This is a genomic window from Curtobacterium sp. 1544, from assembly GCF_040544915.1.
GTDB lineage: Bacteria > Actinomycetota > Actinomycetes > Actinomycetales > Microbacteriaceae > Curtobacterium > Curtobacterium pusillum_C.
Window position 1 is genome coordinate 1 of sequence record NZ_JBEPKX010000011.1, and the last position, 56,050, is coordinate 56,050.

Below are 56,050 nucleotides of genomic sequence, written 5' to 3' on the forward strand. Positions count from 1 at the left end.
ACAACCCCCGTCCGGCTGGCGCCGGCCCCCCCGGGGGGGGGGGGGGGCCGGGGGGGGGGTGGGGGGGGGGGGGGCCCGCCCCCCCCCCGCCTCCAGTCCGTCTCGCGCTGCTAGCGTGCTCCCATGTCCTGGGGCCGGTGGTACTTCGCGGCCCAGGCCGCGGGCGGGGCCGCGTGGTGGATCGCGGTGTTCACGCTGCCGGCCGTCCAGGCCGCAACCCTCGGGTCCCTGCAACCGTTCCTCGTCGCGCTGGCGGACGTCCCGCTGTTCGTCGTCGCGTCTGCGCTCGCTGCCGCGGGCGTCCGCGCGGCGGCGGTCGTCGCGACCATCTGGACCGTCGCGGTGACGGCAGCGATCGTCGTCTGGGCGACCGTCACCACCGAGGCGGGGCTCGGTGTCCTGATCATGATCGGTGCGTCGGTCGGCTCGGTCCTCGCGCTGTCGCTCGTCCTGCTCGGCCGGATCCCCACGGAACTCGTGACCTCCGGACCGCTGCGCTTCCGGACCGCCGACCCCGACGGCGGACGACGTCGGCACGTCCTCCGCACCGCCGCGCAGATCGTCGTCTTCTGGGGCCTGTTCCTCGGGGTGTTCCCGCTGGTCATCGCGTTCGCCGAGCACCGGTGGCGCCTGCAGCCGCCGATGCCTGGCCCCTTCGTGACCGCCTCGGTCGCCGCCGGGGCGGCCGTCCTCGTGCTCGCGAGCGCGCTCGGCATCGCGTCCGCGGCGACCATGTCCACCCAGGGGGCCGGCACGCCACTGCCCTCGGCGATGCCGAACCGACTGGTCGTCGCCGGCCCCTACCGCTCGGTCCGGAACCCGATGGCACTCGCCGGCATCACGCAGGGCGTCGCCGTCGGCCTGCTGCTGAGCTCCTGGATGGTCGTCGTGTACGCGCTCGCCGGGTCGATCGTGTGGAACTGCATCGTCCGCCCGCTCGAGGAGGCCGACCTCGAGCACCGCTTCGGCGACGACTTCCGCCGCTACGCCGCACGGGTGCGCTGCTGGGTGCCGCGGTGGCCGATCCCGGCGAGCGCCCCCGCGGACGCCGTCAGTCCGCCGCGCCGCTGACGTTGACGAGCCACGTGACGCCGTAGCGGTCGGTCAGCATGCCGAACGTGTCGCCCCACGGCGCCTTCGTGAGCGGTTCGATGATCGTCGTCGCCCCCTCGGCGAGGCCGTTCCAGTAGCGGGTGAGCGCTTCCTCGTCGTCCCCGCTGAGCGACACCGAGATGTTGCTGACCTCGGGGCCCTCCATGCCGGTGGGGGCGTCGGAGGCCATCAGCAGCAGGCCGTTCTCTCCCTCGAGCTGGCCGTGCATGACCTTGTCGGCGTCGGCGGGGTCCTGCGCCATGCCGGCGTCACCGAACGTGCTGAGCGTGAGCTCGCCGCGGAACACCGAGTGGTAGAACTCGAGGCCCTCCCGCGCCCGGTCGCGGAGGTTGATGTACGGGTTGAGGCGGACGACCATGGTGGACTCCTCGGGGTGTGCACAGGCATCGTCGCCCGTGTCGCGCCCATCGTCCCATCGCTGTGGGCGGACCGGAAGACCCGCGGGCGGTCGGGCAGGATGGGCCGATGGACGCCGACCGGTACGACCAGCTCCTGGACGCCGCGATGCCGTGGACCGAGGTGGTGTCCGCGTTGCGGGCGCACGGGTGGACGTCGTGCGGCACGGGCGACTGGGCGACGGCCCTCCGGTCACCGTCGGGGGATCTCGCCGCCCGGATCAGCCCGTTCGACCCGGCAGGACCGTACTCCGCGATGCTCTACCGGGAGGCCGCACACACCCGCCAGGTGCCTGCCCTCGTCGAGCACCGGGTGCTGTCGGGCGGGGCGGACCTCACGGTGATGGAGTACCTCTCCCCGGTGACCGAGGCCGAGGGCGCCGCGTTCCAGCAGGCGATCGCCCGACGGGACCCTTCCGTCGCAGCCCTCGCCGACCACATCGCGGCGGTGCACACCCGGGGCGCCCGCGAACAGCCGTGGTGGGGTCCGCTCGACGACAACCCCGCGAACGTCATGCGGGGCCCCGACGGCCGGCTCGTCGTCGCCGACCTGTTCTACGCGGACGGGCCATCGCTCTACGCCACCGTCCGGAGCGATCCCGACCGAATCGTGCGCGACTACCCGGAGCACCTCCGCCGGCACATGACCGAGTTGCCGCTCGCGAGTTCCGGCGGGTGGGCCGAGGGCGACGCCGAACGGATGCGGGCGGCGCTCGCCGCGGCGGACGAGCGTCTCGCCGCCCGCTGACGACCGGGCACCCAGCCGCCCGCGCCTAGCATCGTGAGGATGCCCGTTCCTCGTCACGACGACTTCATCCGTGTCCGCGGCGCCCGCGAGCACAACCTGCGCGACGTGGACGTCGACATCCCCCGCGACCGGATCGTCGCCTTCACCGGCGTCTCCGGCTCGGGGAAGTCCTCGCTGGCGTTCGGAACCGTCTTCGCCGAGGCGCAGCGCCGCTTCCTGGAGTCCGTCGCCCCCTACGCTCGGCGGCTCATCGCACAGGGGTCGACGCCGCACGTCGACTCGATCACGGGGCTCCCGCCGGCCGTTGCACTGCAGCAGCGCCGTGGAGCACCGAGCGCGCGGTCGACCGTGGGCACGCTGACGACCCTGTCCAACTCGATGCGCATGCTGTTCTCCCGCGCGGGCACCTACCCGGCGGGAGCCGAGCGTCTGGAGTCGGACTCGTTCTCGCCGAACACCGCGGCCGGTGCCTGCCCGCGCTGCCACGGGCTCGGCACGGCGCACGAGGTCACCGAGGCCTCGGCGGTCCACGACGACTCGCTGAGCATCCGGGACGGGGCGATCACCGCGTGGCCGGGAGCCTGGCAGGGCAAGAACCTCCGCGACGTCACCGCGGTCCTCGGCTACGACATCGAACGGCCGTGGCGGGACCTCCCCCGCGCCGACCGCGACTGGCTGCTGTTCACCGAGGAGCAGCCCGTCGTCGAGGTCCACCCGAAGCGCGACCGGGTGGCGAAGCCGTACCGCGGCCGCTTCTGGAGCGCCCGACAGTTCGTCCTGCACACCCTCGCCGACTCACAGAGCGAGACCCAGCGGAACCGCGCACTGCAGTACGTCGAGTCCGGACCGTGCGGTCTGTGCGGCGGGACCGGCCTGACCCGCGACGCGCTCGCGGTCACGATCGGCGGCCAGAGCATCGCCGAGCTGAACGCCCTGCCGCTGACGGCGCTCGCCGACGTGCTGCGCCCGATCGCGTCGATCACGGACGCCGGTGCGGCGACGTCGAAGGCGACGTCGGGCGAGCGCACCGAGGTCGCCGTCGCGATCGCCGGCGACCTCGTCACGCGTGTCGACGTGCTCGTCGGGCTCGGACTCGGGTACCTTGCGCTCGACCGGGCGACGCCGACGCTGTCCCCGGGCGAGACGCAACGACTCCGGATCGCGACGCAGCTCCGATCCGGGTTGTTCGGCGTGGTCTACGTCCTCGACGAGCCGAGTGCGGGTCTGCACCCCGCCGACGCCGAGTCGCTCGTCCAGGTCCTCGACGACCTACGCGCGAGCGGCAACAGCGTCTTCGTGGTCGAGCACGACATGAGCATCGTGCGGCGTGCGGACTGGATCGTCGACGTCGGTCCCGGCGCCGGCGAGAGCGGCGGCACCGTCCTGTACAGCGGACCGGTCGACGGGCTGGGGGACGTGGAGGCGAGCGTCACCCGCCGGTTCCTGTTCCCGGGCGACCACACGCCGGACCGGGTGGAGCGCGCGCCGGTGGGCACCCTCGAGCTCCGCGACGTGACCCTGCACAACCTCCGGCACCTCGACGTCGACGTCCCACTCGGGGTGCTCACCGCCGTGACGGGCGTCAGCGGTTCCGGCAAGTCGTCGCTCGTCGGTGGCGTGCTCCCCGGGGCCGCCGCGGCCCACCCGCTCGTCACCCGCACCGTCCAGGTCGACCAGAAGCCGATCGGACGGACGCCGCGGTCGAACCTCGCGACCTACACGGGTCTGTTCGACGCGGTCCGGACTGCCTTCGCCGCGACCGACGCCGCACGCGACCGCGGCTGGACCGCCGGCCGGTTCTCGTTCAACGTCGCCGGCGGCCGGTGCGAGGTCTGCCAGGGCGAGGGCTTCGTGTCCGTCGAGCTCCTGTTCCTGCCCGGCAGCTGGGCCCCGTGCCCGGAGTGTCACGGCAGCCGCTACAACGACGAGACCCTCGAGGTCCGGTGGAACGGCGCCACGATCGCCGACGTGCTCGGGATGACCGTCGACGAGGCCGCTCCGTTCCTCACCGACCTCCCCGCCGCAGCCCGCGGCCTCGAGACCCTCCGCCAGGTCGGTCTCGGCTACCTGCGACTCGGGCAACCCGCACCGGAGCTGTCCGGCGGCGAGGCCCAGCGCATCAAGCTCGCCACCGAGCTCCAGCGCGCCCGGACGGGCCACACGCTCTACCTGCTCGACGAGCCGACCACGGGACTCCACCCGGCGGACGTCGAACTGCTCTCCGACCAGCTCGCCCGCCTCACCGACGCCGGCAACACCGTCGTCGTCGTCGAGCACGCGATGGACGTCGTCGCCGTCGCCGACCACGTCATCGACATGGGTCCCTCCGGTGGTGCCGAGGGCGGCCGGGTGGTCGCCTCCGGCACACCGGAGCAGGTGGCGGCGTCCGCCGCCAGCCGGACCGCACCGTACCTGCGCGCGCAACTCGGGCTCTGATGCTCCGCACCCACCGGACTGGAGGCACGTGGCGGGCCCGCCCCGCGCCTCCAGTCCGGACACCGACCGCACCACCCCGTTAGCCTGCTGGCCATGGCCATCACGTTGGAGAACGTCGGCATCGCCGTCCGCGACCTCGACGAGACCGTCGCGTTCTTCACGGACCTCGGACTCACCGTCGTCGGACAGGACACCGTCAGCGGCGATTGGGCGGACACGGCCGTCGGACTCGACGGCAACCACGCCCGGATAGCGATGCTGCAGACCCCGGACGGGCACGGGCGGCTCGAGCTGTTCGAGTACATCCACCCCGACGCGATCGAGACCGAGCCGACGCTGCCGAACGAGATCGGCATGCACCGGGTGGCGTTCCAGGTCGACGACATCGACGCCGCGCTCGCGATCGCCGCACGGCACGGGTGTGTCCCGTTGCGCGGGGTGGCGAACTACCAGGACGTGTACAAGCTGAGCTACCTGCGCGGACCGAGCGGGATCATCGTGATGCTGGCCCAGGACCTCCGGAAGCGGTAGCGCGCGCGGGGCTCCGTATGCTGGTGCGATGCATTCCGGACGTGCGGTCCTGGCCGCTTCCACGACCTTGGCGATCCTGGCCGGAGCAGCGGTCGCCGTCGTGGCCTGGCCGTCGACACCGCTGCGAACCGGCCACCTCGTGGGCGGTGCCTGCGCCAGCTACGCGGCGGGGGACACCTCCACGTCGATGAGTGTCACGATCCCGGTGCAGAACGACTCCGCAGGCGACATCGAGGTCGTCGGGAGCCGGCCCCTCGGGCAGGTCGGGACGGCGGACGTCGACCTCCGCGTCGCGCCTGGTCGCTCGTTCGGGTTCAACGGCTTCGGCACTCTCAGTCAGCTCGCCGAGGGCCACCGCACGGTCCCCCTCGACGGTGCGGTCCTGCCCGCACACCGGACCTCCACGGTGATCGCGACGATCACGCGGAGCGACGGCGCGCCCTTCGGTGCGATCGGAGGCCTCGAACTGGACCAGCGCGCCGTGCTCGGGACGATCCGCAGCACGGTGCTGCCCGCGACGCTCGGCGTCGCCGCGGCCGGCCGGATCGACGAGTGCGACCTCGACCAGGTCTCGCTCGACCGGGACTGACCGCGGTCAGTCGCCGACGAGGGCGGTGACCGCGTCCACGACGATCTGCCGACGGCGCGCGGGGGTCACCGCCGCGACGAGGGTGTCGAACTCGGGCGTCGTCGCACTCCAGAACGCGGCGACGTGCACGACGAGGCCGAGCAGGACCGCCGGGCGGTAGGAGCGGGGCAGGACTCCGGCGCGCTGGGCGTGCTCGACCGCGGCGACCGCCTCGGTGTCGGCGCCGACCAGGGCGTCGAGCGGAGCGGCCGCGCCGCGTTCGAGACGGTGCCACGTGAGCAGCCGCTGCGCCCACGGACGTCGGACGTACGAGTCGTGCAGGCGTGCGGCGTACCCGGGCAGGTCGTCCGTGTCGATCGGGACCTCGTCCGAGGTCTCCGTGACCGTCTGGGCGATCAGCGCGTCGAACAGGCCCTCCTTGCTGCCGAAGTAGTGGAACACCTGTGCCTTGTTGCTCTCCGCCGCTGCGGTGATGCGTTCCAGGCGGGTGCCGGCGAGACCGGCGGCGGCGAACTCGTCGCGGGCGGCGAGCAGGAGTCGTGCGCGCATCGCGTCGGCGGCAGGGGGCGTGAAGCGGGCCATGGGTCCACGGTATCGGCAGCCGGGCGGGACCGGGCCGTGGCTCAGCGGGCGAGCGCGGAGAGCTCCGCCCGCGACCGCGCACCGTACTTCCGCAGCAGGTTCGCGACGTGGTACTTCGCGGTGTTAACGGTGATCCCGAGCTGCGCGGCGACGTCGGCGTTCGGTGCTCCCGCCACGACGAGCCGGAGCACGTCGCGCTCCCGGGGCGTCAGCGCCTCGGCGTCCTCGATGCGGTCGCCGAGAGCCGGCGGGTCGAGGGGCATCACGATCGAGATCGTGGAACCCCATCCGTCCGTCGACTCGACCCGGAAGTCCCCGTCGAGGGCGGACACCCGTTCGGCGATCGGGCGCACCGTGTCGTCGTGGACGTCGAGCGACCCGTCGCCGTCGTCGCGGATCTCGACGAGCAGGTTGCGCCCGTCGCAGTCCCACTGCACCCGCACACGCTCGGCGGTCCCCCGGTCGACGTGCGCGAGCACCGCGGTGCGCACGATGGCGCGCGCGGCGTGGGCGACCTCACCGGGCAGGGCGCGGCCGGTCGCGGGCGGCTCGACGAACTGGATGTCGATCGATCCGAAGCGCACCAGCGGTCGCAGGTCGTTCCGCAGCCGGAGGAACGCGCGGGACACCGGCTCGACCAGGGCGTTCCGCTCCTCGTCGTTGCTCGTCCGGAGGTCGACCAGCGCGGCCGACGCGATCTCGGCGGCTTCGACCCGTGCTGCGCGGTCGTCGACGCGCGTCGACCGGAGCACCGCGAGCAGTGACTCCAGGGTCAGGGCGTGCTGATCGGCCCGTTCCGCGACCAGCCGTGCGTGCTGCACCACGAGCGCGCGGGTGGCGGGTTCGGCGAGCGGTGCGGGGTCGACCATGGCGCGATACTACCCCCGCCCCACTCCCCTACCCGGGCGAATGGGAACGCCCGCTCACCGGGTAGCTGCGACGACGTCACGGACCGGTCAGGCTCGGGGTCATGCATCAGAACGCGCTCCGCATGGTTGCCGACGAGGTCGCTGGTCTCCTGGACCGACTCGTCGAGACCGCCGGCGGACAGCTCGACGACCTCGCCGACCTCGTGACGACCGCCGATCGCGTCTTCGTCCACGGCGCCGGCCGGTCCGGCATCGCGCTCCGCATGACGGCGATGCGGCTCATGCACCTCGGGATCACGACCCACGTCGTGGGCGAGGTGACCACCCCCGCGATCGGCAGTGGCGACCTGCTCCTCACCGCGAGCGGCTCCGGCACGACGAGCGGCATCGTCCGCGCGGCCGAGACCGCCACCGCAGCCGGAGCGACCGTCGCCGCGATCTCCACCACGGACGACGCGCCGCTCTCCCGCACCGCCCGGATGACGGTCCTGCTGCCCGCCGCGACGAAGACCGACCGATCCGGCGTCGCCTCCGCGCAGTACGCCGGCTCCCTCTTCGAACAGGGTGTCGCCCTCCTCGGCGACGCACTGTTCCACACGCTCTGGCAGCGAAGCGGTCAGAGCGCCGACGACCTGTGGCCCCGGCACGCGAACATCGAGTGACCCCGGCCACGACCCCCACCCGCACGACAGGAAAGAAGCACATCATGCAGTTGCAGTTCGCCATGGACACCCTGACCACCGACGCCGCGCTCGAGCTCGCCGCCGCCGCAGCACCGCACGTCGACATCCTCGAGCTCGGCACCCCGCTCATCAAGAGCGAGGGCCTCTCCGCGATCACCGCGATCAAGCAGGCGCACCCGGACAAGATCGTCTTCGCCGACCTCAAGACGATGGACGCCGGCGAGCTCGAGGCCGACATCGCGTTCCAGGCCGGCGCCGACCTCGTCACCGTCCTCGGCACCGCCGGTGACAGCACCATCGTGGGCGCCGTGAAGGCTGCCGAGAAGCACGGCAAGGGCATCGTCGTCGACCTCATCGGCGTCGCCGACAAGCCGGCCCGCGCCAAGCAGGTCGTCGCCCTCGGCGCGACCTTCGTCGAGATGCACGCCGGTCTCGACGAGCAGGCCGAGCCGGGCTTCACCTTCGAGACCCTGCTGCGCGACGGCGAGTCCGCGGGCGTGCCGTTCTCGGTCGCCGGCGGTGTCAACGCCGGTTCCGTCGCGTCCGTCCAGGACGCCGGCGCGCGCGTCGCCGTCGCCGGCAGCGCGATCTACAGCGCCGACGACGTCGCGGCCGCAGCCGCGGAGATCCGCGCCGCCATCAAGTGACGCACTGAACGTGCGCACCTGAGGGACGGGAGGCACGGTGCCGGCTGGCACCGTGCCTCCCGTCCGTCATCCGGTCCGGCCATTCGTTGCACTTCCTGTTCCGCGAGACGTAGCATGGGCGCGTGGGCACCATCGCCGAGTACGCGACCGAGCACGGCATCTCGCCGCGTCGCGCACGGACGCTCGCGCAGCAGGGTCGCGTTCCCGCTCGACGCATCGGACGCGCGTGGGTGCTGGACGACGACGCCACGACGTCACCGGTCACCGGTACCCGCCCGATGAGTCCGCGGACCAGGGTGATGTTCCTCCGCGCCCTCTCCGACCAGTCCGTCCGCGGGCTGACCGGCTCGGACCGTCGGCGCATCGCCGGCTACCTGAACCGACTCCGTCAGGCGGAGCACCCTGCCGCACTGCTGCGCGCGTGGTTCCGTGGGGCCGTGACGCCGAGCGGGTTCTCCCTCGGCGAGCTGCTCGTGCGTGCGGCGATGGACGGTGACGACGACATCGTCTCCGAGCGCCTCGCCCGCCCCCGACGCCGCTTCCTGAACTCGCCCGACCGCCTGGCTCGGGTGGTCGCGGACGAGCGGGCCATCCACGGGTTCACCCGCGCAGAACTCGCCGCCCGTGCCGGCACGACGGAGCACGACGTCAAGGCCGTCGAGTCCGGCGAAGCGATCGACTCGCTCGTCACCGTCCTGCAGGTCATCAACGCCCTCGACGTGCACCCGCTCGCGGTCCCCACCGCAGCGGTCAGGGACTCAGCGTGACGAAGGTCCTGCACGCCTGGCTCGAAGGTCGGTACGTCGGGGAGTTCGTCGACGCCGGGAGCGGGCGCGTCACCCTGCGCTACGACAGCGATGCGCCGGACACTCCCGTGTCGTTGTCGATCCCGCGCCACGGCACGGTGCCCGAGCACGCCGCGAGTCGGTTCCTCGACAACCTGCTCCCAGACCGGCCCGAGGCCCGCGAGTGGATGCGGCGCATCACCGACGCGAGGTCGACGAGCACGTTCGACCTCCTCGCGGAGGTCGGCGGAGACGTTGCGGGCGGTCTCGTCCTCCTCCCCACCGAGGACCTTCCCGAGTCCGCCGCGACGGCGCTCCTCGTCGCGGACGACGATGCGATCGCCTTCCGGATCAGCAGCCTGCACCAGGACCCCGACCGTTGGTGGGAACGCGCCGATCCGGCGCGGTTCTCCCTCGCCGGCAGCCAGCCGAAGTTCGCGCTCGCCGACGTCGGCGGGACCTGGTTCTGGTCGAACGCGTCCGTTCCGTCGACCCACATCGTCAAGCCCGCAGCCTCCACGAACCGTGGTGCAGAACGGGCAGAAGTCGCGGCTGAACGGCTCGCCGCGGACATCGGCCTCGTCGCACCGCGGGCGGACGTCCTCGACGTGGCCGGAGAGCGTGCCTACATCGTCGAGCGGTTCGACCGGGCAACGCAGCCGAACGGGCTCGCGACACGGATCCACGTGGAGGACCTCACCCAGGCCCTCGGTCAGGCGGGCGCGAGCAAGTACGCCATCGGCGCGAAACCGATCATCGAGCTGTTGCTGCGGCACGACCCGACCGGCGAGGCCGCTCACACCTTCCTCAGGCAGGCGGCCTTCAACGCCGCCATCGGCAACGCCGATGCGCACGCGAAGAACTACTCCGTCCTCCTGCGGCCCACGGGGATCCGGCTCTCCCCGCTCTACGACGCCCTGCCCACCCGGCTCTGGCCCGCCTACGACGACACGCTCGCGATGCGCATCGGTGGTGCGGAGCACCCGAACGAGCTGACGCTCGACCACTGGTCGAAGCTCGCGCGCAGGTCTGGTCTCGACGTCGACCGCGCTCGTACCGAGGTGCGGGAGGTCTACGAGGCCGTCGCTGACCGTGTCGACACTGCGTGGACCGAACTCGACGACGACCAGGCCGAACGCATGCGCGCCCTCGTCGCGGAGCAGACCAGGAAGATCACGTCTGCGGTGGTGGGCCCTGCCGGGATCGAACCGACGACATCCACGGTGTAAACGTGGCGCTCTACCAGCTGAGCTAAAGGCCCTTCCCCTCGATCCTAGACGAGTCGCCGCAGCACCCCCGCGGTGAGCGCGGTGCGCTCGACCATGCGGTCCAGGTCGACCCACTCGTGTCGCGCGTGCGCGCCGTCGCCGACCGCGCCGAGACCGTCGAGCACCGCTGCTCCGAGCGCCGCTGCGAAGTTCCCGTCGCTCGCGCCCCCGACGCTCGTCTCCGCGACGGTGAGGCCGAGTGCGGCAGCGGCCGTCTCGGCGACCCGGAACAGCTCGACGTTGCGGTCGGTCCGCGCCATCACGGGTCGGTTCCAGTCACCCGTCACCGAGATCGACGCCGCCGGGTTCGCCGGCTCGAGACCGCCGAGGACCTCGTCGATCCGTGCGGACTCGGCATCCGACGACACGCGGACGTCGAGCGCCGCCGTCGCCGCACCGGCCCGGACGTTGGGCCGGGTTCCGCCGGTGACGACCCCGACGTTCAGCGACGTGCCCGCGTCGAGGTCGGCCGCGCCGTGGAGCGCGAGGACCACCCGGGCGAGCTCGTCGACCGCGCTGGCGCCCCCGGCCGGGTGCAGACCCGCGTGCACCTCGACCCCGCGGATGTGGACGTCGAACAGTCCGACGCCCTTCCGTGCGGTCTTGAGTGCGCCGTCCGGCCCGGCCGAGGCCTCGAAGACCAGGACGGGGCCGGGGGTCCGTCGGACGACGTCCTCGATGACCGGGCGGGAACCGATGCTGCCGACCTCTTCGTCCCCGTTCAGGACGAGGCGGATGTTCGGCCGTGGGACGCCGAGGCCGTCGAGGAGCGCGACCGCGTGGGCGAACTGCACGAGCCCGGCCTTCATGTCGTAGGCACCGGGGCCGGTCAGTCGGTTGCCGTCGATCCGCACCGGCCAGTCGGCGAGCGTTCCGGCGGCCCACACGGTGTCGTAGTGGCAGAGCACGACGACCCAGGACTCCGTCGCGTCGGGTGCCACGAGGTCACCGACGACGACCGGGCCGTGCTGTTCGGGCTCGTGGAGGGCGCGCTCGGCGAAGGGCCCGACGGTGGCGGCGAGGAACCGCTCGACGTGGTGGAGTCCGACGCGGAGCAGGGCGAGGTCGTCCGAGGGGGTCTCCGTCTCGACGTACGCGACGAGGTCGTCGACCATCTGCGCGCGCCGGGCGACCGCGGCCTCCAGGAGATCGACGTCGACCACGGTGGCCGTCACCGCGCCGCTCCGACCGCCGCGACGAGGCCACGGATCCGGTCCTCGTCCATCGCGGCGCCGTCCTCCACCGCGACGATCTCGTCGACGAGCGCGCGGATGCCGGGCGTCGGGATGCCGAGCGTCTCCCCGGCTTCGACGACGGGGCCGTAGTGCAGCGGCACCTCGGTCTTCCGGTGCCGGACGGCGATGTCGCGCCAGATCCCGGAGCGGGTCTTCGACTGGGTGGCGAGCCACGCGACGAGGCCGTCGAGCGCAGCGGTCGTCGTGGCGGGGTCGGCACCGGGGGCGAATGCTGTCGGCTCGAACGCGTCGAACGGTTCCGGCGTGATGCCCTGCGCCTCGGTCACGGCGAGGACCTCCCGAGCGAGCGCGGCCATCACGTCGCGGTTGCGATCGATGAGGACGCTCATGTCCTCGTCCGCCAAGGCCGTCGCGGTGAGCATCGCGCCGAAGGCCAGCTTCGACCAGAGGAAGCCGGCGACGTTGTCCGTGACGACCGGGGCCCCCCATCGGCGCAGGTCCTCCGCGAGCTGTCGGTTGCGGTCGCTCGTCCCGCCGGCGTACTCGCCGAGCGCCATCGCGCCGAGGCCACCGTCCTGCACGACACCGGGGGCGACGACGTCCGCGAACAGGTCGACGAACGCGATGACGGTGCGGTCGGCACCGACGTGGCGGGCGATCGTCGCCTCGTTGAGACCGTTCTGCAGCGAGGCGACCCAGCCGTCGCCGGCGAGCCGGGGTGCGATCCAGGCCGACGCCGGGTCGGTGGCGAGCGCCTTGACGGCGAGCAGGACCGGTCCGAGCGTGGTCGGTGCGTCGGGGTCGTCGAGGTGCCAGATCGGGAGCCGGGCCACCCGTTCGCCGTCGGCGGTCCGGAGGCGGAGTCCGTCGGCGCGCACCGCGGCGACGTGCTCGGGGTCGGCGTCGACGAGCTGCACGGGGACACCGGCGGCGTCGAGGTGCACGGCGAGGGTGCCGCCGATCGCGCCGGCACCGACGATCGTGTACGGAGTGCGGTCGGTCATGCGGGGACTTCCTCTCGGGTGGTGCTGCTGCTCAGCGGCAGGTTGTGCGCGCCGGTGGACGATCCGCCGTCGACACGCAGGATCGTCCCGGTCACCCACCCGGACTGCTCCGGGTCGGCCAGCCAGACGACGGCCTTCGCGATGTCGGTCGGGTCGCCTGGTCGCCCGAGCGGGTTCGGCGACACGGCGGCGGCGTACTCGTCGCTCACGCGGTTCACCTCGCTGTCCACGACGACGAACCCCGGCGCGACGGCGTTCACCCGGATGCCGGCGGCCCCGAGCTCCAGGGCGCTCGCACGGGTCACCATCTCGAGCGCGGCCTTCGACGTGCTGTACGGAGCGGCGCCGGGGCGGGCGCGGAGAGCGGCACCCGACGTGATGTTGACGACGCTCGGGGTCCGACCGGCCCGGGTGGCGAGGCGGCTGAGTGCCACGGTGGCGAGCAAGGGCGCTCGGACGTTGACGTCCTGCACGGAGTCCCACTTCGCGGCGTCGAGCTCGAGGAAGGGTGTCGCCGGGTAGACACCGGCGGCGTTCACGAGGACGTCGACGGGTGCCTGCTCCCACGCGGCGGTCACGGCACGCGTCGGGGCGTCCGGGTCGCGGAGGTCCGCCACGACCGTGCCCACGGCGTCCGTGGAGCCGATCGACCCTGCGGCTGCGGCGAGTGCGTCGGCACGGTGGTCGACGAGCGTCAGCCGGTCGCCGAGGGCAGCGAACGACCGGGCCACGGCGAGCCCGATCCCGCTGGCCGCCCCCGTGACGAGCACGTGCCGCGTCATCGGAGGACCTTCCCCTTCGTCTCCGGCATCGTCAGGTAGACGACGAGTCCGATCGCCGCGGCCACCGCGCAGTAGACCCAGACGAGGTTCCCGTACCCGGCGCCGCTCATCCAGGTCGTGATGTAGGGCGCGGTCCCGCCGAAGATCGCGACTGCGAGGGCGTAGGGCAGGCCGATCCCGGTCGCACGGACCTCCGGCGGGAACTGCTCGGCCATGATCACCGCGCAGTTCGCCGAGTAGCCGAGCAGGAACAGGATGCCGATGACCTGGATGATGAGCAACGACCAGAACGTGCCGCTCAGGAACGTGAACGCCGGCCACGCGAACAGCAGGAACCCGCCGGCGAAGATCGACATCGTGGGCTTGCGTCCGATCTTGTCCGACAGGATGCCGGCGAACGGCAGCAGCACGAGGAACACGACCATGGCGATCACGTTCGCGAGGAGCGCCTGGTTGAGCGGGAGCCCCGTCGTGACGTGGGCGTAGGTCGGCATGTACGAGACCCACATGTAGTAGAGCAGGGTGCCGGCGATGGTGATCCCGAACACGCGTGCGGTGGCACCCGGGTGGTCGCGGAACATCGCGACGACGGCGTTGCGCTTCGGCGCGGCCGTCTGCGCGTCACGGTCACGCTGGGCAGTGAAGGACTCGGTCTCCTCGACCGAGGTCCGCAGCCAGATGCCGACCAGCCCGATCAGCGCGCAGAAGACGAAGGCGGCGCGCCACCCCCAGGCGTCCAGGGCCTCGGGTGAGAGCACCGAGGTGATGATCGCACCGATCCCGGAGGCGATCAGCACGCCCGCACCGACCGACACCTGCTGCCAGGATCCGGCGAAGGCGCGGCGCTTGGGAGCGGCCGACTCGACGAGGAACGCCGACGAGGAGCCGAACTCCCCGCCCGCCGAGAAGCCCTGCACGAGTCGCGCGAGGAGCAGCACGATCGGTGCGGCGATCCCGATCGTCGCGAACCCGGGCGTGATGCCGATGACGAGCGAGGCGGCGGCCATCAGCCCGATCGTGAGCATCAGCCCCTTCTTGCGGCCGTGCCGGTCGGCGTACGCGCCGAGGACCGCGGCGCCGATCGGACGCATCACGAACCCGACCGCGAACACCGCGAGCGTCGCGAGGAGCGCCGCCGCGTCGTTGCCCGGCGGGAAGAAGTGGTGGCCGAACACCGACGAGAACGTCGTGTAGACGGCCCAGTCGATCCACTCGACCACGTTCCCGATGCCGCCGGCGATGATCGCCTTGCGGCCGCGGGCCGTGAGCCGCGTCTCGTGCACGGCATCCGGCGCGGTGCCGGCGGCACCGAGCCTCGGGTTGGTTGCTTCTGCTGTCATCGTTGCGTCGACTTCCTGGGTGGGAGGAACGGGGGTGCGGAACGGGTGGAGCAGCGGACTGGAGGCGCGGGGCGGGGCCGACCCGTGCCTCCAGGCCGTCAGACGGTCGCGTCCGTGGCGGACGCTCCGACCGGGTCGAGACCGCTCGCGGTCGCGACGTGCTCGGCGAGGCCGGCGTGGGTGGTGAACCAGACGTCGTCGAACGAGCGGATGTGGGCGAGGAGCGCCTCGAGGACGACGAGGCGCGACCGGTGCCCGATGAAGTGCGGGTGCATGGTGAGTTGGAACACGCCGCCCTCGGCACGCGCCACGTCGAACTCGTCGCGCCAGATGCGGCCGACTTCGTGCGGCGGCGTGTACGGCCGCAGCGACTGGAAGCGCTCCATCATCAGGTACGGCGCGTCGTCGCGGATCCAGTCCACCGGGATCTCGACGATGCCCGTCGGCTCGCCGCGGTGCAGGATCTCGTACGGGTCGTCGTCGGCCATCAGCGAGGAGTCGTAGCGGAAGCCGAGCTCGCGGGCGACGTCGAGCGTGGAGTCACTGAAGTCCCACGACGGCGTCCGGATGCCCGTCGGGCGCACACCGGTCTGCGACGTCAGCACGTCGACCGCCCGGCTCAGCAGGTCCAGCTCGTCGTCGTGGCCGAGCAGGGTGTTCCGCTCGTGGATCCAGCCGTGCACCGCGACCTCGTGTCCGTGTGCGACGTACGTCGGGGCCTCGTCGGGGCGGAGCAGCGCGCACACCGCGGGCACGTAGAACGAGGACGGGGCCTCGTAGCGGTCGAGCAGCCGGAGGATGCGTGGGACGGCTGCTCGCGCGCCGTACTCCCCCATCGCCATCCGGCCGGGCGACGTCTCGCCGTCGCGCAGGGACGGGGTCTCGTGGTCGGAGTCGAACGAGATCGCCACCGCCACGCGGGCGCCGCCGGGCCAGCGGTCGGGTCCCTCCGGCCGCAGCAGGTTCCGTCCGGCGCGGACCTCCTCGACGTGGCCACGCCAGGTGGGCTCGTCCCACTGCCAGGGCTGCTGGGGGTCGGGCTGGGGCATGGTGTCCTCCTGTGGTGGTCGGGTCACGCGATCGTGGGGGCCGAGGCGTCGGGTCACGGGATCGCGGGGGCCGAGGCGTCGCTGGCCGGGACGAACCGGCCGTCCTCGATCCGGCTCCACATCCGTTTGACGGTGCGGAGCTGCACCGTCACGTCGACCTCGCGCACGCCGGGCAGCGCGCCCAGGACGTCGGTCGTGAAGGTGTAGACGGACGCGAAGTCGGGCAGGAACGCTTGGCCGATGAGGTTGTACCGTCCGAGCGACGCGGCGGCGTAGTGCACGGCGGGGTGCCCGGCGAGCTGTGCGGCCGCAGCGGAGAGCCGGTCGGGTGCGACGGAGATCCACACCTCGAGTTCGGTCGTGCGGCCGAGGAGCGCCGGGGCCACGAGCGGGCCGATCCGGAGTCGACCGCTCTGCACCAGGTCCTCGAGGGTGCGGCGGGTGGCCGCCTCGGACCGACCGACCTCGCGTGCGAGATCGGTGAGGGGCTTGCGACCGTCGCGGACGAGGGCGGCGAACACGGACCGCTCCTCAACGGTGGCGTCGGCGTGCAGCGGTGCCACGCCTTCGCCCGTCGACGGATCGGGAGCGGGCGCGTTCGCGGTCGCCGATCGCGGGGCGGCCGTGGGTGTCGGCCGCGGGCCGTCGCCGGGGAACACCGTGAACGGGGCGGTGAAGGTCCGCACGATCGGGAGCGCCTCGGTCTCGACCGGACGCCCGTCGACCTCGATGGTGCTGAGGAACGCGGTCAGGTCACCGACCCGGGGCAGGACGACCTCGGCCGTGCAGTCCGCCGAGCCCGTGAGGGTCGCGGCGAACCGGACCTCGGGGCGTCGGGCGAGGGCATCCGCCAGGGCGTCGGCACGGTCGGCCCCGGACTTGATCCGGACCTTCGTGGAGACGCCGAAGCCGGCGGCGAGCACGTCCGACGCGGCGATGATCCGGACGGCTCCGTCCTCGACCAGACGTGTGACGCGGCGTTGTGCGGTCGAGGGCGAACAGCCCGCCAGCTCACCGATCGCCGCCCAGGAGGCACGGCCGTCGTGCGCGAGGGCACGGAGGACGGCGCGGTCGACCTCGTCGGCGGCGGTGGGACGAGCATCCGTCAAGGTCATGCGGATCAACGTATTCCGTCATCCAACGACCGTCAATGCGAGATTTGCGTCACGCGCGACTCGTAACACGATGTTTTCATTCACCACCACTGAGACGGACAGCGAAGGCCGCCCCGGTTCCCCGGGACGGCCTTCGTCGTGCACACGTGTCAGGACTGCGGCGGCGAGTAGAACTGCAGGTCGTTGCCCTCGGAGTCCTTGAACGGGAAGATCCGGCCCCACGGGTGCTCGCTGATCTCCCCCTCGACGTCCGCGCCGCGCTGCCGCAGCTCGGCGAGTTCGTCCTCGATGGTGCCGTCCGGCTGGAAGGTGATCACCGCGCCGCCGGCGGACGAGACGCTCGCGTCCTCACGGGCGTTCAGGCCGATCGTCAGACCGCCGACCTCGAGTTCACTCCAGTCGTCGCTCTCGTTCCGCACCGTCAGTCCGACGGTGTCGCGGTAGAACGCCACCGCTCGTTGCATGTCGGTCACCGGGACCCACACGGTTGCCACTCCGGATGCCATTGCCGTCTCGTCTCCGGCCGCGCGGTGCGGCCCTCGACGCCGTTGTACGCGTGCGCGTCCGCACGCCTTCACGGCGTTGCGCACTCCGGCTTGCGGGCGAGTGTGCCGGTGTCAGACTGGACGAGCAGCGGCACCATCCGGAACCCGTGCGCGTCCCGGCCCGCCCGTGTCACCGGTCCTGCAGGACCCGCTCCACGATCGCGTCGAGGTCCTCGTCCGGCCGCAGGGGTCGCTCCGTGACGAAGGACAGCGGGTCCCAGCCGCGGTACCACTCTCGCATCTGCTCGGGTGTGAACTCCGCAGACTGCGGGCGGCTGGCGTGCCGGACCACGGTCTCGTCGAACGTCAGGTCGAAGGCGTAGAACCGTGCCTCGTCGGCAGCACCCGCGATCCGCTCGATCATCGCCGCGTACCGGTCCGCGCGGAGGATGCCCTCGAGCACGACGTGGTGCCCCGCGGCGAGACAGTGCAGCGCGGCCGCTTCGAGGAGGGCCGCGTGCGCCATCCCGTCCGCGACGCCGGCGTCCTGGCGTTCCTTGTAGACGATCCGCCGGAAGTGGTCCTGCCCGAGGACGGCCGTCGGCCAGCCCAGCGCACGCTGCAGCGCGGCCGCGACGGTCGACTTGCCGGAGCCCGAGTTCCCACGGATCACGATCAGCACGGGGTTCACGCTACGTCGTCGTCACACGTCCACCCGGTACCCGAGCGCCAGGTCCTCGGCGATCACCCCGCGGATGCCCCAGTTCGCCTTCGGCGTCTCGGTGATCGTGATCTCCACGCTGTGCGGCGCGATGCCCACCTCGGCCGCGATCCGGTCGAAGAGCTCCCGGATGAGCGCCCGCTTCGCGTCGGCGGACCGACCCTCGAACATCGACACCTCGATGATCGTGTAGTCGTCGCCGCGGTCTCTCGGGTACACGAAGTCGGCGGGGTCGAGCCCGACGAACCGGTGGAAGCGCTTCTCCGCCGGGTAGTCGAGGGCCGCCACGACCGCGCCGTGGATCGCGTCGGACAGCTGCTGCCGTCGTGCATCGATGGAACTCCGCCGTCCGTACACGATCACCTGCGCCATGGCGAGACCCTAGCGGGCCGGGCGCGGCGCGGCTGGCCCTGCGGGAGTACCAGCAGTTCCGCGCCGACACCGGGTACCGTCACCCCCGTGAACGGAGTCGGACCCCTCGACGAAGCCGGCCGGCTGCGGCTGCTCGGCGCCGGCGTCACGGGCGCCGCGTTCGCCGTCGTGCTCGCCACCCTCGTCATCTCGTCGTGGGCGGGTTCGAGCACCGCCGTCGTGGTCTCGATCGCCATCCCCGCAGCGGTCGCCGGCATCGCGATCGCCGTGGTCCTGCAGCTCCGCGAGTGGCGGGCCGAGGGCGGGTACGCGCGCTCGGTCGTCGTCCGGAACTGGATCGTCGACGGGCAGGTGCCGGCCGGTGTCCCCGCGACGGAGTGGATCCCGCTCGTCCAGGCGCAGGCCGAACGCGAGGCCGCCGGCTGGGGGAAGATCGTCCTCAGCACGCTGTGGATCGCGATGACCTGGTCGATGCGTGACCAGCACGGTGCCCTGATCACCACGATGCTGATCGCGCTGTGGAGCGGACTCGGCCTCTGGAGCGCAGCCTGGGTCATCCCGCGGGCCCGCGCCGCGAAGGCCCTGCTGCGGAACGGCGTCGCGACCGCGAACTGACCGTCGCCCGAGCACCGGGTGACTACGCTCACCGTCATGCAGAGTCGCACCCTCGGCCGTACCGGCCGCCCCGTGTCCGTCGTCGGCCTCGGCACCTGGCAGTTCGGCGGCGACTGGGGTCCCGTCTCCGACGCCGACGCGAACGCCGTGATGGACGCGTCCGTCGAGTCCGGCGTGACCCTCTTCGACACCGCCGACGTGTACGGCGACGGCCGCAGCGAACAGCTGATCGGCGCCTGGCGGACGACGAACCCCGACGTCCCGCTGACGATCACGACGAAGATGGGTCGGCGAGCCGAGCAGGTCCCTGCGAACTACGTCGCCGCCAACTTCCGCGAGTGGGTCGACCGCTCCCGCCGGAACCTCGGGCAGGACACCCTCGACCTCGTCCAGCTGCACTGCCCACCGACCGCGGTCGTCGAGGACGACGCGGTCTACGACGCCCTCGACGCACTGGTCGCCGACGGCTCCGTCGCCGCCTACGGCGTCAGCGTCGAGACCACCGACCAGGCGCTTGCCGCGATCGCCCGCCCGGGCGTCGCGACGGTCCAGATCATCCTCAACGCGTTCCGTCTCAAGCCGCTGGACCGCGTGCTGCCGGCCGCCCTGGAGGCACGGGTCGGCATCCTCGCGCGCGTCCCGTTGGCCTCGGGGCTGCTGTCCGGCAAGTACACGGCGGAGACCTCGTTCGCCGAGGGCGACCACCGCAACTACAACCGGCACGGCGAGGCCTTCGACCAGGGCGAGACGTTCAGCGGCGTCGACTTCGAGGACGGCGTCCGCGCCGCCCAGGCGTTCGCGGCGGCCCTGCCCGAGGGTGTCTCGGTGCCGCAGGCTGCGCTCGCGTGGATCATCGCGCAGGACGGTGTGACCGCCGCGATCCCGGGAGCCCGCAACCCGTCGCAGGCGCGCTCGAACGCCGGCGCCGGTGACCTGCCCGAGGTCCCGGGTCTCGACGAGACGGTGCGCGAGCTCTACGACGAGTGGTTCCGCGCCAGCGTGCACGACAAGTGGTGAAGCCGGCGGTCGTCGGGCTGGCGCTGACGGTGCTCACCGTCCTGGCGCTGCTCGTCGGCGGGACGAGCCCGTCAGGCGGGACGACCGCGTCCGCACCCCCGTGGCCGGCACCGACCGACCTGTCCGAGCGCGCCGACGCAGCAGGGCTCCGGAACGTGTGGGGCGAGCGGCTCGCCGAGCACGTCCACACCCACCTGACGATCCTGGACGGGGACGAGCGCGTCACCGTGCCGGCGAACATCGGGCACTCGGACCGGGAACGGTTCGCGGCGCAGCTCCACACGCACGACACCTCGGGCATCCTGCACGTCGAGTCGCCGACCCGGGAGTCGTTCACGCTCGGACAGTTCTTCGACGAGTGGGGCGTCCCGCTGACCGCCTGGCACGTCGGCGGTCTCCGCGGTGAACTGACGGTGTGGGTCGACGGCCGCCGGTACCTCGGCGACCCGCGCTCGATCGACCTGGCGAACCGACGTGAGATCGTGCTCGACGTGACCACGATCGGCGAGGTCCCGCGTCGGCCCGCAGCCTTCGACTGGCCCCCGCAGTACCGCTGAGGTCCGCCGCACCGTCGCGTAGCCTGCTGCCGTGACCACCATCCGGACCGGGACCGACCTCGCCGCCGTGGAGGACGTCATCGCCGGGATCACCGCGCACGGCGAGCGCTACCTGTCCCGCGTGTTCACCGCCCGCGAGCGTGCTGACGCCGGCGACGACCCCGAACGCCTCGCCGCGCGGTTCGCCGGCAAGGAGGCGGTGCTGAAGCTCCTCCGGCCCGCGGCCAACGACGCCGTCCCCCTGACCGACGTCGCGATCGTGCACGACACCGTCGGCGCCCCCGTGGTCGAGCTCACCGGACGCGCTGCGGAGCTCGCGAACCGGATCGGCTGCGACACCATCGCTATCTCGCTCTCCCACGAGCGCGGGCTCGCCCTCGCGACGGCGGTCGCCCTCACCGCCTCCTGACGCCCTGGGGCCGCCCCGGGGCGGACGGGAGGCACGGTGCGGGGCCGCCCCGCGCCTCCAGGCCGGCACCCCGCCTGTACGCCCACACAGCCCCGCGGGCGGCCGTGCGGTTTCGCGCACCCGCACAGCGGTTTTCCGGGCCACGGTCCTCCTTATGGTTGCGGACATGGACCAGGACCCGACCACCTCCGCGACCCCCGTCGCACTCGCCGACCCGACGACCGAACAGGCCGTCCGACGCGCACTCGCTGACCACGGGCGCCTCACCGTCGACGCCATGGACGTGGCTTCGATCGCCGACCTCTACGCGCTCGGGCTGACCTCGCACGCGACCGTGAACGTCATGCTCGCAGTGGAGAACGACCTCGACGTGGAGTTCCCGGACTCGGTGCTGAACCGCTCGACGTTCGCGACCGTGGAGTCGATCGTGGCTGCCGCGGAGATGGCCTCGTGACCGTCCCGGTCCTCGATCGACCCACAGCAGCACCGCGCACGACACCGACGGCCCCGGACCGTTTCGCTGCTCGCACCGCACTCGTGGCGGACATCGCCGCGCGCTTCGCGGAGGAGGTCGACCGCGACGCTCGTCCCCCGCGCGAGGCGATCGCCGCCATGCAGGAGCACGGGCTCCTCGCCGCTGCGGTCCCGACCGAGCTCGGAGGCGAGGGCGCGACCCTCGCCGAGCTGTCCGTCATCGCGACCGAACTCGGGCGGTCCTGCGCCGCCACGGCGATGGTCTTCGCGATGCACCAGGGCCAGGTGATGGCGCTGTGGCGGCACGGCGGTGCGTCGTGCGGTGTCACCGCGATGATCGAGGCGGTGCGGGCCGGAGCGCTCGTCGCCTCGTCCACCACCGAGCGCGGCATCGGCGGCGACGCCCGACGGAGCACCTGCGCGATCGAGCCGGACGCAGCAGGACGGATCCGGCTCCGCAAGGACGCGCCCGTGATCTCGTACGCGACCGAGGCCGACGCCGTGTTCGTCACCGCTCGTCGGAGCGTCGACGCCGCGGCCTCCGACCAGCGACTCGTGATCTGCCTGCCGTCGGAGACCACGCTGACGCAGACCTCGACGTGGGACACCCTCGGGCTCCGTGGCACGTGCAGCAACGGCTGGACGCTCGACGCCGAGACCCACGAGGACCGCGTGCTGCGCGACGACTACGCCACGATCTCGGCCCGCACCGTCCTGCCGGTCTCGCACGTGCTGTGGGCGTCCGTGTGGCTCGGCATCGCGGCCGACGCTGCCGACCGTGCCCGTCGGGCGGTCCGGAAGCAGGCCCGCACCACGGTCGGTGAGACCACGGTCGGTGAGACCACGGTCGGTCAGACGCCGCCCGGCGCGCTCCGGCTCGCCGAGCTCCTCGTCGACCTGCAGGCGCTCGCGGACACGATCCGCCACGCTGCAGCGCGGTTCGACGCGGTCGCCGACGACGGCGCGGTCCTCGAGTCGAGCAGCTACGCCCTCGCGGCCAACGCACTCAAGATCGGTGCCTCCGAACGGGTCACCGACCTCGTCACCAAGGCGATGCGGATCGTCGGCATCGCCGGCTTCGCCGCCACCGGACCGCTCAGCGTGGCCCGGCACCTCCGAGACGCCCACGGGGCCGCCGTCATGGTGAGCAACGACCGTCTCCTCCAGAACGACGCCGGACTGGCACTCATGACCGGAGCAATCCTGTGACCATCACCGAACACCCCACGACCGCCCCCGCCGACACCGCCGTCGACGACTCCGCCGCTGCCCTCGACGTCGCTCGGGCAGCTCTGCGCGCACGACTGCTCGCCGACGGCGTCCTCATCGACCTCGGTTCCCCCGGCCTCTACGGGCGGACCGGCGTCTTCGAGCGCGTGTACACGGCCGTCGACGCCGCCGCCGTCCGGAGCCAGCACGACCTCGACGCCGAGGTCCTCCGCTTCCCGCCGGTCGAGCCCCTCGCCGCGTTCGAACGCACCGACTACATCGCGTCCTTCCCGGACCTCGCCGCGTCGATCTCCGGGTTCACCGGCGACGACCGCACCCACCGCGCACTCCTGGCAGCCCGGGAGCGCGGCGAACGCTGGGAGTCCTTCCTGCAGCCGGCCGACCTGATGCTCACCCCGGCCGTCTGCCACCCGGTCTACGGACTCGTCGGCGACACCGTCCCGCAGGAGGGCCGCTCCTTCGACATCGTCGGCGACTCCTTCCGTCGCGAGCCGTCGCTCGACCCGATGCGCCTGCAGGCCTTCCACATGCACGAGTTCGTGCACATCGGCACCCCGGCGTCCGCCAAGGCACACCGTGACGGCCGGATCCCGGTGATGCGCGCGCTGCTCGAGTCGTTCGGGCTCGCGATCGACGTCGTCCCCGCGAACGACCCCTTCTTCGGTCGCGTCGGGCAGATGCTCGCGCGCAACCAGGTCGAGCAGTCCCTCAAGTTCGAGTTCGTCACCCCGGTGTACGGCCCCGACCACGAGCCGACGGCGATCAGCTCGGCGAACCTGCACGAGGACCACTTCGGCACGTCGTTCGGCATCCGGACCGCGGACGGCGCGGTCGCACACAGCGCCTGCCTCGCCTTCGGCCTGGAGCGGATCACGATCGCCCTCTTCGCCGCGCACGGCACCGACCCCGACACGTGGCCGACGGAGGTCCGCACGGCCCTCGCGCTGTGAGCACGCACCACGGCTGGTCGGGATCGCCCGCCCTCCGCGTGGCGGTGCAGCTGCCGCGCGCGGCGCGCGCGGGCGTCGTGATCTGCCCACCGCTCGGGCAGGAGGGCATCATCGCGTACCGCACGCTGCGCCTGCTGGCGGACGGCCTGGAGGCGCGTGGCATGGCCTCGGTGCGCTACGACCCGTCCGGACGTGGAGACGCCGCGCCCGACACGCGTCCGGACGCGCAGGTCAGGTCGGCTGAGCACGCCGCAGCGCTGCTGCGGTCCGCCGGCGTCGAGCACGTGACGTTCGTCGGGCTCGCGTCGGCAGCGCTCGTCGCTGCCGCGGCAGCAGCGGACGGCGACGGTCTCGTCGTCTGGGACGCCCCGGCCTCCGGCCGTGCGTGGCTGCGCGGGCAGCGTGCCCTCGCGGCCATGACGATCGGTCCGGACCGGGTGGTCGACGGCGTCGAGAGCCTGATCGGCATCGACGTGGACCCCGCCGAGGCGGACGAGCTCGCACGCCTGACGTTCACAGCCCGACAGGTCCCCACGGTGGCGCTCGTGCGCCCCGGCAGTCGTCCGCCGCGCGGACTCGGCGCGGTCGACACGACCGAGGTGACCGGGAGCGCCGAGCTCCTCGACGGCTCGAGCCTCGTCGCGGTCATCCCGGGGTCCGCGGTCGAGGCGGTCGTCGCGTGGGTCGACGCCTGGGCCCCGACCACAGCACGCCCCGTCGCGCCACCGCCCCTGCACGAGGTCCTCGACGTCGACACCCGCGTGTCCGAACGGATCGTGCGCTTCGGCCCGGACGACCTCTTCGCGATCGAGACGGTCGGCTCCGGCCAGACCGAGCACGCGCCCGTCGTGGTGCTGCACAACGGCGGCGCCGAACACCGGGTCGGCGTCGCGGACTTCCAGGTCCAGCTCGCCCGGGGTCTCGCGCGCGACGGCGCCCGGGTCGTCCGGGTCGACCGTCGTGGCACCGGCGAGAGCTCCGCCGTGGCCGCGGACGAACGCGCGCTGTTCTACACGCAGGAGTGGCTCGACGACCAGGCCGCCGTCCTCGACGCGCTGGCGACCCCGGCCGAGCAACTCGTGCTCGTCGGGATGTGCGCCGGCGCCTGGCTCGCCGGCCGGGACACCGAGGACCCGCCGCGGCTCGTCGTGGAGATCAGCCCGAACGACTACCGCCGGAACACCGCCCAGCCCGGCACCTACGCGGAGTCCCTCCGCACGGTCGCCCGTCCGTCACCGCTCCGCCTGCGGGTCCGCGGCTGGTGGAACGCGCTCGTCCCGGAACCGGTGCGCGAGCGCGTGGCCCGACGCGGGAGCCACGGCGGGGTCGTCGGGCACCTGCGGCCGCTCGTCGAGCACGGCACCGACGTCGTCGTCATCGCCGCACCCGAGGACGCCGAGCTGTTCGACCGCCTCGGCGGCCGTCGTGCCGAACGCCGGTGGTCCGGCGAGGGACGATCCGGCCGACTGCAGGTGGTCCGGTTCGCGGACGGCGACCACGCCATGTTCTCCCCCGTGATGCGCGAGGCGACCCTCGCCGAGGTGCGCTCGCGCGTCGCCGCGGCGTTCCCCGTGCACGCCTGACCGAGGTCAGGCGATGCCGAGCACCCGTGCGACGGCGTCGGGGTGTTCGACGTGCGCGAAGTGCCCGCAGTCGTCGAGCAGCACGGTCCGTACCTGCGGCAGGAGCGCACCCAGGGCGTCGAGGTCCGACACCCGGGCGAACACGTCGTCCCGTCCGGCGACGGCCGTCACCGGGCAGGTGACCGCGCGCCAGCGGTCGAGGTCGTAGGTGGCCGCCGACCGTGCGGCACCGAGGAACGCCGTCGGGCGGAGCTCGTCGACGAAGGCGTCGAGCACGCTCCGGGCGAGGCGCCGCACGTGGGTGAACACCGGCGCCGCCAGGAGCGGGAGCAGCCCCACCCGCGTGAGCCCACGGAGCACCGGCCGAGCCGTCTCCCGCGTCACGGCGAGCCCGGCCCGGAGCAGGGTGAACGCGGGCAGCCGGAGGACGCCGCGCCAGGGGTGCCGGGCCGCAGCGGCGGTGGCCACCGTCGTGCCCGAGACGAGCGCGACCGAGCGGACGCGTCCGCGAGCGCGCACGGCGAGGTGCATCGCGACGAACGCACCCATCGAGTGCCCCACGACGTCGACGGCGTCGATCCCGAGGGCATCGAGCACCGCGGTCAGCACGGCGACCGCGTCATCGATGCCGAGCGGCGCAGCGGGCGCCGGCGACGATCCCCAGCCGGGCAGGTCGACCAGCACGAGGCCGCGCCCCGGGACACCCCCGGCGGCCTGCAGCAACGGCGTCCACGTCGACCACGACCCCGCGACGCCGTGCAGGAGCAGCATCAGGTCGGAGCCGGCCCGGTGGTGGACGACGACGGGACCGACGCCGGTCGGCACGACCGTCCGGGTGAGGGACCACCTGCCGGGGTCCGCGGACACCGGAAAGGGTGCGTAGGGGTCGACGGTCACCACCCGCTCGCGCGATCCCGTGTCGATGGCGTGCACCGTGCCTCCAGTCCGTCCGACGCGTCAGCGTCTGCCGGAGGGATTCGGAACGCTAGCCGACGGGGACTGGTGCGGTGCAGGCGGCGAGCCGGTCGAGGGCCGCCTTGTACTCCGTGACGTCCCGGGCGACGCCCGGCTCGGAGATGATCGACGCCTTGATACGGCCCTGCACGTCGATCACGAAGGTCGCGCGCGTGGCGAAGCCCTTCTTCTCGAGGAACACGCCGTACTCCTTGGACACGGCACCGTGCGGCCAGAAGTCGGCGAGCAGTTCGAAGTCGTAGCCGTTGGACTCGGCGAACGACCTCAGCGTCGCCTTCGAGTCGACCGAGATGCCGATGAGCTCGACCCGCTGGTCCTGGAACATCGCGATGTTGTCCTGCAGGGCGCAGAGCTCGTTCGTGCACGTGGACGAGAACGCGAGCGGGAAGAAGACGAGGGCGACCGGGCGGGAACCGCGGAAGTCGCTGAGGCGGACGTGCTCACCGAACTGGTTCGGGAGTTCGAAGTCCGGCGCGAGTGAGCCGATCTCCAGTGCCATCAGTGCGTTGCTTCTTCCTCGGGCGTGGGGTGTGCCCGGTGTCCTCGCGCACGCACGGGTCGCGTGTGCACGATCGGCAATCGTACGCCGACGCGTCGTGAATGCAAGCACCGGTCACGTTGCGCTCCGTCAGGTGACTCGTCGGTGGTGGGGCCTAGAGTGGACTGCGGTTCCCACCGCCGGTCGCGACCCGATCGATCGGTGGACCACCTATGTCCACCACCACGAGAACGAACGAGGTCAAGGGTGACGGTGAACGACCAGGACCCGTACAGCCACGGCAGCAGCGACCAGGACCCGGAGGAGACCGCCGAGTGGCGTGAGTCCCTCGACGGCCTGGTGCAGACCCACGGCCACCAGCGTGGCCGCGAGATCATGCTGAGCCTGCTCAAGCGGTCCAAGGAACTGCACCTCGGTGTGCCGATGGTCCCGACCACGGACTACGTGAACACCATCGCGCCGGAGAACGAGCCCGAGTTCCCGGGCGACGAGGAGCTCGAGCGCCGCTACCGCCGGTGGATCCGGTGGAACGCCGCGATCACCGTGCACCGCGCACAGCGTCCGGGCATCGCCGTGGGCGGCCACATCTCGACGTACGCGTCGAGCGCCGCCATGTACGAGGTCGGCTACAACCACTTCTTCCGCGCGCAGGACCACGCGTCCGGCGGCGACCAGGTCTTCTTCCAGGGCCACGCCTCCCCCGGCATGTACGCCCGCGCCTACATGGAGGGCCGGCTCAGCGAGGACCAGCTCGACGGCTTCCGGCAGGAGAGGTCCCACGCCGGCGGTGGCCTCTCGTCGTACCCGCACCCGCGCCTCATGCCGCACTTCTGGCAGTTCCCGACCGTGTCGATGGGCATCGGTCCGATCAACGCGATCTACCAGGCACAGCAGGCCAAGTACCTCTCCAACCGCGGCATCAAGGACGCCTCCGACCAGCAGGTCTGGGCGTTCCTCGGCGACGGCGAGATGGACGAGGTCGAGTCGCGCGGTCAGCTCCAGGTCGCCGCGAACGACGGTCTGGACAACCTGAACTTCGTGATCAACTGCAACCTGCAGCGGCTCGACGGCCCGGTCCGCGGCAACGGCAAGATCATCCAGGAGCTCGAGGCGTTCTTCCGCGGCGCGGGCTGGAACGTCATCAAGGTGGTCTGGGGCCGCGAGTGGGACGACCTGCTCGCCCGCGACACCGAGGGCGCGCTCCTCAACCTGATGAACCAGACGCCGGACGGCGACTACCAGACGTACAAGGCCGAGAACGGCGCGTACGTCCGCGAGAACTTCTTCGGGCGCGACCCGAAGGCGCTCGAGCTCGTCAAGGACTACACCGACGACCAGATCTGGAACCTCAAGCGCGGTGGCCACGACTACCGCAAGGTCTACGCCGCGTTCAAGGCCGCGACCGAGCACAAGGGCCAGCCGACGGTCATCCTCGCGAAGACGGTCAAGGGCTACGGCCTGGGCCCGAGCTTCGAGGGTCGTAACGCGACCCACCAGATGAAGAAGCTCACGCTCGACAACCTCAAGCAGTTCCGCGACGAGATGCGCATCCCGATCTCCGACGCGCAGCTCGAGGAGAACCCGTACACGCCGCCGTACTACCACCCGGGCAACGACGACGAGGCGATCCAGTACATGCACGAGCGTCGCCGTGAACTCGGTGGCTACGTGCCGGAACGCCGGACCAAGTACACGTCGATCACCCTCCCTGAGGACGCGAAGTACCAGGTCGTCAAGAAGGGCTCCGGCAAGCAGGAGATCGCCACCACCATGGCGTTCGCCCGACTGCTGAAGGACCTGCTGCGCTCCCCCGACTTCGGCGACCGCGTGGTGCCGATCATCCCGGACGAGGCACGCACGTTCGGGATGGACGCGTACTTCCCGACGGCGAAGATCTACAACCCGAACGGCCAGCACTACACGTCGGTCGACCGTGAGCTCCTCCTGGCCTACAAGGAGAGCCCGCAGGGCCAGATCATCCACGTCGGCATCAACGAGGCGGGCGCCCTCGCGGCGTTCACCGCGGTCGGTACCTCCTACTCGACGCAGGGCGAGCCGCTCATCCCGGTCTACGTCTTCTACTCGATGTTCGGGTTCCAGCGCACCGGCGACGCCATCTGGGCCGCCGGTGACCAGATGACCCGTGGCTTCATGATCGGCGCCACCGCCGGTCGCACGACGCTCACGGGCGAGGGCCTGCAGCACGCCGACGGCCACTCGCTGCTCCTCGCGACGACGAACCCGGCCGTGGTGTCCTACGACCCCGCGTACGGCTACGAGATCGGGCACATCGTCCAGGCCGGCCTCGACCGGATGTACGGCACGAACGAGGACGGCAGCGCGAAGCACGCCGACCCGAACGTCATGTACTACCTGACGGTCTACAACGAGCCGATCGTCCAGCCTGCGGAGCCCGAGGGCATCGACGTGGACGGCATCGTCAAGGGCATGTACCTGCTCAAGCCGAGCGAGCACGACGGCCCCAAGGCCCAGCTGCTCGCGTCGGGTGTCGCCGTGCCGTGGATCCTCGAGGCGCAGCAGCTCCTCGCCGAGGACTGGGGCGTGTCGGCCGACGTCTGGAGCGTCACGAGCTGGGGTGAGCTGTACCGCGACGGTCTCGACGCGGAACAGCACGCGTTCCTCAACCCGAACGAGGCCCCGCGCACGCCGTACGTCACCGAGCGCCTGCTCGCGACGGAGGGCCCGGTCGTCGCGGTCAGCGACTTCATGCACGCCGTGCAGGAGCAGATCCGGCCGTTCGTGCCGACCGACTACGCCACCCTCGGCGCCGACGGCTTCGGCTTCTCGGACACCCGTCCGGCCGCTCGCCGCTTCTTCCACATCGACGGTCCCTCGGTCGTCGTGCGGACGCTGCAGCAGCTCGCCCGCCAGGGCAAGGTCGACGGCGCACTCGTCCAGCAGGCGATCGACAAGTACCGCCTGCACGACGTGACCGCCGGCACCACGGGCAGCGCCGGCGGCGAGAGCTGATCACCCGGTGACGACACCCCGCACCGACCCTGCCGTGGGCCGGGAGAACGACCGTGAACGGGCGCTCTCCTGGCTCCGGCAGGTGTCGGGCGAACTCTCGACCGCCACCATCAAGCGGCTCGAGGACACCCTCCCGTGGTACAGCGAGATGCCCCCGGGTCGCCGCTCCGCCGTGGGGCTCGTGGCGCAGGCCGGCATCACGTCCTTCATCAGCTGGCTCGAGGGCACCGCGTCCACCCCGTGGATAGCGGCCGCCGACGTGTTCGGGTCCGCGCCCCGCGAACTCCTGCGATCGGTGAGCCTGCAGCAGACGCTCCAGCTCATCCGCGTGGTCGTCACGGTCGTCGAAGAGCGCGCCAAGGACGACGAGATGCTGCAGGAGGCGATCCTCAAGTACTCGCGGGACATCGCCTTCGCAGCGGCCGATGTGTACGCCCGCGCGGCCGAGGCCCGCGGGCTGTGGGACGCCCGACTCGAAGCCCTCGTGGTCGACTCGATCCTCTCCGGCGAGTACGACGACGAGCTGCCGTCCCGCATCGCCGCCCTCGGGTGGCACGGCCACGGCGAGGTCGCGGTCCTGGTCGGCAACGCCCCGAAGCAGCTCGAAGTGGACCAGATCCGCCGGACCGCCCGCCACATGGACGCGGACGTGCTCATCGGCGTGCAGGGTTCCCGGCTCGTCGTGGTCATCGGTCGGGCCACCCCGCGGGACGACGTCCCCGAGGGCGAGGAACCCGTCTCGTTCACCGCGATCGCGCAGGCCCTGGAGCCCTCGTTCGGCGAGGGCCACCTGGTGCTCGGCAACGAGGTCCCCGGCGTGGTCGATGCCTCGACCAGTGCGAAGGGAGCCCTCGCCGGCTTCGCGGTCGCACGGGCGTGGCGTGGCGCACCCCGTCCGGCACTCGCCGACGACCTGCTGCCCGAACGGGCCCTCGCCGGCGACCCCCTCGCCCGTTCGGCCCTCGTGCAGCGGATCTACGTGCCGCTCAAGGACCAGTCGACCGAGCTCCTGCAGACACTCTGGTGCTACCTCGACACCGGGCGATCGCTCGAGGCGACGGCCCGCGAGCTCTTCGTGCACCCGAACACGGTGCGCTACCGGCTGCGGCGCGTGGCAGACATCATCGGGTGGGACGCCACGCACGCGCGGGACGCCCTGATCGTGCAATCGGCACTCATCCTCGGTGCGATGTCCGAGTCGACCGCCGGGCGCCGTCGCATCCCGCACCGCCGGTGAGCACGAGGGTCTCCACAATGTCGAGCCGACATCGCTGTGGGATGTCCACACGGGGCCGACACCGGTCGCCAGGCAGGATTGTCCGGTGATCGTCGTCGTCGCGCCCGGACAGGGCTCCCAGACCCCCGGCTTCCTCGCCCCCTGGCTCGAGGACGCCGCCGTTCGTGACCGTGTGGGGGCGTGGTCGGAGGCCATCGGCGTCGACCTCGCGAAGCACGGCACCGAGTCCGACGCGGACACGATCAAGGACACCGCGCTCGCGCAGCCCCTCATCGTCGCCGCCGGCCTCGTGACCGCCGACGCGCTGCTCGCCGACGGCCGCCGTGCCCTGGTGGGTGGAGTCGCCGGACACTCCGTCGGCGAGTTCACCGCTGCCGGCGTCGCCGGGATCCTCGAGCCGACGGACGCCGTGGCGCTCGTCGCCGAACGCGGACGGGCGATGGCGGACGCCGCTGCGCTCGAGCCGACCTCGATGGCCGCGGTCCTCGGCGGGGACGCCGAGTCCGTCGCCGCGGCGCTCGAGCAGCACGGCCTCGTGCCCGCGAACCACAACGGCGGCGGACAGACCGTCGTCGCCGGTGCCGCCGCGGCGATCCAGGAGCTCGCGGCCGACCCGCCCGCGAAGGCCCGTGTGATCCCCCTCGCCGTCGCCGGCGCGTTCCACACCCGGTACATGGCGTCCGCCGTCGAGCGAGTCGCCCCGGTCGCGGCCGCTGCGACCGTGCAGGACCCGACCCTCCCGATCTGGACGAACGCCGACGGCTCCCGCGTCGACGACGGCCGTCGCTTCGTCGACCTCATGGTGAACCAGATCGCGAACCCCGTGCACTGGGACGCCGTGATGGAGTCGTTCGCGGGTGCCGGTGTGACCGGGATCATCGAACTCGCACCGGCCGGTGCCCTCGTCGGCCTGGCGAAGCGCGGACTCCGCGGCACGCCGACCGTCGCCATCAAGACCCCCGACGACCTGCCCGCAGCGATCGACCTGCTGCAGAGCGCGGGCCAGGAAGCAGACGCCACCGCATGACCGACCGTCCCATGCTCGCCCAGCGACGCGGCCACGAGTTCACCCGGATCCTCGCCTTCGGCGCTGCCCGCGGCGAGAACGAGGTGCCGAACGACGACCTCGTCGGCCCGATCGACTCGTCCGACGAGTGGATCCGCCAGCGCACCGGCATCGTCACGCGCAAGCGTGCCGGACAGGACGTCGAGGCGGTCGACCTCGCCGAGACCGCTGCGCGCGAGGCGATCGCGAAGGCCGGCATCGAGCCGTCGCAGATCGGCGTCGTGCTGGTCAGCACCGTGACGCACACGGTCGCGACGCCGTCCATGGCGTCGCTGCTCGCCGAGCGCATCGGCGCGACCCCGGCGGCCGCGTACGACATCAGCGCCGCCTGCGCCGGGTACGCGTACGGGATCGCCCAGGCCGACTCGTTCATCAAGTCCGGTCTCGCCGACCACGTGCTCGTCGTCGGGGCGGAGAAGCTCAGCGACGTCGTCGACCCGACCGACCGCTCGATCTCCTTCCTGCTCGGCGACGGAGCGGGTGCTGCCGTGATCGGCCCGAGCGACTTCCCCGGCATCGCCCCGACCATCTGGGGATCCGACGGCTCGAAGTGGGACGCCATCGGCATGACGGCGACCTACAAGGAGTGGGAGGCCGGCGCACCCCGTCCGACCATGCGCCAGGCGGGCCAGACGGTCTTCCGCTGGGCCGTGTGGGAGATGGTCAAGGTCGCCCGCGAAGCCCTCGAGACCGCCGGCGTCCGGCCGGAGGACCTCGCCGCCTTCGTCCCGCACCAGGCGAACATCCGCATCATCGACGAGTTCGCCAAGCAGCTCGGCCTGCCGGAGTCCGTCGTGATCGCACGCGACATCACCACCACCGGCAACACCTCCGCGGCGAGCATCCCGCTCGCCACGCACCGCCTGCTCGAGGAGAACCCCGAGCTCTCCGGCGGCCTCGCCCTGCAGATCGGCTTCGGCGCCGGTCTGGTCTTCGGCGCCCAGGTCGTCGTCCTCCCCTAGTCCATCCCGACGAGCCTCCGGGCGCGCGCGCCGCTCGTGCCCTAGGCTGGTCCACGGTCAAACGACACCCCCCTCAAGGAGAATCCCCATGGCCCTGTCCAACGAAGAAGTCCTCGCCGGCCTGGCCGAGCTGATCAACGACGAGACCGGCATCGCGACCGACACCGTCGCAGCCGACAAGTCGTTCACCGACGACCTCGACATCGACTCCATCTCGATGATGACCATCGTCGTCAACGCCGAAGAGAAGTTCGACGTGAAGATCCCCGACGAAGAGGTCAAGAACCTCAAGACCGTCGGCGACGCCGTCGACTTCATCGTCAAGGCACAGGCCTGACGCGAACTTCCTGAGCGCCGCGGCCCCGGCGAACCGAGGGCCGCGGCGCTCATCTCGTTCCATCCACACGAAAGAACACGTCGTTCCATGACCAACAAGACCGTCGTCGTCACCGGGATCGGTGCCATCACGCCCCTCGCCGCGACCGCCCCGGAGACGTGGGAGGCGCTGCTCGCCGGCAAGTCCGGCATCACCCGCATCGAGGACCCGCGCTACGCCGAGCTCGAACTCCCCGTCGAGTTCGCCGGCCAGGCGCGCCGGTTCCTCACCGACCAGCTGACCCGCCCGGAGACGAAGCGCCTCGACCCGTCGTCGCAGCTGTCGCTCGTCGCCGCGCGCGAGGCCTGGGCCGACGCCGGCATCGACGACGAGTCCGTCGTCCCCGAGCGCCTCATCGTCGACTGGGCGACCGGCATCGGCGGCGTGAACACGCTCCTCGACGCCTGGGACACCCTGCGCGAGAAGGGCCCGCGCCGCGTCATGCCGATGACGGTCCCGATGCTCATGGCGAACGGCCCGGCCGCCGCCATCGAGATGGAGTTCGGCGCCCGCGGTGGCGCCCGCACCTACCTGTCCGCGTGCGCGTCGTCCACCGAGTCCCTCGCCGAGGCCTACCGCCACGTCGCGAGCGGCGACGCCGACATCGTCATCACCGGTGGTGCCGAGGCCGCCCTGCACCCGCTGCCCCTCGCGGCGTTCGCGGCCATGCAGGCGCTCTCGCGTCGCAACGACTCCCCTGAGACCGCGTCGCGTCCGTACGACGTCACGCGCGACGGCTTCGTGCTCGGTGACGGCGCTGCGGCGCTCGTCCTCGAGTCGAAGGAGCACGCCGAGGCCCGCGGCGCCAAGATCTACGCCGAGGTCGCCGGCGCCGGCATCACCTCGGACGCCTTCCACATCACCGCGCCGGACCCCGAGGGCAGCGCAGCCGCCCGCGCCGTCCTGCAGGCGCTCGAGCACGCCGGTGCCGCGCGCGAGGACGTCGTGCACGTCAACGCGCACGCCACCTCGACCCCGGTGGGCGACATCGCCGAGTACCACGCGATGCGCCGGGTCTTCGGTGACCACCTCGACCAGATCGTCGTGTCGGCCACCAAGGCGTCGACCGGTCACCTCCTCGGTGGTGCCGGTGCGATCGAGGCTGCCTTCACGGTGCTGGCGCTGCACAACCGCGTCGCGCCCCCGACGATCAACCTCACCGAGCAGGACCCGGAGATCGTGATGGACGTCGCCACGGCGCCGCGTGAGCTGCCGCAGGGCGACCTGCTCGCGGTGAGCAACTCGTTCGGCTTCGGTGGGCACAACGCGGTGGTCGCGTTCCGCACCGCCTGATCCGGTCCACCCCGGCCTGGAGGCCCGTCCCGCGTCGTCGGGGCGGGCCTCCAGGCCGGGGTGGACCGGATCAGGCGCGAAAGCGACGCACTGCCGCCGAGTGCCGCCGTCTTCTCCGCGAAAGCGACAGTTCCCCGCCGAACATCGGCGGGGAACTGTCGCTTTGGTGGAACCGGAGGACGGGACGGAGGAAGGACGGAACGGAGGGATCGGTGCGGGGTCAGCCGACGCGGTGGAGCCAGACGACGGGGTTGCCCTCGGCCGCGTGCCGGAAGGGCTCGAGTTCGTCGTCCCACGCCTGACCGAGCGCCAGACGGAGCTCGCGGTGCAGCTCGAGGGCGTTGCTGCCGGCGACCTCCATCGCGTAGCGGACGCGGTCCTCGGGGACGACCATGTTCCCCGTGACGTCCGTCTGCGCGTAGAAGACGCCGAGGTCCGGCGTGTGCATCCAGCGGCCGCCGTCTGACTCCGAGGTCGGTTCCTCGGTGACCTCGTAGCGGAGGTGCTCCCAGCCGCGGAGGGCAGAGGCGATCGCGGCACCGGTGCCGACCGCGCCGGTCCAGGTGAACTCGGTGCGTCGGGCGCCGTCCTGCGCCGGCTGGTCGAGCCACGAGAAGTTCACGGCACGGGTCATGGCACGACCTGCCGCCCATTCGACGTGCGGGCAGAGCGCGCGTGGTGAGGAGTGCACGTAGAGCACCCCGGTGGTCGTTCCGTTCACGATTCCTCCGATTCGTCAGGTGCGACTTCCCCATCGACCTGTGCTTCGGAGTGTTCGTTCGGAACCATCGATATCCGATTGTGATGTCCTTGCGGACACGCCCATTATGCAGCCTGGGCGCTGGGAACGCCAGACACCGCGTCGGGAGTCAGTGGAAGACGTGTCGGGTGGTGTCGACCGGGTGCCGCTCCCCCGCGGTGATCGCCACCGGGATGCGGTTCTCCTCCGGTGGGATCGGGCAGGCGAACTGGTACGAGAACGCGCACGGCGGCAGGACGAGCAGGTTCCAGTCGAGCACGACCTCGGCGGCGGCGCCGGGGTCGTCGAGGTACAGGAAGCGCCCCATGGAGTAGGTGCTACCCGAGTCGTCCTCGGGCAGGGCGCTGGTGGCGTCCTGCACGATGAGCTGCAGCCGCGCCGACCCCTGGAACGGTGCCGAGCGGACCGCGACGAGCCGGACGGCCGTGCTGCCGAAGGCCGTCTCGATGTGTCCGGCGACCTCGAGCGGATCGCCGGCGGCGTCGAGGACGCTCCCACGCGCCTCCAGGCCATCCACCGGCGTGTACCTGCCGGACGTGACCCAGGCGTCGGACCGGTCGAAGCGCGCGATCGCCGCGAAGCGGGTGATCGCCTCGGATGCCGGGTCCCAGACGCGGAGCATGCCGCCGGACACCGTTCCTGCGAAGCCGTCGGGGAACGCGACCGTGGACGGGACCACGGCCTGGTCACCGGCGACCAGGACCTCGCCGTCCACCGGGACACCGTCGACGACCACGCCGTCCTCGGTCGCGGCCGTGACCGTCAGGCCGCCGGCAGCCGGGGCCCACGTGCCGGGGACGGGCCACACCGGCTGAGCGTGGTCGACGTGCTGGGCGTTCACGAGCGCCAACGGGCCACGAGGACTCGTCGCCCAGCGCGCACGGCCGGCGACGTGGTCCTCGTACTCGGTCACGACTGCTCTTGCCGCGGGTAGATGACCTTCTGGACGATGATGATCACCGACGCGGCGACGGGCAGGGCGACGAGTGCGCCGAGCACCCCGCCGATCGTGCCACCCGCGACGGCCGCGATCACGACGAGGGCGCCGGGGACCTGGACCGCGCGGGACATGATGCGCGGGGAGATCACGTAGGCCTCCACCTGCATGTACACGAGGTAGTAGATCGCCGCGGCGAGGGCGGTCGCGGGCGAGGCGAACAGGCACAGCAGCGAGATGACGATCGCGGCGGCCAGGGTGCCGACGAGCGGGATGAGCGAGCCGAGGAACGCGAACGACGCGAGCAGCACGGGCAGCGGGGCACCGATGATGAGCAGGAACACCAGGCTCAGGATGCCGTTGATGAGCGCCTGCGAGATCTGGCCCACCACGTAGCGACCGACGGCCTGGGTGATCTGCTCGCTGACGTCGATGAAGTTCTGCCGACGCGACGCCGGCACGAAGCGGTAGGTCATCGACTTCATCCCGCGCATCGACGCGAGGAAGTAGAGCATCAGGATGATGACGATCACGGCACCGGTCAGCCCGGACAAGATGCCGCTGCCGACCGCCAGGATCCCGCCGCCCAGGCTCAGCAGGTTGCCCGGGTTCTCGACGAAGGACTGCACCGACTGCAGCGCGTGGTCGATGTCGAACGACCCCGAGAACTGGTCGGAGAGGTTCTGGACCCACTCCTGGTTCGAGATGTCCTTGACGATGTCCGGGAAGTTCTGGATCAGGTTCGTGGCCTGCTGCACCAGGATCGGGACGACCGCGAACACCACGCCTGCGAACGCCGCGAGGACCCCGACCACGACCACCGTGATGGCGACCCAGCGCGGGACGAAGCGCTCGAGGAACGAGACCAGCGGGTCGATGCCGAGCGCCAGGAAGAGGGCGACGCCGATGTAGACGAGGACCGTGGACAGCTGGTGCACGATCGAGCCCGCGACGAGCGCGACGAGCACACCGATCGCGCCCATGAAGCCGATCCGGAACGCGTTGACGCGCACGCCTGTGCCACCACGGGTCACCTCGAACGTCACGTTGGGCGTCGGGCTGTGGTCCTCTTGCTGCGGTGTGTCGCGCTTTCTCGGCAGGTGCACGTAGGGCGGGCGGGACTTGAACCCGCGAATCGTTCGGTTATGAGCCGACTGCCTTGACCAGCTTGGCTACCGCCCCTCGCCGGGGACCGTCAGGCCACCGGCTCCCCACGATACAGCGACTCGAACGTCGAGAGCGTGCGGTTGATGTCGTGTGCCTCGATCATCGCCAGGCTGCGCTCCCGCATGGCCACGTAGTCCGCGTCCGAAGCGGTGAGCACTGCCGTCAGCTTCGCCGCGAGGTCCTGCTCGTCACCCGGGGTGAACAGGTACCCGTTGCCGTCGATGAGGTGCGGCAGCGCCATCGAGTCCGCCGCGACGACGGGGAGCCCGGAGGCCATGCCCTCGAGCGACGAGATGCTCTGCAGTTCGGCCGTCGACGGCATCGCGAACACCGTGGCGTTCGTGAGCGCCTGCCGCTTCGCCTCGTCGGAGACGAAGCCGAGGAACCGGATGCGGTCCTCCAGCCCGAGCTCCTTCGCCTGTGCCTTGAGCTTCGGGATCATCTCGCCGTCGCCGACGATGGTGAGCGTCGCCTCGAGCTCGGCCGGCAGCGCGGCGAGGGCACGGACGAGGACGTCGAGGTTCTTCTCCGGAGCGACCCGGCCGACGAAGACGATGTCGTTCTGCGCCGGGCGGCCCTCGCGCGCCACGTACCGGGTGGCGTCGATCCCGCACGAGATCGCGAGGACGCGCTGCCCGGCGATGGCGCGCCGGAGGTAGTCCGCCGCGAGGTTCGTCGGCGTCGTGATCGTGTCGGCCAGCCGGTAGGTCTTCGCGGCGTCGTTCCAGGCGATCTTCAGCGCGATCGGCAGGGTCCGCTTGCCGAAGGGCGTGTACTCGAGCAGGTTCTCCGGCATGAAGTGGTTCGTCGCGACCACCCGGATGCCGCGGTCGTGCGCCTCGTGCACGATGCCACGGCCGATCACCACGTGCGACTGGATGTGGAGGACGTCGGGCTTGACGGCGTCCAGGATCGGCGCCGTCCACTTGCGGACGCTCCAGGGCCAGACGAACCGCAGCCAGGCGTGCAGCGGCCACTTGTACGACTTCAGGCGGTGCACGACGAGGGTGACCCCGCGGTGCTCCTCGTCGAAGGTGCCGTAGTGGCGGCTCGAGGCGGGCGCGACGACGTGGACCTCGTGCCCGCGCTCGGCGAGGCCGACGGCGAGTTGCTCGGCGAAGGTGGCGGCGCCGTTGACGTCCGGCGGGAAGGTGTCCGCGGCGATCAGGACACGCAGCGGTCGTCGACCCCCCGTCGCACCCGTCGGCTCGGCGGTGGCGGTGGTGGCGTCCTCTGACACGGCGGGCGTCGTCCTCTCGTGGGCGATTGCTGGTCGGTCTCCGACGGTACCGCAGGGGCCCGACGGTGCGCGTCCGCCTCGCGGCGGACACGACCCTACGCAGGTATGACGGGTGTTCCGGCGCCTACCCCCGGGTCTGCGGGTGGTGCTTCGCGAGCAGGAACACGCCGGTGATGGCGATGGCGGCGGCGACCACGAAGCCGGCGACCGCGATGAACGGCGCACCGGCCGCCTCGCCGAGGACGATCACGCCGATGCCCACGGCGACGATCGGGTCGATCACCGTCAGGCCCGCGATCACCAGGTCGGCCGAGCCGGCGGAGTAGGCGTTCTGCACGAAGTACCCGCCGAGCGACGCGGCGACGACCACCCCGACGATCGCGAGGACCGTCAGCCAGTCGAACGTGTGGTTGACGAAGCGGTTCAGCGTGACCTTCGCCAGCGTCGCCACGAAGCCGTAGAGGATGCCCGCGCCGACGATGTAGTAGAGCGCGCTCTTGTGCTTCGCCACGACCCGGAACGACACCAGCACGAGGACGAGCACGACCGCCAGGATCACCAGCACCGTGACGAGCTGCTGACGGGTGATGGCACTCTCGTGGCCGACGAACGCCGCGATGCCCACGAAGATCGCGACACCGATGATGCAGGTCCACACGGCCCGACGGGCGCGGCGGCCGAGCGGGACACCGGACGACCGTGAGGAGAACCACGTCGTGATCACCAGGGCGACCGCCCCGAGCGGCTGCACGACGATGAGCGGCGCGTAGGTGATGCTCACGAGCTGCAGCACGACGGCGATGCCGAGCATGAGCGTGCCGAGCACCCAGTACCCGCTCGAGACCAGCCCGACCACGTGCCGGACGCTGAGGCCCTTCGACTGCCGGCCGAGACGCGCCTCGACCCGCTGCACCCCGCGGCTCTGGAACTGCGCGCCGAGGGACAGGAACACCGCGCCGATGAGCGCGACGGGGATCATGAGCGCCTGGAACGGCGTGAGGTTCACCGCGTCCGGCAGCTGGAGGTCCGTCGTCACGCGTCGAGGCTACCGTCCCCCGCCGGATAACCTGGGTGAATGGCCGTTCTCCCGATCCGCATCACCGGCGAACCCGTCCTGCACGAGCGTGCAGCCGAGGTCACCGAGTTCGATGACGACCTCCGTTCCCTCGTCGCCGACATGTACGAGACCATGGACCTGGCTCCCGGGGTCGGGCTCGCCGGACCCCAGGTCGGCGTCGGCAAGCGGCTCTTCGTGTACTCATGGACCGATGATGACGAGGTCCTGCACCGCGGTGTCGCCGTGAACCCCGTCCTGTGGACGACCCCCGCCGTCCCCGAGGCTGTGGAGGAGCTCGACGAGGACGACGAGTCCGAGGGCTGCCTCTCCGTCCCGGGCGAGCGCTTCCCGCTCCGCCGGTCCGGGGCAGCCCTGCTCCGCGCGGTCGACGAGCACGGCGACCCCTTCGAGGTCGAGGCGCACGGCTGGCTCGCCCGCATCTTCCAGCACGAGTACGACCACCTCGACGGGTACCTCTACGCCGACCGGCTCGTGCACCCCTACGGCAAGCAGGTCGCGAAGGCGATCCGGAAGAACAGCTGGGGCGGGCCGGGCAAGTCCTGGTTGCCGGGTCGCGACCACCCCGAGGGCTGACGCCGCAGGACACTGCGGGCTGTCGCCCGGACCCAGCCTGGAGGCGCGGGTCAGCTCCGCCAGGCAGCGAGTGCGTCGCGCAGGTGGTCCGTCTCCGGATGACCCGGGCAGTACTCGAGCAGACCGGCGGCGACGTGCGCCTGGGCCGACGAAGTCACGGCGTCCACCCACAGGCCGCTCCCCCGCACGGCGCACCCAGAGGCGAGCTCCTCGAGGGTCGCGTCGCCGTCGGTCGCCTGCACGGCTGCACGCTGCTGCGACGACATCTCCGTCCCGGTGATCCGCTCGGCCGTGCAGTCGGTGCGGTCGTCCTCCCACACCGCCGAGTAGGTCGTGTACGTCTCGGTGCGCTCGGACGAACCGTCCGCACACACGAACGCGAACACGATCGGCGAGGTCCCGGAGGCCGAGACCCCGGACGTCGCTCCGGTGTCGAGGGAGTCCTCGGGCTCGGACTCCGCCCCGGTCGTGCAGCCGACGAGACCGATCGCCGCGGCGACGACGACGCCCACGGCGAGGGCTCGGCGCACGGTGATCACCTGTGAACGCTAACAGCTTCCGCCCATGCGTCCGCTGCGAGTCCGGCTCGCCCGAGACTCGGCCCCAGCGACACTTCTCGCGCCCCGGACCCCGAGAAGTGTCACCCAGCGCGAGACTCGGCCCGCCGCGCGCGCTCGCACCCGCGCACGCAAAAGGCCCCCACCCGAAGGTGAGGGCCTGTCTGCTCCCCGAGTTGGACTCGAACCAACAACCTGCCGGTTAACAGCCGGCTGCTCTGCCAATTGAGCTATCGAGGATCACTGTCCGCTGGCGAATGTCGTGCGAACAACGGGTAACAGCATAGCAGCAACCCGGAGCCACCCCGCGCATCCGGCACGCATCCCGGGCGTGCCGCCCGCGGGACCGGTGCGCCGCGCGACCGTGCTCAGTACCCCGCCACCGGGTCGACGACCCCCACGAACCCCGTGCCGGACCCACCGAGGAACGCCGCCGTGTTCAGCCGCACCCGCTCGGCGAGCAGCGGCGCCACCATCTCCGGCGTGTCGGCCTGGTGCGGCGTGATGATCGCGCCCGGCTCGTCCCACAGCGGGTGGCCGTCGGGCAGCGGCTCGGGATCGGTCACGTCGAGCCCCGCAGCGGCGATCGAGCCGTCACGCAGAGCGTCCACCAGGGCCTCGGTGTCGACGAGTCCCCCGCGGGCGATGTTCACCAGTCGTGCGGACGGCTTCATGATCGAGAACTGCCGGGCGCCGAACAGCTTCGCCGTGCCGGAGGTCATGGCGGCGGCGATCATCACGACGTCGGCATCGGGCAGGACCTCGTCGAGCTGGTCGGTGGTCACCGTGCGCGAAGCCCCGTCGACGGGCGACGACGAGCGCCGCACGACGGTCACCGAGACCTCGAACGGCGCGAGCAACCGGATGTACTCCTGCGCGATCCCGCCGGCACCGATCACGACGACGTTCCGGCCGTACAACGAGACACCCTCGGGCTCGGTCGCCCACGAGCGTGCACGGGCCCGCTTCTGCAGCACCCGGAGCGTCCCGAGGGTCAGCGCGAGGGCGTGCTCGGCGACCGGCTCGGCGTACGCGCCCTTCGCGGAGGTGAAGAGCACCCGGTCACCGTGGGACTGGATCAGCTCGGCGAACGCGTCGACGCCGGCGAACGGCAGCTGGACCCAGCCGACACCGGGAGCGGACTCCAGCGCATCGGACAGGCCCGCGGGGTCGCGGGGGTCGAGCCACACGAGCCCGCGGGCGTCGGTGTCGAGCGGGCCGACCGTTCCACCGGCGGACGCCACTGCCGCTTCGTGCAGCGACGCCGACGACGTGGCCGGCGCGATCGCGACCGGTCCGGCGGCGGGCGGCGCGACCGGCAGCGCAGCGCTCGCGTCCGTCACGACCGCGCGGTGCCCGCGAACGTCCGAGGCGCTCACGCGTTCTCCTGCCGTTCCGAACGCGGTCCGGTACCGGCCGAGACGGGCCGGCGGGGGGCCGACGAGCGTCGGGCCGGGTTCACGGCCGCAGCAGCGGGGCGCCGCTTCACCGGCCGGGCCGCGGTGGACGCGAGCGTCTTGACGTACGGGTCGACGGGGTTCTCGAGGACCTCGTCGAAGGTGCCGAGGCCGACGAGCCGGCTCTCGGCCATGATCGCCACCCGGTCGGCGAGGGCCCGTGCCTCGCGGAGGTCGCTCGACACGACGACCGCCGAGAACTGCCGGTTCCGCTGCAGGGTCGCGAGCGCCTCGAGCACCGACTGGCGCACGAGGACGTCCACGCCGCGCGCGGGTTCGTCGGCGACGAGGAGCTGCGGCTCGAGGACGAGCGCCCGGGCGAGGGCGACACGCTGCCGCTGCCCGCTCGAGAGCTCCCACGTGTTGAGCCGCATCACCCCGAGCGGCAGGTGCACGGCGTCGACCAGGCGCGCGACGATGAGGCCGGCTTCCTTCCGGTCGAACCGCCGGTCGCGCACGTAGATCGGTTCGGCGATGGCTTCGCCGACGGTCAGGTCCGGGCTGAGCCGGTCCGCGCCGTCCTGCGGCAGGTAGCCGATGCGTCCGCTGAGCCGCTCGGCCTTCCGCGAGGTCGTCCGCAGCCCGCGGGTCTTCTGCCCGAGCACGGTGAGTTCGCCCCCGACGATGTGCCGGCGGTGGGCACCCTCGCCCTCGCCGGTGGCGCCGAGCTGCCCCGCGATCGCCGCGGCGAAGGTCGACTTGCCGGACCCGGACTCGCCGAGCACGGCGAGGATCTCCCCCTGGCGGACCGTCAGGCTGACGCCGTCGACGGCACGGATCGCGTCCGTCCCCCGTCCGCTCCGGTACTCGATCGACACGTCGTCTGCGACGACCGCCGGTCCGTTCACCGCGATCATGGGTCCCCTTCCACGCCGCCCCCTGGCGGCGGTTCGCGACGGGCCGGGTGCACCGGCCGTCGTGCGTGGTGCGGTGGAGGTGACTGCCTGGAGGCGGGGGGGGGGGGGGGGGGGCGCCCCCCCCCCCCCCCCCGGGGGGGGGGGGGGGGGGGCCCCCCCCCCCCCCGCCCCCCCCCCCCGGCCCCCCCCCCCCGCCCCGGGGGGGGGGGGGGGGGGGGGGGGGGGCCGCCGGGGGGGGGGGGGGGGGGGGGGGGGGGGGGGGGGGGGGGGGGGGGGGGGGGCGCCCCCCCCCCCCCCCCCGCCTCCAGGCTGGTCGCGTCGGGTCAGGACCCGGCGTTCTCCAGTGCCTCAAGCGTACGCCGTCGCTCGGCCTGTTCCGCTGGGTCCGGCACCGGGAGTGAGGCCAGGAGTCGCTGCGTGTACGGGTGCTGCGGTGCGCCGAGGACCTCGGCCGTCGTCCCGGTCTCGACCAGGTCGCCGCGGTAGAGCACCGCGATCCGGTCCGAGAGCGCGCCGACGACCGCGAGGTCGTGGCTGATGAACAGCGACGCGAACCCGAGGTCCTGCTGGAGCTCGAGGAACAGCTCCAGCACGCGCGCCTGCACCGACACGTCGAGCGCACTCGTCGGCTCGTCGGCGATGAGCAGCTTCGGACGCAACGCGATCGACCGCGCGAGCGACGCCCGCTGCCGCTGCCCACCAGACAGCTCGTGCGGGTACCGGTCACCGTACGCGGCCGGCAGCTGCACCATCTCGAGGAGCTCACCCACACGCTTCCGGGCGGCCCGCGGGCTCGACACCTCGCCGTGCACGACGAGCGGTTCGGCGACGCACTCCGAGATCGTGAGGAGCGGGTTGAACGAGGTCGCCGGGTCCTGGAAGACGAACCCGATGTCCTTGCGGTGCCGCTTGAAGTCCCGCTCGCGGTACCCGAGCATCTCGGTGCCGAGCACGCGGAGCGAGCCGCCGGTGACCCGCGTCAGCCCGGCCATCGCCCGGCCGATCGTGGTCTTGCCCGAGCCGGACTCCCCCACCAGGCCGAGCACCTCGCCGGGACGGATCTCGAGGTCGACGCCCTTCACGGCCTTGAACGCGTGCGCACCGAGCCGGCCCGGGTACTCGATCTCGAGGCCCTTCGCCGACACCAGCGGCTCGACGTCCGACGTGATCGCGGCGCGACGGGCGTCTCCGGTGGAGGCCTCGAGCCGAGGCACCGCGGCGAGCAGCCGCTTCGTGTAGTCGGCCTTCGGGTCCGCGAAGAGCTCGCGGACCGGGGCTTCCTCGACGACCTCGCCCTGGTACATCACGGCGACGCGGTCGGCCAGGTCGGCCACCACGCCCATGTTGTGCGTGATGATGACGATCGCGGCACCGAACTCGTCGCGGCAGCGGCGGAGGAGGTCGAGGATCTCCGCCTGCACCGTCACGTCGAGCGCCGTCGTCGGTTCGTCCGCGATGATCACCGACGGCTCGAGGGCCAGCGCGCTCGCGATCACGACGCGCTGCTTCTGCCCACCGGAGAACTGGTGCGGGTAGTGGTCGACGCGCGTCTCCGGGTCGGGGATGCCGACCCGACGGAGGTAGTCGATCGCCTTCGCGCGGGCCTCCTTCTTGGAGACGCCGCCGTGCGCCCGGAGGCCCTCGGCGATCTGCCACCCGACCGTGAAGACCGGGTTGAGCGCCGTGGAGGGCTCCTGGAACACCATCGCGCCCGCCGTGCCGCGGAGGCTCCGCAGTTTCTGCGCGCCGACCGAGACGACGTCCGTCCCGTCGAGGTACACCGCGCCGCCGAGGGTCGCCGTCTCGGGCATCAGCCGGAGGATGCTGCGGGCCGTGACGGACTTGCCCGAGCCGGACTCGCCGACGAGGGCGAGGACCTCACCGGGGCGGACGTCGAGGGTGACGCCCTTGACCGCGTCGACGGCGCCGCCGTCCGTGGCGAAGGTGACGGTCAGGTCGTCGACGACGACGACCGGTTCCGTGGTGGTGTCGCTCATGCTGCCGCCCCTTCCGTGCTGGCGGCCTGCTTGCGCGACACCAGCTGCTTCATCCGCCGGCGCGCACGCAGGCGGGGATCCGAGATGTCGTTGAGGCTCTCGCCGATGAACGTCACGCCGAGCACCAGCACGACGATCGCGACACCCGGGAAGACACCGGTCCACCAGACGCCGCTCGCGACGTCGGACAGCGCGCGGCTGAGGTCGTAGCCCCACTCGGCGCCGCTGGTCGGGCCGATGCCGAAGCCCAGGAAGCCGAGGCCCGCGAGCGTCAGGATCGCGTCACTCGCGTTCAGCGTGAGGATCAGCGGCAGGGACCGCGTCGAGTTGCGGAGCACGTGCCGCGTCATGATGCGCCACGGGTTCGTGCCCATCACGCGCGCGGACTCGACGAACGCCTCGTTCTTCAGGCGGACGGCCTCGGCGCGGACGACCCGGAAGTACTGCGGGACGTACACGACCGTGATCGAGATGGCTGCGGCGATGATGCCGCCGGAGTAGCTCGAGTTGCCGCCGGAGATGACGATCGAGACGACGATCGCGAGCAGCAGGGACGGGAACGCGTAGATGGCGTCGGCCACCACCACGAGGATGCGGTCGAGCCAGCCACCGATGTACCCGGAGACCATGCCGAGGATCACGCCGATGATGATCGACACGACGACGGCCACGATCACCACGAGCACCGCGGTCCGGGCGCCGTAGACCACGCGGCTGAACACGTCGAAGCCGCCGACGGTGGTGCCCCAGATGTGCACGGAGCTCGGCTCGCCGGTGCGAGGGAAGCTCTGGCCGTCCGCGCCCTGCAGCTGGCCGAAGCCGTACGGGGCGATGAGCGGCGCGGCGATCGCGACGATCAGGTACAGGGCGCAGATGACCACGCCGGTGATGAGCATGGCGCGCTGCCAGCCCGTGCTCTTGCGGAGCTGGAGGATGACGGGCAGCCGCTTCCAGAGCGGCTCGTGGCGGTCGACGAGGGAGGTGTCAGCCATCTCTAGAACCTCACTCTCGGGTCGATCAGTGCCGCGACGACGTCGACGATGAAGTTCGTCACCGCGACGATCACGGCGAGCATCGCGACGATGCCCTGGACGGCGACGAAGTCGCGGGCCGACAGGTACTGGTTCAGCTCGAAGCCGAGGCCGCGCCAGCCGAAGGTGGTCTCGGTCAGGACGGACCCGCCCAGCAGCATGGCGATCTGCAGCCCCATGACGGTGATGATCGGCACCAGGGCCGGGCGGAACGCGTGCGTCCGGACGAGACGTGCCTCGCGGACACCGCGGGAGCGGGCCGCGTCGACGTACTCGGAACCGAGCGACCCGATCATGTTCGCGCGCACCAGGCGCAGGAAGATGCCGGCGGTCAGCAGGCCGAGCGTCATCGCGGGCAGCACGGCGTGCGCCAGGACGTCGGTGATGATCTCGGCGTTGCCGGTCCGCAACGCGTCGATGATGTAGATGCCGGTGGCGCCGGGGATGTTGTCGAGGACGAGCGACACCCGTGTCGACGCCCGGTCACCGAGCGGCAGCCAGCCGAGCCACACCGAGAACACGAGCTTCAGCAGCAGGCCGCCGAAGAACACCGGCGTGGCGTAGGTCAGGATCGCGAGGGCGCGGAACAGCACGTCCGGCCACTTGTCGCGCATGTACGCGGCGAGCATGCCGAGCGGGATGCCGAGCACCAGCGCGACGATGAGCGCGTAGAACACGAGCTCCGCGGTGGCGCCGCCGTACGTGACGATGATCTCGGTGATCGGGCGGTTGTCGGTCGCCGTCGTGCCGAAGTCACCGCGGACGATCTTGCCGAGGTACTCGAAGTACTGCACGAGCACGGGTCGGTCGTACCCGGCCGCGTGCAGGCGCTCCTGCAGCTGGCTCGGGGTGAGGCGACCGCCGACGGACGCGGTGATCGGGTTCCCGATGACGCGCATCAGGAAGAACACGAGCGTCACCAGGATGAAGACGGTCGGGAAGATGAGGAGGAACCGGACGAGGACGTACCGGCCGAGCCCGCCACCACTGCCCTTGGCACTGCGCTGTGCCTGTGGCTTGGTGGGGTCGGAACCGTTCACGTCCTGCGTCGCCTCGGGGGTGCTGAGGGTCACGGGGAGGGGTGCCTTTCGTGGACGTGACCAGGGGGCGTCCCTCGTGGGAACGCCCCCTGGTCCTCGTCGGTGTTACTTGGAGAGGGTCGCGTAGCGGAACTTGTACGAGGAGTCGAGGGTCAGGCCCTTGACGTCCTTGGCCGCGACGGCGACGGACTTGCCCTGCAGCAGCGGCAGCGTCGAGATCTGCGTCGCCTCACGCTCCTGCGCCTGCTCGATCAGGGTGGCGCGCTTGTCCTTGTCGGACTCCTGCTGCTCGTCGGAGATGAGCCCCTGGATCGTCGGGTCGTCGTAGTGGTTCTGGACGAAGTTGTCCTTCGTGAAGAACGGCGACAGGTAGTTGTCCGCGTCCGAGAAGTCCGGGAACCAACCGAGCTGGTACACCGGGTAGGCGTCCTTCGTGCGCTCCTGCGCGTACGTCGTGTAGACCGTCGACTGGATGTTCACGGTGAACAGGCCGGAGTTCTCGAGCTGGGTCTTGAGCTCCGCGTACTCGTCGTCCGACGTCGAGCCGTAGTGGTCCGGCGCGTACTGGATGTCGAGCTGCACCTTGCCGGTGACGCCCGCCTTCGACAGGGTGTCCTTCGCCTTGTCGACGTCGGCCCCACCGTCACCGTCGCCGTAGAGCTTCTCGAACGGCTTCGCGGCGCCCGTCAGGCCGTCCGGGACCATCGAGTAGAGCGGCGAGTAGGTGTCGTTGTAGACGTCCTTCGCGAGCTTCTCGCGGTCGACGACGTCGGCGACGGCCTGGCGCACGGCGAGGGCCTTCGTCTCGTCGGCGTCCGACTGCTTCGCGCCGAACGGCTGCGTGTTGAAGTTGAAGACCAGGTAGCGGATCTCGCCGCCGGGGCCGTCGGTGACCTTGACCTTGTCGTCCTTGCGGAGATCGGCGATGTCGGTCGGCGTCAGCGAGCGGTACGCCACGTCGACGTCGCCCTTCTGCACGGCGAGCTTGAGGTCGGTCTCCTTGGTGTAGTAGCTCGCCGTGACCTCGTCGGTCTTCGGCTTGCCCAGGAGCCCGTCGTAGTTCTTGTTCGCCTTGTACTGGATCGTGTCGTTCTCCTTGTAGGAGCTGATCGAGTACTGCCCGGCGAAGGCCTTGCCCTTGACGATGTCGGCCGCCGGCGTGAGCTTGTCGGCGGAGAACACCTGCTCGTCGACGATCGGGCCGGCGGGGCTGGAGAGCACCTGCGGCCAGGTCTGGTCGGCGTGGTCGAGGTTGAACACGACCGTGGTGTCGTCCGGCGTCTCGATGCTCTTGAGGTTCGCGAGCAGCGACTGCGGGCCGTTCTCGTTGTTGATCTTCAGCTCGCGCTCGAACGAGAACTTGACGTCGCTCGACGTCAGGTCGTTCCCGTTGGCGAACTTCAGCCCGCTCTTGAGCTTGACCGTGTACGTCGTGTCGTTGGTGAACTCGCCGCTCTCGGCGATGTCCGGCTTGACGTCCGGGCTGCCGACGGGGGTGTTCATCAGGAACGGGAAGACCTGGTTCTGCACGGCGAACGAGCCGTTGTCGTACGAACCAGCCGGGTCGAGCGAGGTGATCTTGTCGGTCGTGCCGATGCTGATGCCGTCGAGGGCGGTGTCGCTGACACTGCCGCTCGCGCAGCCCGTGAGCACCAGCGCCGTCGCTGCTGCCCCGGCGCCGAGCGCGATGCCGCGCCTGCCCCACTTCGCTGTGTGCTTCTTGAACACGGATGCCATGTTCGATGCCTCTCTTGGTGGTGAATGCAAGGGTCCTGGGCCGGAGGTGGATCGTCTGTGTGCCCGGCCAGGAACGCTCATTGCTATCACCCTGTCACGGAACTGCACGAACCGAGGGAGATTTGTTTACACCGCTGTAATGCAGGAGTGCGTCGCGTGTTGCATCATCCGTGCGTGCAGGACCGGCGCGTCGCGCACGAAAGTTGCGCGTTGCAACGGGCGATCTTGTCGCGCTCCACCCCGGGTGGCGCCCGCCGCGAGCGGGCAAAATACTCACCGCTCACGCGCCGCTCGCAGCGTGTTCCGCCCGCTCGACATCCGGCACGCGGCGTGTTCCGCCCGTCCGGCACGTCCGCCGCCAGGGCAGCCTGGAGGCGCGGCACCGGTCCGCACCGTCCGGTGCCGTGGCAGTCGCGGTCGCGTCCTCGACCCCGGCGGACGCTCGTCACGAACGCGCGGCGCCCACAGACTCCCGCAAGCGACCGGCCCGACCCGCCCCGGCCCCTGCCGAGGTCGCTCGAACTGCCGCTCCACCGCGTCACGAGCGGCCGTTCGTGCGACCTCGGCGGAACGCACGCGGCATGTCGTGCGACTTCGGCCTGGCAGCGCCGGCCGGCGGACTCGCTAGGAAGCAGCCTCGGCGTCGGCGCGCAACCGCATCCGCTGGGCGTCGATGTCGACCAGCTGTCGTTGGATCTCGGCGCGGCGATCGGCCTGCTCGTGCGGGTCCGCCCGCTGGAGCTGCCCGAGCAGGGACGCCTTGCGCGCGAGGAGGTCCCGCTCCACCAGTGCCACGACGATGCTCCGGGCGTAGATCGCGAGGTCCTCGTCGGTGCGCGCCGGGATCGGCGCCAACGCGAGCTCCTGCACGAGCCCGCGGAACGGCGTCGGGACATCTTGGAGCAACCGGTCGAGCCAGTCCCCCGCGCCGACCGCGTCGACGTTCGCGACCACGGCGTCCCGGACGACGGAGAGCATCGGCGCCGAGAACGTCGCGGCGGCGGCCAGACCGAGCAGCGGCGCACCGACGTGCCCGGGCTGCTGCACCATAGCCATCACGGCGTCGCGCTCCATACGCGTGATCGGGTCGTTCGGCAGCAGACGGAGTCCGGCGACCGGCTCTTCCGGCGGGGTGACCAGCTCGCCACCCGGACCGGCCTGCCCGACCGGCACCGTGCCTCCTGTCCGGTCGTCGTGCCGACCGCCGGAGCCGGACCCGGCTCGCTGACGGGCGTTCTCGACGGCTCGGCGCACCTCGGGGATGTCCATCCCGAGCCACTTCGCGGTCTCCCGCGTGTACGCGGTCGCGAGGGTGCGGTCCCGGATGCCGGCGACGACGGGTGCCGCGTCGCGGAGCCCGGCGACGCGGCCCTCGGCGGTCTCGATGTCGTGCGTGGCGAGGCGACGCCGGATGATGAACTCGAACATCGGACGCTTGGTCTCGATGAGCCGGGTGACGGCGGAGTCACCGCGGGCGAGCCGCAGGTCGCACGGGTCGAGCCCGCCGGGCGCCACGGCGACGTACGTCTGCGACGCGAACCGGCTCTCCTCTGCGAAGGCGCGGGAGGCAGCGCGCTGCCCGGCCTCGTCCGGGTCGAACGTGAAGACGATGTTGCCGAGCTGCGACAGGTCACGCCCGGCGGAGTCGCCGAGCATCGGGCGCAGCACCTTGATGTGCTCGACGCCGAACGACGTCCCGCAGGTGGCGACCGCGGTGGTGATGCCCGCGAGGTGGCACGCCATGACGTCGGTGTACCCCTCGACGATGACGACCTGCTTCTGCTTCGAGATGTCCCGCCGGGCGAGGTCGATCCCGTAGAGCACCTGGCTCTTGTGGTAGATCGGCGTCTCCGGCGTGTTGAGGTACTTCGGGCCCTTGTCGTCGTCGAGCAGCCGACGCGCGCCGAAGCCGATCGTCGCCCCGGTGACGTCGCGGATCGGCCACATCAGGCGCCCACGGAATCGGTCGTACGGGGAGCGGTCGCCCTGCCCGGCGAGCCCCGCGGCGAGGATCTCGTCCATCGAGAAACCGCGACTGCGCAGGTGCTCGCGCGTGGCGTCGTAGGACTGCGGTGCGAAGCCGACACCGAAGTGCTGCGCAGCCGCCGGGTCGAAGCCGCGCTCCCCCAGGAACTGCCGGGCGGGTTCGGCCGCCGCGGTGGTGAGCTGCGCGACGTAGAACTGCTGCGCGGCCTCGTTCGCGGCGATCAGCCGGGCGCGCTGGTTGTAGTCCGTGCGCGGACCGTCGCCCTCTTCGTAGTGGAGCGTGAAGCCGATCTTCGCCGCCATCCGCTCGACGGCTTCCTGGAAGGTGGTGTGGTCCTGCCGGATGATGAACTCGAAGACGTCGCCGTCCTCGCCGCAGCCGAAGCAGTGGTACCGACCCACCTGCGGCCGGACGTGGAACGACGGCGATCGTTCGTCGTGGAAGGGGCAGAGGCCCTTCAACGAGCCGACACCGGCGGACTTCAGGGTCACGTAGTCGCCGACGACGTCCGCGATGTTGACACGCGAGCGGACCTCGTCGATGTCGTTACGCGCGATCCTGCCAGCCACCCCTCGATCCTAGTTCGTGGCGGCGACACCGCCCGACCGAGCGGGCGTCCTGTGGACGGGCGACGGCCTGGAGGCGCGGCTCGGCTCCACCCGTCGGCGTCCGTCCCGGGACGGTGCGTTCGCCGGCATCGAGTCACGTCCGTGGGACGGGTCGCGTCGGCAGGACGGGCCGCCGTCGGCGGCTTCGGTTCGCGTCCGGGGCCTGCGGATCAGACCGGGATGTGGACGCTCTCGTGCTCGCCGACCACGAGCCGCCGGTGCCACGCCAACGCGCCCTGGTCCGTCAGGCTCGCGACCTGGTCGACCACCGCACGCAGCCGCCCGGTGTCGTCGGAGGCAGCACGCCAGTCGGCGGCGAACCCCGGCTCGAGGTCCGCGCTCCCGCTCGCCGCGAGGGCGTCCAGCAGTTCCGTGAGGATCCGACGCTGGTCCTCGTACACCGGCTGTCGGTCGCCCTGCGTCATCACGAACGCCGCGACGATGCCCTTGAGCACGGCGATCTCGCCGATGATCTCCGGCGGCGTCACGACCGAGGCGGCGAAGCGCACGAGGGACCCCGACGCGTAGGACTCCCGCGTCGCCGCGGTCGCGGTCCGCGCGAAGCGGCCGATGAGCTGCGAGGTGAGGTTCTTCAGCCGCGCCAGGTCCCGCCGCGACCCGTCGTACGACGTCATCCACAGCGGCAACGCGCGGAGCCGGTCGAAGGCGTCGAGGAGCTCGTCACGGCTCAGGTCCGAACCGACCCACGCGTGCATGGCCGACACGATGTCGTTCTCGCCGACGCGGTCCCCGAGCGCGGCGACGTCGATGAAGCCCGCGACGACGGCGTCCTCGAAGTCGTGCACCGAGTACGCGATGTCGTCGGACAGGTCCATCACCTGCGCCTCGATGCAGCGCTGCCGTCGGGGTGCACCCGCGCGGAGCCACTCGAAGGCGTCGTGGTCGTCGTCGTAGAAACCGAACTTGGTCCGCCCCGACGATGCTTCGGACACGCCCTGGGCGGCCGGCCACGGGTACTTGCAGCTCGCGTCGAGCGACGCCCGCGTGAGGTTCAGTCCGTACGGACGGTCGTCGTCCGGTCCGTCGCCGTACACCTTCGGCTCGAGCCGGGTGAGGAGTCGCAGCGTCTGCGCGTTCCCCTCGAACCCGCCGATGCCCGCGGCCCAGGCGTTCACCGCGGTCTCGCCGTTGTGCCCGAACGGCGGGTGGCCGATGTCGTGCGCGAGGCACGCCGTGTCGACGACGTCGGGGTCGAGGCCGAGCGAGTCGGCGAGCTCCCGGCCGACCTGGGCGACCTCGAGCGAGTGCGTCAGCCGGTTCCGGGCGAAGTCGAGGCCGGTCGTCGGGCTGAGGACCTGGGTCTTCGCGGCGAGTCGCCGGAGCGCGCTCGAGTGCAGGAGCCGTGCGCGGTCACGGGCGAAGTCGGACCGACGGCTGCCGTGGGTCTCGGGCAGCCAGCGCTCGGCGTCGGCCGGCCCGTACGAACTCGTGGCGCTCATCCGCCGCTGTGGTGCAGCTCGGCGGCGGCGAGGACCTTGCGGAACTCGCTGTCGACGTCGCGCGACTCGAGCCAGCGGTCGGGCAGGGCGGTGCGCTTCGGGTGGCCCGCACGACCTCGAGGGCCCTCGGCGTCGGCACCCGGGTACGGCGCGTCGTGGTCGAGCTGCCCGAGCAGGTGGTCGATCTCGTCCAGGCTGGACGCCATAGCGAGCCCGGACCGGACGTCACCGCCGATCGGGTACCCCTTGAAGTACCAGGCGACGTGCTTCCGGATGTCCCGGCAGCCGTGCTCTTCGGAGCCGAAGAACTCGACGAGCAGTTCAGCGTGCCGCTTGAACGCGACCGCCACCTCGCCGAGGGTCGGCATGTAGCGCAGGCCCTCGCCGCGGAACGCCGCCGCGAGGTCGCCGAACAACCACGGCCGACCGAGGCACCCGCGCCCGACGACCACGCCGTCGGCCCCGGTCTCGTCGACCATGCGGAGGGCGTCGGCCGCGGACCAGATGTCACCGTTGCCGAGCACCGGGATGTCGGTGATGGTCTCCTTCAGGGTGGCGATCGCCGACCAGTCCGCGTGCCCCGAGTAGTGCTCGTTGGCGGTGCGGGCGTGCAGGGAGACCGCCGCGACACCGGCGTCCCGTGCGATGCGGGCGGCGTCGAGGTACGTGAGGTGGTCGCTGTCGATGCCCTTGCGCATCTTCACGGTGACGGGGACGTCACCGGCGGCGCGCACCGTCTTCGTCACGAGCTCCTTGAAGAGGTCGAGCTTCCACGGCAGTGCCGCTCCCCCGCCCTTCCGCGTGACCTTGGGAACCGGGCACCCGAAGTTGAGGTCGATGTGGTCCGCTCGGTCCTCGCCCACGAGGATCGTCGCGGCCTCGGCCACCGTGTTCGGCTCGACGCCGTACAGCTGGATCGACCGCGGGGTCTCGGACTCGTGGTGCTGGATGAGCTGCATCGACACGGGAGTGCGTTCGACCAGCGCGCGGGACGTGATCATCTCGCAGACGTACAGGCCGGCGCCGTACTCGCGGCAGAGCCTGCGGTAGGCCATGTTCGTGATGCCCGCCATCGGCGCGAGCACCACCGGCACGTCGACCTCGATGGGGCCGATGCGCAGGGGCTTCGCCGGACGGGTCGCCGTCCTGGGTGCGTCAGTGATCGTCATACGTCTCCCATTCTCCCACGTCGGTGCCCGCCGGTAGCGTTCTCCACATGACGACCGACGCCACGAGCCGATTCGACACCTCCCGATTCGACGCCGACGCCACCGCCCGCGGGCTCCGGGTCGACGTCGTCGAACGCCCGGCGGCGGACTCCCTGCACGAGGCCGCAGCACTGCTCGGCATCGAACCGGGCGACATCGTGAAGACCCTCGTCGTCAAGCGGCACGACGGCGGTTTCCTGCTCGCCCTGGTGCCCGGCGGCCGGAGCATCGCGTGGAAGAAGCTCCGGACCGTCGTCGGCGTCAACAAGCTCTCGATGCCCGACGCCGCCACCGCACTCGAGGCCTCCGGCTACGAACGCGGCACCATCACCCCGATCGGCGCGACCGGCGACCTCCCGGTCTACGCCGATGAGCGGATCGTCGGGCGCCGGGTCGCGCTCGGCGCCGGCCGCCACGGCGCGAGCGCCTTCGTCGACGCCGACGACCTGATCGCGGCTTACGCCGCGACGGTCGCCGACATCACCGACGAGGAACCCGTGCGCTAGGTCCCGTCGGCGCGGATCGCACTGCCAGACGTCTCGATCGCGCCCCGTGCTGGACATCGCGCCCCGCCACAACGGGGCGCGATGTCCACAGCGGGGCGCGGAATCCGCCCGTCGGGTCGCGGGTCGACGCACGGGTCCCGTCAGTCGGGGACCTCGGTCCAGACGCCCTCCGCGCCGGGGACGAAGCACGAGTCGCCTTCGCAGACCGGCGCGCCGCCGGACGTGACGAGCGTGAGCAAGGCGGGTCGCGCCTCCAGACCGTCCGACTGGAGGCGCGGCTCGGCCGAGCCGTCGACGCGCACGTCCGTCATCGGGTCGCCTCCGCGTCGGCTGCCGCGTCCTCCGCGGCGCGCTGCTGGGCGTCCGCGATGTCCGACGGCGTCGTCTCGCGGAGCGCGACGACCTGCGTCAGCACCTGCTCGAACGCGGCCGGGTCCTGTGCGCCGGAGACGCCGTACTTGCCGTCGATGACGAAGAACGGGACGCCGTTGATGCCGTACGACTGCGCCTGCGCCTGGTCGGCGCGGACGGCCGCGAGCTGGGCGTCGTCGCGCAGGGTGGCGAGGACCTCGTCGCGGTCGAGCCCGATCTCCGCGCCGAGGTCTGCCAGCGTCGCCTCGTCGCCGACGTGCTCACCACGCTCGAAGTAGGCGGTGAAGAGCCGCTCGACCATCTCGAGCTGCTTGCCCTGCTGCTTCGCGAGGTGGATGACCTGGTGCGCCTTCACCGTGTTGGTGTGGTGCATCGACTCGAAGTCGTAGTCGAGGCCGACGGAGGCGGCGATCCCGGTGACCTGGTCGAGCATCTGCTGGGCCTGCTCGACGGGCATGCCCTTGTGGTTCGACAGGAACTCGGCCTCGGTGCCCTCGAAGTCCACCGGGGTGTCCGGGCTCAGTTCGAAGGAGT

General features: G+C 71.6%; 56 protein-coding genes, 3 tRNA genes and 1 pseudogene (1 of these 60 cut by a window edge). 25 read left to right on the forward strand and 35 right to left on the reverse strand.

What is annotated here, in order from left to right:
- Positions 1-123 precede the first annotated feature (123 nt).
- On the forward strand, positions 124-1,071 hold the full coding sequence (locus tag ABIC61_RS08525) for a methyltransferase family protein (protein ID WP_354029570.1): 948 nt from the start codon (positions 124-126) through the stop codon (positions 1,069-1,071).
- Here the strand turns inward: ABIC61_RS08525 and ABIC61_RS08530 are convergent.
- A complete protein-coding gene (locus ABIC61_RS08530; RefSeq protein WP_354029571.1) occupies positions 1,052-1,471 on the reverse strand; it encodes a VOC family protein in 420 nt (139 codons plus the stop codon). The two genes, ABIC61_RS08525 and ABIC61_RS08530, sit on opposite strands and share 20 nt — an antisense overlap.
- Positions 1,472-1,578: 107 nt before the next feature.
- On the opposite strand from ABIC61_RS08530, the gene ABIC61_RS08535 reads away from it, so the two are divergent.
- From ABIC61_RS08535 to ABIC61_RS08550, 4 genes are all read left to right on the forward strand, one after another.
- Positions 1,579-2,256: a hypothetical protein gene (locus ABIC61_RS08535; protein ID WP_354029572.1), complete on the forward strand. Its 678-nt coding sequence runs from the start codon at positions 1,579-1,581 to the stop codon at positions 2,254-2,256.
- A 39-nt stretch (positions 2,257-2,295) separates the two neighbouring features.
- Positions 2,296-4,692, forward strand: a complete 2,397-nt coding sequence (locus ABIC61_RS08540; RefSeq protein WP_354029573.1) for an ATP-binding cassette domain-containing protein — start codon at positions 2,296-2,298, stop codon at positions 4,690-4,692.
- Positions 4,693-4,785: 93 nt separating this feature from the next.
- Entirely contained in the window at positions 4,786-5,223 is a 438-nt protein-coding gene (locus ABIC61_RS08545) for a VOC family protein (protein ID WP_354029574.1), read from the forward strand.
- A 28-nt stretch (positions 5,224-5,251) separates the two neighbouring features.
- Positions 5,252-5,812 (forward strand): hypothetical protein, encoded by a 561-nt coding sequence (locus ABIC61_RS08550; RefSeq protein WP_144750256.1) that lies wholly within the window; start codon positions 5,252-5,254, stop codon positions 5,810-5,812.
- A gap of 6 nt (positions 5,813-5,818) precedes the next feature.
- Here the strand turns inward: ABIC61_RS08550 and ABIC61_RS08555 are convergent, their stop codons facing one another.
- Both ABIC61_RS08555 and ABIC61_RS08560 read right to left on the reverse strand, forming a co-directional pair.
- Positions 5,819-6,394 (reverse strand): TetR/AcrR family transcriptional regulator, encoded by a 576-nt coding sequence (locus ABIC61_RS08555; protein WP_354029575.1) that lies wholly within the window; start codon positions 6,392-6,394, stop codon positions 5,819-5,821.
- Between the two features lie 41 nt (positions 6,395-6,435).
- Positions 6,436-7,263 (reverse strand): helix-turn-helix transcriptional regulator, encoded by an 828-nt coding sequence (locus ABIC61_RS08560; RefSeq protein ID WP_097179362.1) that lies wholly within the window; start codon positions 7,261-7,263, stop codon positions 6,436-6,438.
- A gap of 101 nt (positions 7,264-7,364) precedes the next feature.
- On the opposite strand from ABIC61_RS08560, the gene hxlB reads away from it, so the two are divergent.
- The 4 genes from hxlB (at position 7,365) to ABIC61_RS08580 (ending at position 10,607) form a co-directional block, all read left to right on the forward strand.
- Entirely contained in the window at positions 7,365-7,925 is a 561-nt protein-coding gene (hxlB, locus tag ABIC61_RS08565; RefSeq protein WP_502908793.1) for a 6-phospho-3-hexuloisomerase, read from the forward strand.
- Positions 7,926-7,969: 44 nt separating this feature from the next.
- On the forward strand, positions 7,970-8,593 hold the full coding sequence (gene hxlA, locus ABIC61_RS08570) for a 3-hexulose-6-phosphate synthase (protein ID WP_079238857.1): 624 nt from the start codon (positions 7,970-7,972) through the stop codon (positions 8,591-8,593).
- Between the two features lie 122 nt (positions 8,594-8,715).
- Positions 8,716-9,360, forward strand: coding sequence for a helix-turn-helix domain-containing protein (locus ABIC61_RS08575; protein ID WP_354029576.1), 645 nt, complete (start codon positions 8,716-8,718; stop codon positions 9,358-9,360).
- Positions 9,357-10,607 carry a HipA domain-containing protein gene (locus ABIC61_RS08580; RefSeq protein ID WP_354029636.1) on the forward strand — a complete coding sequence of 417 codons (1,251 nt, stop codon included), beginning with the start codon at positions 9,357-9,359 and terminating at the stop codon, positions 10,605-10,607. The genes ABIC61_RS08575 and ABIC61_RS08580 overlap by 4 nt, the downstream gene beginning before the upstream one ends.
- Here ABIC61_RS08580 and ABIC61_RS08585 read toward each other — a convergent pair.
- The 10 genes from ABIC61_RS08585 to ABIC61_RS08630 form a co-directional block, all read right to left on the reverse strand.
- Positions 10,564-10,639: transfer RNA gene (locus ABIC61_RS08585), tRNA-Val, on the reverse strand. The two genes, ABIC61_RS08580 and ABIC61_RS08585, sit on opposite strands and share 44 nt — an antisense overlap.
- 12 nt (positions 10,640-10,651) lie before the next feature.
- Positions 10,652-11,821, reverse strand: coding sequence for a M20/M25/M40 family metallo-hydrolase (locus ABIC61_RS08590; protein ID WP_354029577.1), 1,170 nt, complete (start codon positions 11,819-11,821; stop codon positions 10,652-10,654).
- Positions 11,818-12,846 carry a ketopantoate reductase family protein gene (locus tag ABIC61_RS08595; RefSeq protein ID WP_354029578.1) on the reverse strand — a complete coding sequence of 343 codons (1,029 nt, stop codon included), beginning with the start codon at positions 12,844-12,846 and terminating at the stop codon, positions 11,818-11,820. The genes ABIC61_RS08590 and ABIC61_RS08595 overlap by 4 nt, the downstream gene beginning before the upstream one ends.
- Positions 12,843-13,628 carry an SDR family NAD(P)-dependent oxidoreductase gene (locus tag ABIC61_RS08600; protein ID WP_354029579.1) on the reverse strand — a complete coding sequence of 262 codons (786 nt, stop codon included), beginning with the start codon at positions 13,626-13,628 and terminating at the stop codon, positions 12,843-12,845. The genes ABIC61_RS08595 and ABIC61_RS08600 overlap by 4 nt, the downstream gene beginning before the upstream one ends.
- Positions 13,625-14,968 (reverse strand): MFS transporter, encoded by a 1,344-nt coding sequence (locus tag ABIC61_RS08605; RefSeq protein WP_144750266.1) that lies wholly within the window; start codon positions 14,966-14,968, stop codon positions 13,625-13,627. The genes ABIC61_RS08600 and ABIC61_RS08605 overlap by 4 nt, the downstream gene beginning before the upstream one ends.
- A 98-nt stretch (positions 14,969-15,066) precedes the next feature.
- Positions 15,067-16,017, reverse strand: a complete 951-nt coding sequence (locus ABIC61_RS08610) for a polysaccharide deacetylase family protein (protein WP_354029580.1) — start codon at positions 16,015-16,017, stop codon at positions 15,067-15,069.
- 53 nt (positions 16,018-16,070) lie between these two features.
- Positions 16,071-17,132, reverse strand: coding sequence for an Lrp/AsnC family transcriptional regulator (locus ABIC61_RS08615; protein WP_354029581.1), 1,062 nt, complete (start codon positions 17,130-17,132; stop codon positions 16,071-16,073).
- A gap of 149 nt (positions 17,133-17,281) precedes the next feature.
- A complete protein-coding gene (locus ABIC61_RS08620) occupies positions 17,282-17,638 on the reverse strand; it encodes a VOC family protein (RefSeq protein ID WP_354029582.1) in 357 nt (118 codons plus the stop codon).
- A gap of 169 nt (positions 17,639-17,807) precedes the next feature.
- Positions 17,808-18,299, reverse strand: coding sequence for an AAA family ATPase (locus ABIC61_RS08625; protein ID WP_354029583.1), 492 nt, complete (start codon positions 18,297-18,299; stop codon positions 17,808-17,810).
- A 21-nt stretch (positions 18,300-18,320) separates the two neighbouring features.
- Positions 18,321-18,710 (reverse strand): tautomerase family protein, encoded by a 390-nt coding sequence (locus ABIC61_RS08630; RefSeq protein WP_354029584.1) that lies wholly within the window; start codon positions 18,708-18,710, stop codon positions 18,321-18,323.
- Positions 18,711-18,797: 87 nt separating this feature from the next.
- Between ABIC61_RS08630 and ABIC61_RS08635 the strand changes: the two genes are divergently transcribed.
- The 8 genes from ABIC61_RS08635 (at position 18,798) to ABIC61_RS08670 (ending at position 25,545) form a co-directional block, all read left to right on the forward strand.
- On the forward strand, positions 18,798-19,325 hold the full coding sequence (locus ABIC61_RS08635) for a hypothetical protein (RefSeq protein WP_354029585.1): 528 nt from the start codon (positions 18,798-18,800) through the stop codon (positions 19,323-19,325).
- A 36-nt stretch (positions 19,326-19,361) separates the two neighbouring features.
- A complete protein-coding gene (locus ABIC61_RS08640) occupies positions 19,362-20,342 on the forward strand; it encodes an aldo/keto reductase (RefSeq protein ID WP_354029586.1) in 981 nt (326 codons plus the stop codon).
- Entirely contained in the window at positions 20,336-20,899 is a 564-nt protein-coding gene (locus tag ABIC61_RS08645) for a hypothetical protein (RefSeq protein WP_144750285.1), read from the forward strand. Before ABIC61_RS08640 ends, ABIC61_RS08645 begins: the two co-directional genes overlap by 7 nt.
- Before the next feature lie 31 nt (positions 20,900-20,930).
- The gene (locus ABIC61_RS08650) at positions 20,931-21,308 is read left to right on the forward strand and encodes a holo-ACP synthase (RefSeq protein ID WP_354029587.1); all 378 of its coding nucleotides are present in this window, start codon (positions 20,931-20,933) and stop codon (positions 21,306-21,308) included.
- A 166-nt stretch (positions 21,309-21,474) separates the two neighbouring features.
- Positions 21,475-21,762, forward strand: a complete 288-nt coding sequence (locus ABIC61_RS08655; protein WP_354029588.1) for an acyl carrier protein — start codon at positions 21,475-21,477, stop codon at positions 21,760-21,762.
- Positions 21,759-22,991 carry an acyl-CoA dehydrogenase family protein gene (locus ABIC61_RS08660; protein ID WP_354029589.1) on the forward strand — a complete coding sequence of 411 codons (1,233 nt, stop codon included), beginning with the start codon at positions 21,759-21,761 and terminating at the stop codon, positions 22,989-22,991. Before ABIC61_RS08655 ends, ABIC61_RS08660 begins: the two co-directional genes overlap by 4 nt.
- Positions 22,988-23,962, forward strand: coding sequence for an amino acid--[acyl-carrier-protein] ligase (locus tag ABIC61_RS08665; RefSeq protein ID WP_354029590.1), 975 nt, complete (start codon positions 22,988-22,990; stop codon positions 23,960-23,962). Before ABIC61_RS08660 ends, ABIC61_RS08665 begins: the two co-directional genes overlap by 4 nt.
- Positions 23,959-25,545: an alpha/beta fold hydrolase gene (locus ABIC61_RS08670; protein ID WP_354029591.1), complete on the forward strand. Its 1,587-nt coding sequence runs from the start codon at positions 23,959-23,961 to the stop codon at positions 25,543-25,545. The genes ABIC61_RS08665 and ABIC61_RS08670 overlap by 4 nt, the downstream gene beginning before the upstream one ends.
- 6 nt (positions 25,546-25,551) lie before the next feature.
- Here the strand turns inward: ABIC61_RS08670 and ABIC61_RS08675 are convergent, their stop codons facing one another.
- Positions 25,552-26,478 (reverse strand): alpha/beta fold hydrolase, encoded by a 927-nt coding sequence (locus ABIC61_RS08675; protein WP_354029592.1) that lies wholly within the window; start codon positions 26,476-26,478, stop codon positions 25,552-25,554.
- 52 nt (positions 26,479-26,530) lie between these two features.
- Complete coding sequence (locus tag ABIC61_RS08680) at positions 26,531-27,019, reverse strand: peroxiredoxin (RefSeq protein ID WP_079235786.1); 489 nt, start codon at positions 27,017-27,019, stop codon at positions 26,531-26,533.
- 246 nt (positions 27,020-27,265) lie between these two features.
- Between ABIC61_RS08680 and aceE the strand changes: the two genes are divergently transcribed.
- From aceE to ABIC61_RS08710, 6 genes are all read left to right on the forward strand, one after another.
- The gene (gene aceE / locus ABIC61_RS08685) at positions 27,266-30,010 is read left to right on the forward strand and encodes a pyruvate dehydrogenase (acetyl-transferring), homodimeric type (protein ID WP_354029593.1); all 2,745 of its coding nucleotides are present in this window, start codon (positions 27,266-27,268) and stop codon (positions 30,008-30,010) included.
- 7 nt (positions 30,011-30,017) lie between these two features.
- Positions 30,018-31,247, forward strand: coding sequence for a PucR family transcriptional regulator (locus tag ABIC61_RS08690; protein ID WP_079235784.1), 1,230 nt, complete (start codon positions 30,018-30,020; stop codon positions 31,245-31,247).
- 85 nt (positions 31,248-31,332) lie between these two features.
- Positions 31,333-32,274, forward strand: a complete 942-nt coding sequence (locus ABIC61_RS08695) for an ACP S-malonyltransferase (protein ID WP_354029594.1) — start codon at positions 31,333-31,335, stop codon at positions 32,272-32,274.
- On the forward strand, positions 32,271-33,275 hold the full coding sequence (locus ABIC61_RS08700) for a beta-ketoacyl-ACP synthase III (RefSeq protein WP_354029595.1): 1,005 nt from the start codon (positions 32,271-32,273) through the stop codon (positions 33,273-33,275). Before ABIC61_RS08695 ends, ABIC61_RS08700 begins: the two co-directional genes overlap by 4 nt.
- A gap of 88 nt (positions 33,276-33,363) precedes the next feature.
- A complete protein-coding gene (locus ABIC61_RS08705) occupies positions 33,364-33,612 on the forward strand; it encodes an acyl carrier protein (protein WP_058741348.1) in 249 nt (82 codons plus the stop codon).
- A gap of 87 nt (positions 33,613-33,699) precedes the next feature.
- Entirely contained in the window at positions 33,700-34,944 is a 1,245-nt protein-coding gene (locus ABIC61_RS08710) for a beta-ketoacyl-[acyl-carrier-protein] synthase family protein (protein ID WP_354029596.1), read from the forward strand.
- Between the two features lie 220 nt (positions 34,945-35,164).
- Here ABIC61_RS08710 and ABIC61_RS08715 read toward each other — a convergent pair whose 3' ends face one another.
- The 6 genes from ABIC61_RS08715 to ABIC61_RS08740 all read right to left on the reverse strand — a co-directional run bounded on the left by ABIC61_RS08715 (position 35,165) and on the right by ABIC61_RS08740 (position 40,084).
- On the reverse strand, positions 35,165-35,665 hold the full coding sequence (locus tag ABIC61_RS08715; protein WP_440130695.1) for a DUF3145 domain-containing protein: 501 nt from the start codon (positions 35,663-35,665) through the stop codon (positions 35,165-35,167).
- Between the two features lie 148 nt (positions 35,666-35,813).
- On the reverse strand, positions 35,814-36,617 hold the full coding sequence (locus ABIC61_RS08720; protein ID WP_354029597.1) for a DUF1684 domain-containing protein: 804 nt from the start codon (positions 36,615-36,617) through the stop codon (positions 35,814-35,816).
- Entirely contained in the window at positions 36,614-37,654 is a 1,041-nt protein-coding gene (locus tag ABIC61_RS08725; RefSeq protein WP_255257417.1) for an AI-2E family transporter, read from the reverse strand. The genes ABIC61_RS08720 and ABIC61_RS08725 overlap by 4 nt, the downstream gene beginning before the upstream one ends.
- 94 nt (positions 37,655-37,748) lie before the next feature.
- Positions 37,749-37,823 (reverse strand) — tRNA-Ile (locus tag ABIC61_RS08730).
- A gap of 13 nt (positions 37,824-37,836) precedes the next feature.
- Positions 37,837-39,048: a glycosyltransferase gene (locus ABIC61_RS08735; protein WP_354029598.1), complete on the reverse strand. Its 1,212-nt coding sequence runs from the start codon at positions 39,046-39,048 to the stop codon at positions 37,837-37,839.
- Positions 39,049-39,172: 124 nt separating this feature from the next.
- Entirely contained in the window at positions 39,173-40,084 is a 912-nt protein-coding gene (locus tag ABIC61_RS08740) for a multidrug DMT transporter permease (RefSeq protein WP_354029599.1), read from the reverse strand.
- A gap of 39 nt (positions 40,085-40,123) precedes the next feature.
- Between ABIC61_RS08740 and def the strand changes: the two genes are divergently transcribed.
- Entirely contained in the window at positions 40,124-40,699 is a 576-nt protein-coding gene (gene def, locus ABIC61_RS08745) for a peptide deformylase (protein ID WP_354029600.1), read from the forward strand.
- Between the two features lie 50 nt (positions 40,700-40,749).
- On the opposite strand, the gene ABIC61_RS08750 is transcribed toward def, so the two are convergent.
- From ABIC61_RS08750 to dusB, 12 genes and pseudogenes are all read right to left on the reverse strand, one after another.
- Entirely contained in the window at positions 40,750-41,238 is a 489-nt protein-coding gene (locus ABIC61_RS08750; RefSeq protein WP_354029601.1) for a hypothetical protein, read from the reverse strand.
- 185 nt (positions 41,239-41,423) lie between these two features.
- Positions 41,424-41,496 (reverse strand) — tRNA-Asn (locus ABIC61_RS08755).
- A 128-nt stretch (positions 41,497-41,624) separates the two neighbouring features.
- Complete coding sequence (locus ABIC61_RS08760; protein WP_354029602.1) at positions 41,625-42,635, reverse strand: D-isomer specific 2-hydroxyacid dehydrogenase family protein; 1,011 nt, start codon at positions 42,633-42,635, stop codon at positions 41,625-41,627.
- Positions 42,632-43,570: an ATP-binding cassette domain-containing protein gene (locus ABIC61_RS08765; protein WP_144750313.1), complete on the reverse strand. Its 939-nt coding sequence runs from the start codon at positions 43,568-43,570 to the stop codon at positions 42,632-42,634. The genes ABIC61_RS08760 and ABIC61_RS08765 overlap by 4 nt, the downstream gene beginning before the upstream one ends.
- A 323-nt stretch (positions 43,571-43,893) precedes the next feature.
- Entirely contained in the window at positions 43,894-45,567 is a 1,674-nt protein-coding gene (locus tag ABIC61_RS08770; protein ID WP_354029603.1) for an ABC transporter ATP-binding protein, read from the reverse strand.
- The gene (locus ABIC61_RS08775; RefSeq protein ID WP_354029604.1) at positions 45,564-46,559 is read right to left on the reverse strand and encodes an ABC transporter permease; all 996 of its coding nucleotides are present in this window, start codon (positions 46,557-46,559) and stop codon (positions 45,564-45,566) included. The genes ABIC61_RS08770 and ABIC61_RS08775 overlap by 4 nt, the downstream gene beginning before the upstream one ends.
- A 2-nt stretch (positions 46,560-46,561) precedes the next feature.
- Positions 46,562-47,227: an ABC transporter permease gene (locus tag ABIC61_RS18625; RefSeq protein ID WP_502908795.1), complete on the reverse strand. Its 666-nt coding sequence runs from the start codon at positions 47,225-47,227 to the stop codon at positions 46,562-46,564.
- A gap of 135 nt (positions 47,228-47,362) precedes the next feature.
- Positions 47,363-47,671: pseudogene (locus ABIC61_RS18630) on the reverse strand (ABC transporter permease); the annotation flags it as partial.
- A 72-nt stretch (positions 47,672-47,743) separates the two neighbouring features.
- Positions 47,744-49,375, reverse strand: a complete 1,632-nt coding sequence (locus tag ABIC61_RS08785; protein ID WP_354029605.1) for an ABC transporter substrate-binding protein — start codon at positions 49,373-49,375, stop codon at positions 47,744-47,746.
- 624 nt (positions 49,376-49,999) lie between these two features.
- On the reverse strand, positions 50,000-51,931 hold the full coding sequence (gene dnaG / locus ABIC61_RS08790) for a DNA primase (RefSeq protein WP_354029606.1): 1,932 nt from the start codon (positions 51,929-51,931) through the stop codon (positions 50,000-50,002).
- A gap of 209 nt (positions 51,932-52,140) precedes the next feature.
- Complete coding sequence (locus ABIC61_RS08795) at positions 52,141-53,430, reverse strand: deoxyguanosinetriphosphate triphosphohydrolase (protein WP_144750323.1); 1,290 nt, start codon at positions 53,428-53,430, stop codon at positions 52,141-52,143.
- Positions 53,427-54,599 carry a tRNA dihydrouridine synthase DusB gene (gene dusB / locus ABIC61_RS08800; protein ID WP_354029607.1) on the reverse strand — a complete coding sequence of 391 codons (1,173 nt, stop codon included), beginning with the start codon at positions 54,597-54,599 and terminating at the stop codon, positions 53,427-53,429. The genes ABIC61_RS08795 and dusB overlap by 4 nt, the downstream gene beginning before the upstream one ends.
- A 47-nt stretch (positions 54,600-54,646) precedes the next feature.
- On the opposite strand from dusB, the gene ABIC61_RS08805 reads away from it, so the two are divergent.
- Positions 54,647-55,144 carry an aminoacyl-tRNA deacylase gene (locus tag ABIC61_RS08805; RefSeq protein ID WP_354029608.1) on the forward strand — a complete coding sequence of 166 codons (498 nt, stop codon included), beginning with the start codon at positions 54,647-54,649 and terminating at the stop codon, positions 55,142-55,144.
- 140 nt (positions 55,145-55,284) lie between these two features.
- Here ABIC61_RS08805 and ABIC61_RS08810 read toward each other — a convergent pair whose 3' ends face one another.
- Both ABIC61_RS08810 and ABIC61_RS08815 read right to left on the reverse strand, forming a co-directional pair.
- Positions 55,285-55,455 (reverse strand): hypothetical protein, encoded by a 171-nt coding sequence (locus ABIC61_RS08810; RefSeq protein WP_186321892.1) that lies wholly within the window; start codon positions 55,453-55,455, stop codon positions 55,285-55,287.
- Positions 55,452-56,050, reverse strand: partial view of a DsbA family oxidoreductase gene (locus ABIC61_RS08815; protein WP_354029609.1) — the 3' portion only. Its footprint extends 151 nt past the window's final position; only the last 599 of its 750 coding nucleotides appear in the window; its start codon lies beyond the right edge, outside the window; its stop codon occupies positions 55,452-55,454. Before ABIC61_RS08815 ends, ABIC61_RS08810 begins: the two co-directional genes overlap by 4 nt.

What these genes read in the sequence shown, in the direction of transcription:
- ABIC61_RS08525 (WP_354029570.1), top strand. Translation starts at nt 124, where the DNA reads ATGTCCTGGGGCCGGTGGTACTTCGCGGCCCAGGCCGCGGGCGGGGCC.
- ABIC61_RS08530 (WP_354029571.1), bottom strand. Translation starts at nt 1,471, where the DNA reads ATGGTCGTCCGCCTCAACCCGTACATCAACCTCCGCGACCGGGCGCGG.
- ABIC61_RS08535 (WP_354029572.1), top strand. Translation starts at nt 1,579, where the DNA reads ATGGACGCCGACCGGTACGACCAGCTCCTGGACGCCGCGATGCCGTGG.
- ABIC61_RS08540 (WP_354029573.1), top strand. Translation starts at nt 2,296, where the DNA reads ATGCCCGTTCCTCGTCACGACGACTTCATCCGTGTCCGCGGCGCCCGC.
- ABIC61_RS08545 (WP_354029574.1), top strand. Translation starts at nt 4,786, where the DNA reads ATGGCCATCACGTTGGAGAACGTCGGCATCGCCGTCCGCGACCTCGAC.
- ABIC61_RS08550 (WP_144750256.1), top strand. Translation starts at nt 5,252, where the DNA reads ATGCATTCCGGACGTGCGGTCCTGGCCGCTTCCACGACCTTGGCGATC.
- ABIC61_RS08555 (WP_354029575.1), bottom strand. Translation starts at nt 6,394, where the DNA reads ATGGCCCGCTTCACGCCCCCTGCCGCCGACGCGATGCGCGCACGACTC.
- ABIC61_RS08560 (WP_097179362.1), bottom strand. Translation starts at nt 7,263, where the DNA reads ATGGTCGACCCCGCACCGCTCGCCGAACCCGCCACCCGCGCGCTCGTG.
- hxlB (WP_502908793.1), top strand. Translation starts at nt 7,365, where the DNA reads ATGCATCAGAACGCGCTCCGCATGGTTGCCGACGAGGTCGCTGGTCTC.
- hxlA (WP_079238857.1), top strand. Translation starts at nt 7,970, where the DNA reads ATGCAGTTGCAGTTCGCCATGGACACCCTGACCACCGACGCCGCGCTC.
- ABIC61_RS08595 (WP_354029578.1), bottom strand. Translation starts at nt 12,846, where the DNA reads ATGACCGACCGCACTCCGTACACGATCGTCGGTGCCGGCGCGATCGGC.
- ABIC61_RS08600 (WP_354029579.1), bottom strand. Translation starts at nt 13,628, where the DNA reads ATGACGCGGCACGTGCTCGTCACGGGGGCGGCCAGCGGGATCGGGCTC.
- ABIC61_RS08605 (WP_144750266.1), bottom strand. Translation starts at nt 14,968, where the DNA reads ATGACAGCAGAAGCAACCAACCCGAGGCTCGGTGCCGCCGGCACCGCG.
- ABIC61_RS08610 (WP_354029580.1), bottom strand. Translation starts at nt 16,017, where the DNA reads ATGCCCCAGCCCGACCCCCAGCAGCCCTGGCAGTGGGACGAGCCCACC.
- ABIC61_RS08615 (WP_354029581.1), bottom strand. Translation starts at nt 17,132, where the DNA reads ATGACCTTGACGGATGCTCGTCCCACCGCCGCCGACGAGGTCGACCGC.
- ABIC61_RS08620 (WP_354029582.1), bottom strand. Translation starts at nt 17,638, where the DNA reads ATGGCATCCGGAGTGGCAACCGTGTGGGTCCCGGTGACCGACATGCAA.
- ABIC61_RS08630 (WP_354029584.1), bottom strand. Translation starts at nt 18,710, where the DNA reads ATGGCGCAGGTGATCGTGTACGGACGGCGGAGTTCCATCGATGCACGA.
- ABIC61_RS08640 (WP_354029586.1), top strand. Translation starts at nt 19,362, where the DNA reads ATGCAGAGTCGCACCCTCGGCCGTACCGGCCGCCCCGTGTCCGTCGTC.
- ABIC61_RS08655 (WP_354029588.1), top strand. Translation starts at nt 21,475, where the DNA reads ATGGACCAGGACCCGACCACCTCCGCGACCCCCGTCGCACTCGCCGAC.
- ABIC61_RS08680 (WP_079235786.1), bottom strand. Translation starts at nt 27,019, where the DNA reads ATGGCACTGGAGATCGGCTCACTCGCGCCGGACTTCGAACTCCCGAAC.
- ABIC61_RS08700 (WP_354029595.1), top strand. Translation starts at nt 32,271, where the DNA reads ATGACCGACCGTCCCATGCTCGCCCAGCGACGCGGCCACGAGTTCACC.
- ABIC61_RS08705 (WP_058741348.1), top strand. Translation starts at nt 33,364, where the DNA reads ATGGCCCTGTCCAACGAAGAAGTCCTCGCCGGCCTGGCCGAGCTGATC.
- ABIC61_RS08710 (WP_354029596.1), top strand. Translation starts at nt 33,700, where the DNA reads ATGACCAACAAGACCGTCGTCGTCACCGGGATCGGTGCCATCACGCCC.
- def (WP_354029600.1), top strand. Translation starts at nt 40,124, where the DNA reads ATGGCCGTTCTCCCGATCCGCATCACCGGCGAACCCGTCCTGCACGAG.
- ABIC61_RS08765 (WP_144750313.1), bottom strand. Translation starts at nt 43,570, where the DNA reads ATGATCGCGGTGAACGGACCGGCGGTCGTCGCAGACGACGTGTCGATC.
- ABIC61_RS08770 (WP_354029603.1), bottom strand. Translation starts at nt 45,567, where the DNA reads ATGAGCGACACCACCACGGAACCGGTCGTCGTCGTCGACGACCTGACC.
- ABIC61_RS08775 (WP_354029604.1), bottom strand. Translation starts at nt 46,559, where the DNA reads ATGGCTGACACCTCCCTCGTCGACCGCCACGAGCCGCTCTGGAAGCGG.
- ABIC61_RS18625 (WP_502908795.1), bottom strand. Translation starts at nt 47,227, where the DNA reads ATGCTCGCCGCGTACATGCGCGACAAGTGGCCGGACGTGCTGTTCCGC.
- ABIC61_RS08785 (WP_354029605.1), bottom strand. Translation starts at nt 49,375, where the DNA reads ATGGCATCCGTGTTCAAGAAGCACACAGCGAAGTGGGGCAGGCGCGGC.
- ABIC61_RS08795 (WP_144750323.1), bottom strand. Translation starts at nt 53,430, where the DNA reads ATGAGCGCCACGAGTTCGTACGGGCCGGCCGACGCCGAGCGCTGGCTG.
- dusB (WP_354029607.1), bottom strand. Translation starts at nt 54,599, where the DNA reads ATGACGATCACTGACGCACCCAGGACGGCGACCCGTCCGGCGAAGCCC.
- ABIC61_RS08805 (WP_354029608.1), top strand. Translation starts at nt 54,647, where the DNA reads ATGACGACCGACGCCACGAGCCGATTCGACACCTCCCGATTCGACGCC.
- ABIC61_RS08810 (WP_186321892.1), bottom strand. Translation starts at nt 55,455, where the DNA reads ATGACGGACGTGCGCGTCGACGGCTCGGCCGAGCCGCGCCTCCAGTCG.